The sequence below is a fragment of the Streptomyces zaehneri genome, from assembly GCF_032248645.1.
Lineage (GTDB): Bacteria > Actinomycetota > Actinomycetes > Streptomycetales > Streptomycetaceae > Streptomyces > Streptomyces coriariae.
The window spans coordinates 223434-279446 of record NZ_JASTTJ010000007.1; the positions used below are offsets into that span (position 1 = coordinate 223434).

Genomic DNA, 56013 nt, shown 5'->3' on the forward strand with positions numbered 1-56013 from the left:
GTCGGCCTGCGCGATCAGCAGGGTGTCGTCGCCCTTGGCCGGCTGCTCGCTGCCGAACGGCCAGTCCAGCCGGGACTGTTCCCGGTCGTGGCGCACCGACAGCGCGCTCGGCACCGCCGTCGTCAGCAGCAGGACCGCCACGCCGAGCCCGACTCCGACCGCGGTCAGCACGGCCCGTATCCAGCCCTCCCGGCCGCCGGCGAAGGCGAACCGGACCCCCAGGCCCAGGTCTCTTGCCCATTGGCGCAGGATCATATGGCCCGCTCCATGTCCCGCGACTTACCGTCCCGTACGACGATCTCGCGGTCGGAGTAGGCGGCCACCCGGGCCTCGTGCGTGACGAGGACGACGGCCGTGCTGGCCGACCGGGCGGCCTCGGTGAGCAGTTCCATCACGCGTTCGCCGTTGAGCGAGTCCAGCGCGCCGGTCGGCTCGTCGGCGAACACCACGCGCGGGCTGGTGACGAGGGAACGCGCCACGGCCACCCGCTGGCCCTGTCCGCCGGACACCTCACCGGGGCGCTTCTTGCCGAGGTCGTCGACCTCCAGCCGCTCCATCCAGCCAAGGGCGGTGCGCTCGGCCTGCTTGCGCGGGGTGCCGTTCAGCCGGAGCGGCAGTGCCACGTTCTCCACGCAGGTCAGTTCCGGCACGAGCTGCCCGAACTGGAAAACGAAGCCGAACTCGGAGCGGCGCAGTTCGCTGCGCCGGGCGTCGCTCATCGTCGCGAGCTCGCGACCGTCGTACATGATCGAACCCGAGTCGGGCGTGACGATCCCGGCGAGGCAGTGCAGCAGCGTCGACTTGCCGGACCCGGACGGGCCCATCACCGCGACGACCTCGCCGGGGTGGATGGAGAACTCGGCGCCGGCCAGCGCCATCGTCGGCCCGTACGCCTTGTGCAGGTTCTCGGCGGCGAGCAGGGATCCCCCGGGGGCGTTCACGCGATCACCGCGGCCTTCAGCTTGTCGAGCCGGGCGGCGGCGAGTTCCAGCCAGCGCAGGTCGGCCTCGAGGTGGAACAGGGCGTGGTCACAGATCAGCTGGTCGGCGAAGTCGCCGGAGCGCTTGCGGTCCGTGAGGATGCGCATGCTGCGCAGATGCTCGGCACGCTGGGTGTCGAGGATGTCGGCCGCGTCGCGGTGCGTCAGCAACGCGAGGACGACCTTGGTGTACAGCGTCGACTGGAGATACGGCTCGGGCTTCTCGGGCGTCGCGAGCCACTGCTCGACGTCGGTGATCCCGGCGTCGGTGATCGCGTACCGCTTGCGCTCGGGACCGCCGCCGGCCTCGATGCCGTCGACCTCGACGAGCCCGTGCTTCAGCAGACGCGACATCGTCGAGTAGACCTGGCCGTAGTGCAGCGGCCGGTCGTGACCGAACTTCTCGTCGAAGGCCCGCTTGAGGTCGTAACCGTGGCGGGGTCCGGACTCCAGGAGTCCCAGGAGGGTGTGACCGATGGACATGAGGAGGACTGTACATGCGGTGTATACCCGGTGTGTATACGTCCTGTGCGCAGGTGACGGCAGGGAGTGGGAGTGCGCAGGTGAGGGCCGATTGTCACCGTTCTGCCACAGGCCCGGCGCTGGGCCTCGCGTGGGGAGGAGGGCGAGGTGGGGCCGTTCAGGCCGGCGGGGGTCCGGGGGGCGAGCCGCCGGGGGGCCGGCCGCGACGCGGGAGGGGTCCGGTGTCGCCGGGCAGGCGTCCGGCCTCCTTCAGCGCCTTGCGCAGCAGGAACTCGATCTGCGCGTTCGCCGACCGCAGTTCGTCCGAGGCCCAGCGGGCCAGCGCGTCATGGACCAGCGGATCCAGCCGCAGCAGCACCTGCTTGCGCTGCTGCGGCCGACGCTGCGGGGTCGGACCCCCGGCCGCGTCGCTCACTGGTAGAGGGTCCCGGTGTTCAGTACCGGCTGGGGCGCACGGTCCCCGCACAGCACCACCATCAGGTTGGACACCATCGCCGCCTTCCGTTCGTCGTCCAGCTCCACGATGCCCTGCTCGGCGATGCGCTGGAGCGCGGCCTCGACCATTCCCACGGCGCCGTCCACGATCTCGCGCCGCGCTGCGACCACGGCGCCCGCCTGCTGCCGCTGGAGCATCGCCGAGGCGATCTCGGGAGCGTACGCGAGGTGGGTGAAGCGGGACTCGATGATCCGGACGCCGGCCGCCTCCACGCGCGCGTGCAGCTCTATGGCCAGCTTCTCGGTGATCTCCTCCGCGTTGCCGCGCAGCGAGAGACCGTCCTCGTCGTGCGAGTCGTAGGGGTACTCGATGGCGATGTGCCGGACGGCCGCCTCGGTCTGGGTGGCGACGAACTCCAGGAAGTCGTCCACCTCGAAGCTGGCCTGCGCGGTGTCCCGCACGTTCCACACCACGACCGCGGCGAGTTCGATCGGGTTGCCGTAGGCGTCGTTGACCTTCAGTACGGCCGTCTCGTGGTTGCGGACCCGGGTGGAGATCTTCTCGCGGGAGGTGAAGGGGTTGACCCAGCGCAGCCCGTCCTCACGGATGGTGCCCCGGTAGCGGCCGAAGAGCTGCACCACGCGGGCCTCGCCCGGCGACACCGTGTTCAGCCCGCACATCGCCAGGAACGCGGCGAGGGCGACCAGGATGCCGCCGGTGATCAGCGCCGCCTTGAGGCCGGCCGCCTCCACCTGGGCGCCGAAGGCGATCATCCCGGCGCCGGCCAGCAGCCCGGCCAGGCCGAGGAGCAGCGCGAGTCCGCCGGCCACGCTGTGCGCGGGGAACTCCTTCACGCGCGGGGCGGGCATCTCGGGAACGTCGACGGTGTCGACGGCCGCTTCGGTGGTGGCCGAGGGGTCGTGAGTGGACATGGTGGGGTCCCCGTTTCTCTTCGCCGCCGGATTCAGTAATCAGCGGCCTATCTAAGTGATATCACTTTAGCGCCTCATGGCAACCCTGTGCCACTCTCGTACGTCGGACTCGGTGGGGACGTCCGGGCGGTTCCCTCGCGCGGGGTGCTGATTCTCACGCCCTGTGCGGACCGGGCCGAGGCCCCTTCGTCATAGACAGCGGTGTTAGCTTTCTGAGCTGACCTGCCCCTGCCCCCGGGCACTGGTGTGACTGCCGAGTAGGAAGCGGAGCGAGCGGACTCATGGGACGAGCGGACGAGAGACGAGCTCGACAGCGCGGTGGGCGCCGCGCGGCGCCCAGGGGCCGCTCGACGGAGACGGACTCGACGACCCCGTCGACGGCGGAGTCCGTGGCGACCGCCGAGGCGGCGCCCGAGAACGCTCCCGCGACCGGAGGCCGCGCGGCCGCCCGCCGGGGCGCGAAGAAGAGCGGCAAGGGCGCCAAGGGCAAGGCCGGCAAGAAGGACAAGAGCTTCATACGCCGGCTCTTCACCTGGAAGAAGATCCTCGGCACCTTCCTCGGCCTGGTGGTGGCCGTCATCGGCGCCTTCCTCTGGCTGTACATGAGCACGCCGATCCCCAAGGGCAACCCCGACGCCGCCCTCCAGAGCAACGTCTACGAGTACGACAACGGCGCGATCCTCGCCCGCGACGGTGAGGTCAACCGGGAGAACGTCGAACTCGCGAAGATCCCCAAGGCGGTCCAGCACACCTTCGTCGCCGCCGAGAACAAGTCCTTCTACACCGACGCCGGAGTCGACCTCAAGGGCACCACCCGCGGTGTCCTCAACACGCTCATGGGCAAGGGCTCGCAGGGTGGCTCGACGATCACCCAGCAGTACGTCAAGAACTACTACCTGACCCAGGAACAGACCGTCACGCGCAAGCTGAAGGAACTGGTCATCTCCCTGAAGCTGGACCGGGAGAAGGACAAGGACTACATCCTGGCCGGTTACATCAACACCAGCTACTACGGCCGCGGCGCCTACGGCATCCAGGCGGCCGCCCAGGCCTACTACCGCGTCGACGCCGAGAAGCTCACCGTCCAACAGGGCGCCTATCTGGCCGCGTTGCTCCAGGCCCCCAGCCAGTACGACTGGGCCGTCGCCTCCGACACCGGCAAGAAGCTGGTCACCGCGCGCTGGAACTACGTCCTCGACAACATGGTGGAGAAGGACTGGCTGAAGAAGTCCGAGCGCGACGCCATGACGTTCGAGGAGCCCAAGGAGCCCAAGGCGGCGCCCGGCAAGGAGGGCCAGGTCGGCTACCTCGTCGACGCGGCCAACACCGAACTGGCCAAGCAACTGGTGGCCCAGGGCATCGCCGACGACTACGAGTCGGGCATGGCTCTGGTCACTCGCGGCGGCTGGAACATCGAGCTCAACATCGACAAGAAGAAGCAGAAGGCGCTGGAGACGGCCGTCAAGGAACAGCTGACCAGCAAGCTCGACAAGAAGAAGCGCTCGGTCGACGGCGACGTCCAGGCCGGCGCGGTGTCGGTGAACCCCAAGACGGGCGCCGTCGAGGCGATGTACGGCGGTGCCGGCTACACCGAGCACTACACCAACAACGCCACCCGCACCGACTACCAGCCCGCCTCCACCTTCAAGCCGGTCATCCTCGCCGCGGCCTTCGACGAGGCCGCCAAGACGCAGGACGGCGACCAGATCACCGCCAACACGCTCTACGACGGCACCAGCAAGCGCCCGGTCGTCGGCAGCGACATCGGCTTCGCCCCGGAGAACGAGGACGACCAGGACTACGGCGACGTCACCGTCCAGACGGCGCTGAACAAGTCCATCAACTCCGTCTTCGCGCAGATGGGCGTCGACGTCGGCATGCCCGAGGTGCTGAAGGTCGCGGCCAACCTCGGCATGGACACCGCGGACCTCAAGGCCGTGCCCGCCCAGACCCTCGGCACCATGGGCGCGAGCCCCCTGCAGATGGCCGGCGTCTACGCCACCCTCGACAACCACGGCAAGCAGGTCACCCCGGCGCTCATCAAGACGGCGGAGAACAGCGCCCACCCGACGTTCAAGCACGCCGACCCCATCGGGGAGCAGGTCATCAGCCGCGAGGCCGCCGACTCGGTCACCTCGGTGCTCACCGGCGTGGTCGACGACGGTACGGCGAAGAAGTCCGTGCGGGACAACCCGCTGCGCAAGGGCCAGAAGGTCGCGGGCAAGACGGGTACCTCCGACAACAACAAGTCGGCCTGGTTCACCGGCTACACCCCCGACCTGGTCACCTCGGTCGGCCTGTTCGGCGAGTCCGCGAAGGCCCCGCACCCCCAGGTCCCGCTGACCGGCGCGACGAACGGCCTGTCCTCGGACGCGGGCCGGGTCAACGGTGGCGGCTTCCCGGCGCAGATCTGGGCGGCGTACACCTTCGGCGTCTCCACCAAGGTCACCAAGTTCGACCTGGACACCGACCAGGGCGCGGCGGTCCAGACCGCGTCGCCGTCCCCGACGACCTCGCCGTCCCCGTCCCCGTCCTCGTCCCCGTCCACGAGTTCGTCCCCGTCCTCCTCTCCGTCGACGAGTTCGTCCCCGTCCACGTCGTCGAAGCCGAGCTCGTCCCCGTCCAGCACACCGACGGGTGACACCTCCTCGGAACCGAGCACGGACGACCCGTCGACCGATCCGGCGGATCCGGCGGATCCGCTCTTCGGCCAGTAGCGGCCGCCCGGCGGCGGAAACAGCGGAGAGGGCGCCCGGAGTCGCCGGGCGCCCTCTCCGCGCGCTCACCGCGTCTGCCTCAGCTCCGGTTCAACTCGAACCAGACCACCTTGCCGGTGCTGAGCCGGGTGGCTCCCCACCGCCGGGCCAGCCGGTTCACCAGATACAGGCCGCGGCCACCCTCGTCGGTCGCTCGGGCCTGCCGCAGCCGAGGCAGCTGCGGCACGTCGTCGCCGACCTCGCAGCGCAGCACGTCGGTGCGCAGCAACCGCAGCGTCACCGGCCGCGTGGCGTACCGCACCGCGTTCGTGACGACCTCGCTGACCAGCAGCTCGACCGAGTCGGTCATGTCCTCCATCCCCCAGCGGGACAGCGCCCGCCGGGCCAGCCGACGGGCCCGGCCGGGAGCCGCGTCCTCCGGTTCGAGGAACCAGTACGCCACGTCGCTCGGCGCGATCCCGTCGAACCGGGCGGCGAGCAGCGCGATGTCGTCGTCCCGGTCGCCCGGGCCGAGCATGTCGAGCACCTCGTCGCACAGTGCCTCGAGCGGCGGCGGATGATCGGGGCCGGTCAGCTGGGCGGTCGCGGCGAGCTTCTCCCGCAGCTGCTCTATGCCGGTCGCCACGTCCCGCAGCCGGGACTCGACCAGGCCGTCGGTGTACAGCAGCAGCGTCGCCCCGGCCGGGGCGTCCAGCTCCACCGCCTCGAAATCGACCCCGCCCACGCCGATCGGCGCGCCCGGCGGCACCCGCAGCACCTCGGCCCGGCCGCCCAGGTGCAGCAGGATGGGCGGGGGATGACCCGCGTTGGCGATGGTGATGCGGTGCGAGACCGGGTCGTAGACCGCGTACAGGCAGGTCGCCATGCGGTCGGTGCCCAGCCGCTGGGCCTGCTCGTCGAGATGGTGCAGGACCTCCTGCGGCGGCAGGTCGAGGCCGGCGAGGGTCTGGGCCGTCGTCCGCAGCTGCCCCATGATGGCCGCCGAGGTCATGGAGTGCCCCATGACGTCGCCCACCACCAGTGCCACCCGGCTCCCCGGCAGCGGGATGGCGTCGTACCAGTCGCCGCCGACGCGCGCGGTCTCGGCCGCGGGCAGGTACCGGGAGGCGAGCCGCACGCCCGTGGGGCGCGGCAGGGTCTCCGGCAGCATCGTGCGCTGCAACTCGTCGGCGATGTACGCCTCACGGTCGTACAGCACCGCCTTGTCGATGCCGAGGGCGCTGTGCGTGGCGAGCTGGGCGGCCACCAGCAGATCGTCGTTCTCGAACGGGATGCGTTCCGGACGGCGCAGGAACACCGCGGCGCCGATCACCCGGCGGCGGCCCCGCAGCGGGGCCAGGACGGCCCGCTGACCGCTCGGGATGGCCAAGGTGCTGTCGTCGCCCAGCAGTTCGGGCAGCGCGGCGCGTGCGGCCGGATGGTCGGCGAACACCGGACGCACCCCGCGCAGCACCTCCGCCAGCGCCCCGCCGGGCCGCACCTCGCACAGCTCGCCGACCGCCGCCGACAGCTCGGCGGTCAGCTCGCCCGGTTCCGGGGGCGGCAGGGCGAGCGCCGCGAAGCCGGTCTCGGTGTCCCGTTCCTCCGGAATGCGGTCGGTGCGCCGCAGCCGCAGCATGATGCGGTCCGCCGCGGGCCGCTCGTCGCCCACGGGCAGCGGGTCGCGCAGATAGACGAGGATCGCGTCGGAGAAGGTCGGCACGGTGGCCCGGCACAGCCCCATCACGATCTCGTCGAGGTCCAGGCCGCGGGCGATCCGCCGGGTCGCGGCGCCCACGAAGCGCAGCCGGTCCCCGTCCCGCCGCATCGGCGTGGGCCGGCCGGGCGTCAGTGCCCCTCCGGCGCGCCGGTCCTGCCCCTCCGGACCCCGCTCCGGGCGCGCGTCGGTGCCCGGCTGGGCCGGGATCGACTCGGGAGCGGGGCGCGGCCGGTGGTCACCCACGCTCGGCTTGGCCCGCGCGGGAGGAGCACCCATCGCCTCGTCGGACGCCGACGGCTGGGAGTGCTCGGTGCCGGCACCGGCCTCCGGACCGGCCGCGTCCGTTCCCCTGGCTCCCTGGCCGCCCATGCCACCCTTTCCGCCCTTGCCGCGCGGCGTCGTCGTACCCGAGGTGTCAGGAGGTAAGGCCGACTGGCCCGGTGCCGGTGCCTGGGTATGCAGCAGTGCCCCACGGGGGTCCGTGGGGTCGACGCCCTGGGGGCGTTCGTAGGAGGTGGGCTGCTCCGTCACGCGTGTCGAATCCGTCCGTCCGGGGCTGCGCGCCGCGCGCGCAGTTGGTCCCGCAGGAAACCCGATACCCGGAATACGTGCCCCCGGAACGGAATTCCCGCGTGGTCAGAGGTTGTTCCTGTGCCACCGGTGGACCGCGCGCGGCCCAGGGGGCCGACGTCGAGCGTCCCGCCGGTGTTGCCCTCGTACCCCTCGCTCACGTGCTGCCGCCCCTCGGTGACGTTCGGTCAGACCCGGCGTCTGCTCCGGGAGTTACTGCCAGCGTGCCTTGCGGAGGACGATCCTACGTTTGTTGCCCGGGGGCGCATCAAGGGTCTCATGTGGACATGTGCGCGGGCGTACGGTCCCAGTCCTCCGGCAGCAACGGTACGGCCCAGGACGGATCCGGGCGCCAGTGCTGCCAGCCCTCGCTGAACGGAGGCCCCCACGCGCGGATCACCTCCACCGCCCTGCTGCCCGCCTCCCTCACCTGTTCGGCGACCGCCCGGTCCATCAGTCCGTCCTGCTGGGCCTGCGCGAACTCGTCCTCGTCACGCAGACCCCAACTGCGGTCCGGGTAGACGCAGATGTCCAGGAAATGATCCTCGGAGTCCACACCGCCGTGCCAACGGGCCAGTGGCGTCTCCAGGTTGACGTACCAGTTCTTGAACTGCCAGCCCTGGTCCCAGAACAGCCACACCGACCACGGCTCGCCGGGCCGGGCCACCTTCAGCACCCCGGTGCCGAGCCAGCGTCCCCGCGCAACGGTACGCGGCTTGGTGTACCGGGTGCGCAGCGGTTCCTGGTGCGGCGGGGTGCCGTCCGCGAGCACCGGCTTGACGCACTGCGTGCCCGGGGCCAGCCACACGGCGAGCAGTTCCTCGTCGTCCCGCACGACGGTCACCGGGCGGGCGATGTGGAAGTTCACCCCGCCGTTCTCCCGGTAGCGCCACAGAATCCGGCTCCCGGGCTCCCAGAAGGCCGCCGCACCACCAGTTCCCACGCGTCTCACCGCTTCACCGTCTGCCATGCACAGATATTAGGTGCCATGGGCATACGACGCTGCGGCGCGCGTCACGGTTCTCGCGCCGGGGGCGCGAAAGCGCACCAGGGTTTACGGGTGCGTCATCCGCAGGACATCCAGCGCCTCGTCGAGCTGCTCGACCGTCAGATCGCCGCGCTCCACGTACCCGCCGTCCAGCACCACCTGGCGGATCGTCCGCCGCTCCGCCAGCGCCTTCTTGGCCACCTTCGCGGCCTCCTCGTACCCGATGTACTTGTTCAGCGGCGTGACCACGGACGGCGAGGACTCGGCGTACTCCCGGGCGCGCTCGCGGTGCGCGACGATCCCGTCGACGGTCCGGTCCGCGAGCAGCCGGGACACGTTGGCGAGAAGCCGGACCGACTCCAGCACGTTCTTGGCGATCACCGGCAGCATGACGTTGAGCTCGAAGTTGCCCGCCGCGCCCGCCGTGGCCACGGTCGCGTCGTTCCCGACGACCTGCGCGGCGACCATCAGCACGGCCTCCGGGATCACCGGGTTGACCTTGCCGGGCATGATCGAGGAGCCGGGCTGGAGGTCGGGGAGGCTGATCTCGGCGAGGCCGGTACGCGGCCCCGAGGCCATCCACCGCAGGTCGTTGGCGATCTTCGTGAGGCCCACGGCGATGGTCCGCAGCTGCCCGCTGGTCTCGACGATCCCGTCCCGCGCGCCCTGCGCCTCGAAGTGGTCGCGCGCCTCGGTCAGCGGCAGCCCGGTGGCACGGGCCACCTCCTCGATGACGGCCGCGGAGAACCCGGGCGGCGTGTTGATGCCGGTACCGACAGCGGTGCCGCCCAGCGGCAGCTCGGCGAGCCGGGGGAGCGAGGCGTTGAGCCGCTCCACGCCGTACCGCACCTGGGCGGCGTACCCGCCGAACTCCTGGCCCAGCGTCACGGGCGTGGCGTCCATCAGATGCGTCCGCCCCGCCTTCACCACGTCGGCGAACTCCGCGGACTTGCGCTCCAGGGCTGCCGCCAGATGCTCCAGGGCGGGGATCAGATCGCGGGTGACGGCGGCGGTGGCCGCGATGTGCAGGGACGAGGGGAAGACGTCGTTGGAGGACTGGGAGGCGTTGACGTGGTCGTTGGGGTGCACGGCCCGGCCCAGCCGCTCGGTGGCGAGCGTGGCGACCACCTCGTTGGTGTTCATGTTGGACGAGGTCCCGGACCCGGTCTGGAACACGTCCACCGGGAAGTGCTCGTCCCACCGCCCCTCGGCGACCTCCGCGGCCGCCTCCTGGATGGCGTCGGCGATGTCCTTGTCGACCACCCCGAGCAGCGCGTTCACCTTCGCCGCGGCCCCCTTGATCCGCGCCAGAGCCTCGATGTGCGCACGTTCGATGCGCTGTCCCGAGACGGGGAAGTTCTCGACGGCGCGCTGTGTCTGGGCCCGCCACTTGGCTTCCGCCGGGACGCGTACCTCACCCATGGAGTCGTGCTCGATCCGGTATTCGCTCATGTCCGGTACAGCGATCGGGGCGGCCGGGATGTTCCGCGCGCTGGGCCGTCCGGATGGCGTCCGGGTATGTGACCCAGGTCTCGTCGGGGCCGTGCAGCAGACGGGGGCGCGCTCGCGTCGAGGAGGGGTACGACCACGCGGCTCCCCCTCGCGGGCCTCAGCCTGGACATGGCCAAGCCGTTGCTCGAGAAGACGCGGACGAAGCTCGGCACCGTCACCAGGAAGGCCGTGAAGGGCTGCAAGCCGACCTCGGTGCTCGAGGTGACCCCGCACGCCCCGAAGACCGTCAAGCCGGGTGACACGGTCGACTTCACCATCTGCGCCGGCTGACCGGGCCCTGACCTGACGACGACGCCCGCCCCTGCGTCGATCAGGGGCGGGCGTCCGTCACGGCATCACACGCTTCACACCAGCCCCGGGCCCCGCACCGGAATGGACGTGAACGTCGGCGCGGGGGCCGGATCCTGGAAGAAGTCGTTCGACTTGTTCAGTCAGCGGCACCACCCGTAGCATCCGCGCATGATCTCTAACCCGAGGGTGCTGGGCAACGTCCGCTTGTCCGTCATGAAGGACGACACGACCAGTCCAGAGAAGCAGCGTGCGGCCGTCGAGCACTGGGCACACGGCCCCTCTATAGAAGGACGCATCGTCGGGTGGGCCGAGGACGTAGATGTGTCCGGCGCTATGCACCCCTTCAAGAGGCCGGGCCTCGGTCCCTGGTTCAACGAGCGGGCCGACGAGTGGGACGTGTTGGCCGTCTGGAAGCTCGACCGCCTCAGCAGGAAGGCGGGTCACTTCGCCGAGGTCTTCGAGTGGTGCCAGAAGCACGGCAAGGTGATCGTGTCCGTGACCGAGGGCATCGACATGTCCACCCCCATGGGCAAGATGTTCGCGCAGATCATCGCTGCCTTCGCCGAAGGCGAGTTGGACACCATCCGTGCGCGTGCCCTGTCCGGCTCGATGGCCCGGAAGGCGAAGGGCGTTTGGATCGGCGGTGTACTCCCGTTCGGATACCGATTTGAGCGCCAAGAGGACGGGGGTAAGAAGCTCATTCAGGATGACGAATACGCGAACCTTCTCCGTGACATTGTGGAGAAGCTGAAGAGTGATTGGTCCTCGTACAAGATTGCCGTTCATCTGAACAAGCGTGGCGTTCCGACGTGGCGGGATTACCTGCGTATTGATCGTGGCGACGAACCGAAGGGTGTCGCTTGGACCGCCAACGCCATTCGAGCGATCGTGACTAACCCCACGGTCGGCGGTATCTACACCTATAAGGGTGAGACTGTCGCGGATGACGATGGTGAGCCGGTACGGATCACGGATGACCCGCTCATGGAATACGGGGAGTGGGCGGAACTGGTGGCCAGCATCACGGCTAACCGTCCGGTATCGCGCGCCACGCCCTCGCGTTCCATGTTGGGAGGCGTGGCCGAGTGCGATGTGTGCGGCGCCCGTATGTCTTCGTCCAAGAAGACCAAGGAGAACGGCAGAGTTTTCCATTACTACGCGTGCAATAACATCAACACGGGGACTTGTTCCGACCCCGGGCGTATCCGGAGGGAAGATCTCGATACGGTCGTCAGCCAGTTCGTGAATGTCACCCTTGGGCCCCTCCCTGTAATGGAGAGGGTTGGCAATTCGATCAGTCAAGCGAAGACGGAACTGGTGGAAGCCGAAGCCATGCTTGACAGGCTGGAGGCTGACTATCTGGCCGGTCGTATCAAGACTGAAGTTCAGATCGAACGCTACTGGAAGCAGCACGAATCCCAGTCGGCCAAGGTCGAGCGACTGCGTAACGAAATCAAGGAAGCGGAGGATGCACCCGCCTGGAAGGAAACGGGGCGCAACTATGCGGAGGAATGGGCCACGAAGGATGACGAACAGCGTCGGGTGTTCCTACAGCGTCACGGGGTAACGATCACGGTCGGGAAGGCCGAAGACGGAAACCGCCGAGTCGTTTGCAAAATGCTTGAGCTTGCGGAGATCGCTAAGGAGACTGGGCTTCACGTCCCCGAAGGGTACTGGATGACCGAGCCTGAGGCGGAGTTCCTCTTGCCCGCGCGTCGGCCGTACAGCGGCGGATAGCCACCCGACCCTCTGAATCCCTGGCCCCCGTTGAGTGTAAACGCTTCGGGGGCCTTTCCATGCCCGCACTCTCCAAGGGAGACCGTTTACACGCTCTCACGCCGCCCGTTTAAACACCCTTCCTTGAAACCGCCACCCTGGGTGGGTTAGAAACTGCATGTCTTGTTTTTTTGTCAGTCCCGGCGATAGCCGGGGCTTTCTTATGCCCGCGACCAACCGCCCGAGGGAATAGTGACCATTGGATTCGGCCCCGGTGCCCCGTGGGGTGCCATTTCTCAGCTCGACTGCCGAGCGAAAGCACGCAACCCCCTAATCAAGCCGCTCGCTTTCCGGGTGTACTTCGCCGCCCTCGGCTGGGGGAACCAAGTCGGGCATGCCGAGTTCGCCGAGGGAGCCCTAGCCTCCATTCTGGCCGGGGAGAACGGCCAGGCGCTCACCAGACAGGCTGTGCAGAAGGGTATGACTGCGGCTAAGGCCATGGCCTTGATCGCCCCTGATTCGGGCGCACGGTGCCTCGTACTGCCTGGGCACCACTTCCAGAAGAACGGTCTTGGGTCGGCGTCCTGCCGCGTGCACTCCCTACGCACTGCCGCGTAACCCTGCCAGGGTCACCGCGTAACCCTCTGAGAGTCACCCATTCTTCCCTGACCTGCGGAAACCTTCGCTGCCTCTCTATCTCTTTAAGTCATCCCCTGGCCGACGAATGGAGGCCAGGCAGAGCACCACTAACGGCACCCCTCGAAGGGTGCCACTTCTGTTTGGAGAAGCTATTGCCTCACATGATGTGCAGCCGCTGTAAGCGGCTCTATCCTCTCGGCTCACGCTGTGAGCCCTGCACCTCGGCCGGAGCGAAGCGACGGGAGCAGAAGAGAAAGCACACGCGCCCCTCCCCGTGGGCGCGTGGATATAACACTCAATATCTCAATTTCAGGGCCGCGATCCTCGCGGCTAACCCTGTCTGCTCTATCTGCTATTCCCGGCCAGCTACGACGGCCGACCACATTGTTCCGCTCAGCCGAGGCGGAACGAATGACATAGAGAACCTTCGCCCGGCCTGCGGGCCGTGCAACTTCAGCCGAGGCAATAGAACGCCCTAGGGCAAGCCTGTCGGCTTTCCTAGGCCAGGGAAGATTACTCAGTCTCAGCGGTGCCCACGGATGACTCATCTTCTGCATCGAGTAGCCCACCGAAGTGACCGAAGACCCAATCATCAACCATCACCGGATAGGCGTCTATCAGCAGCCTCGGAAGGCAATCGTTCGGCTCATCGATGTGAAAGCACCATTGCGATACGACGTTGTCACCCGAGGCTAGATCTGAGACGGCTGCACGCAGCCGAACAGCGTGCTCCAAAATAGCTTCTCGCCTCGCACCCCATATGGTGCCGATAGAGGCTCCTTCGTGCGCAATGAAGTTGCGGGCCTTTCTGGCTCCATCGAGCAAGTCGAAGTCAGAGGGTCGCGACCCGAGCGACGTATTCGATAGGTCTCGCAGCGTGCCACCGAGCATCTTGTCCGGAGGCAGACTAGCGATCATCTCTTGCAGACCCATGACGGGGTCGGCTTCTGAAGCCTCGGCGAGATGTGCCATGCGCAAGACGTACTGACACTTTGACTCGAAGGAGTTGGCCAGGTGTAGCGCCCGGCCAGCTGACAGGAAAAGCGCATCCAGTAGTCGAGGTTCACGCGGCTTCAAGTACCCCAGCGACCAGCCCATGCGATCCACGGTACTGGCACAGTCAAGGGGTTTTTGTCGGTCACCGGCTCGGGAGGGGAGGTCCGAAAGGATCTGGGAAGCCTTTCCCGCACCCGCGTCTTTCCCTCTTTGTGAACGCGCGGGGGTTAGCCCGAAGTCGTGGGACCGATAGGCGGGGCGCAATCGGCCGAGGCATCCAGTACTTCACCGGGAATCGCGCAGGGTAGCGCGTGTGGTTTCGGGCTGCCTAACAGGTCTTTACATGATGCAAGAGCGACTTCGATCCTTTCGGGGGTCGGGGGAGGAAGCACCACGGGGCGGTGCCAGGACGGCGGCCCGGCTTCACGGCATCTATCCAAATGCTGGTCGTGGAGTCGGGCTGTCTTCCGTTCCGTCGCCAAACACTGCACTCCCCTCGAACGATCTCGAAGAGACATGGGAAATGAACAACACAGTCGAGCTGAAGTGCTGGGCTTGTGAGAAGCCGTTCAATATCGAGTACGGCCCTGGCCGGCCGCCACGGTATTGCGGCCCTTCCTGCAAGAACCTAGCGCGCAAGATTGCGCGCCGAGTCCGCTTCGTTGAGCGGATCGAACAGCGTCGCGCGGCATGCGCTGAAGTGCCATCTGTAGAGAACAACTCCGCGAGCTAGCGGAGAAGTAACCGCCTCATCCAAGCCGCCCCACCCATTCCGGGTGCAGGGCGGCTTTTGCATGGCCGCTTCCGGCCCCGACCAATGAAGGAATATCAATGACTGACTGCACTGACCTGTATAAGCGCCAGGCAACGACCGCCCTTGAAGAGCGGAAGAAGCTGGTTACCGAGCTTCGCTCCGTCGAGGGTGACTCGTCCCTTAGCGACGCTGCGAAGCGATCGCGCGTCGAGCGTCTCGACCGGGACATCATGCGCCTGGAGGCCGAGGCCCGAGACGCTGTCGAGCGTGGCGAGCGGGAGGCCGAGGTTCGCTCTCTGGCGGGCGGCCTGGGCATGCTGACGCCTACGGCTCCCCCGGCCAGTGATGAGGGCTCCTGGCGGGCTCTGATGCCGTCGCTCAGCGAGTACCGCGCCCTGGTGGCCGAAGGCGTTCCGGGCGACGGCGGTTACACCGTGAGCCAGCAGACGGCCGCGAAGTACGTCGACGCTCTTAAGGCCAAGTCGACGTTCCTGCGCGGTCTTCCGGTGGAGAGCATCGTTCCCTTCAGTTCGGCGACCTTCTCTGTTCCGCAGCTTGTGTCCTCGGACGGCATGGACTACGTCGAGGAAGGTCAGCCCCTTCCCGAGGGAGACATGGTCTGGGGTGAGGTCAAGTTCGAGCCGAAGAAGATCGGCCGGATTCAGTGGGCTTCAACTGAGATTTTGGAAGACTCCGCTATCGACCTGCGCAACTCGATTGCGAATAACCTTCTACGTGATGCTTCCCTGAAGTTCGATGCCGACGCCTTTGTTGGGTCCGGCACCAACCCGATTAAGGGAATCCTTTCCCAGGGAACGACTACGACTCTGGGCACCGGAAAGGTGGCCGTCACCTATGACGACCTGGCCGACGCTGTAGCCCGCATTGAAGCCATGAACGGCACCCCTTCGATTGTCTGGGCTTCCGTCGACATGGCTGCGTCTCTCCGTAAGGAGAAGGCCGCCGGATCGGGCACGTATCAGGCGGGCTCCCCCACGGATTCCCCGGCTTCTACGGCCTGGGGTCTTCCGATTCTCGCTAGCGCGTTCCTGCCCGCCAAGACGATTGTGGTCGCCGATGGCTCCCGGATCGTGGTTGGCGTTCGGCGAAACGCCACGGTGCGAGTCAGCGAAGACGCCCGATTCGATAAGGATCAGGTGGGCTTCAAGCTGACTATGCGTCTCGCGGGTGTCTCTCTGGCCGAGGCTTCCTCGGCGCAGATTGTCAAGGCTGCCGCGAGCTAAGGCAGTCCTTTTGGGCGGTTCGGAAACGGGTTTGGTCACCCCGTTTCCGGGCCGTCTCCCTTTTTTGCTCTCCTCAATGCTTGGGCGTGTGCCCAAAACTTGCCACTACCCGTCAAGGAACTCCCGTGAAATCCTTCCTCGATATGGCCGAAAAGGCCGCCGTTCTCTCATACCTTCGCAGTCGTTCAATCATCTGGCCCGAGTCCGAGGGCGGTTGTTGGGAATGGACTTGCTCGAAGACTCCGGACGGCTACGGCCGCTTCACGGCCGACAATCGGTCTTACTACTCGCATCGTGAAGCTTTCAAGGCTTCGGGCCGCCGAATACCGGAAGGCTGGACTATCGACCACCTTTGCCAGAACAAGGCTTGCTGTAACCCGGATCATCTCTCGCCCGTGACGAGAAGCGAGAACTCGCGCCGAGCGCGTAACGCCTACTGGATCGCCTTCATGAAGGATCACTTCGCGGCCCGGAACGTTCTTCAAAAGATCGGTGGCACTGTGCTCGAAGCCGAGGTTTGTGCGTGATGACTCCACTCGACGAGATCATGGCGACTTCTAGGCCGATTGTTGAAATCGGGTGCCGCATCTGGGAAGGGCGCGTCTCGCCTGACGGCGTGCCGGTCTTTGGCTACCTATTTGATACCCCGGTAACGCGGTATCTGACCGCGAACCGGTATAGGCACAAGGAACTCGTTCCGGTCTTTAGCAACAGATGCGGTAACAAGCTCTGCATTACCGTTTCTCATCTGACGCTAACCGGCTGGAGTTCCCGGGAAAGGCTGGCCGGCTGATGCCTGAATCGAAATTCGATCGACTTATTCAACGCGTCGCACTTCGTCGCTTCGAGAAAGAGCAGAAGCGCATTCGGTCGGCCTATCTGCTGGCCGAGGGAATGAAGGCCCTGTCTATGCGCCTGAATGGCGAGTCAGGCTGAATCACGCGGAATGCACGCAGCCCCACCAGACGGGGGATGCTGGTGGGGCTGGACCGGCACGCTAGGTGAGAAGAGGTTCGCCGTCCCTAGCGTGCCGGGGTCTTTTACTCGATCCGCTCGACCAGAGCGAATGAGGTGCAGATGCGCCGGAATCCTGGGTGACCGGCACGGCCCGTATGGCCCATGCATTCGACGTCAACGGCCGCGCCATCGGTCGAAGGTGTGGCCTTCCATTCGCACTTGAGGCACTCGGCCTCAAAGGTCACGTCAGTGTTCGGGTGCTGCGTGATCCGGTGTTGTACGTATCGCAGTACAGCGCGCACCATCACTCGGCCCCGTGCTCTTCTTGAAGGTGTGTCCGGAGAACCACGTTCGCATCGGACACCTTCGAGTAGTCGCCAATCGATCGGGCGTTAGTTCGCGTCACCGCGATGTGAAGGCATTCCTGGCAGCCTGCTACGGGGTCGGGCTGCTGGACCGGGGCCGTCAAGTGCACCGGTTCCGTCATTGTCGTCCGCCTTGCACTCATACCGTGCCCTCTCCCCGACTGCATGCCGTCCTAGAGAATGTTCCCGCACGGCACGCATGGGGGCGGTCATTATTTGCGTTGTCGGGTAGAAGATCAGGAACGGAACCGAGTGGCCCACTCGGAAAGGAGTTCCCGGCAGCCGTCTCCGAACAGGGCATAGCCTTGGTATGTTGCGAACTCGTTCAGGTAAGCCGATACGTCCCGGTGATCCCGGAAGACCATTACTCCGGTCTGTGTCTCCACTGTGGCTATCCGCGTGTCATAGACAGTGAAGGTATTCAATGGCGCGGTCGGCATGTGGCCATCCAAAGGGATGACTCCCAGCTCGATATTTGGTAGCAGGCTAATCGAAACCAGTCGGTCAATCTGCACAGCCATGGCTGCCGAGGGAAGGAAAGGCCACCTAACGGCCTGCTCGGTCAGGATGAATGTGAAGCGTTTCGACGTGTCATAAAGGACAGACTGTCGCTCTAGCTTCTTCGCAATGGCCTTACTGTGGTCGCCGGGGATGTAGGCAAGACTAGCCCGAACGTAATCGGGTGTTGCGAGAAGACCGGTCACCATGGACAGCAGGAAGTACCGAAACTCTGTTGAGGACTTCTCGAATCCGGCTAGCTCGTTCTGTTTCTTCTCCAGCCCGGTACGGCGTTGGGACCAAGCGTCTTGCCATTCACTGTTAGCGTTACGCGCAAGGGCCGCCACTCGGGAAACAAGGTCCGGGGGTGCATCCAATGCCCTAAGAATCAGCTCAACGTCAACAAGGGTGGGGGTTAGCTTCGCCCCTTCAATATTGCTGATCTTCGTTTGGCTCATAGCACAACGCTGGGCGAGCCGGGTTTGGGTGATCCCGGCCCGCTTGCGGAGCGTCTTCAGCGTCTCGGCTAGGTTGGCTCTGGACTGGCCTAGCTCTTCCGGCTCAAAGGTCAAGGCCCTTCACGTACTCCTCGAAGGGAACAGACTCGGCCAGCGCGATTCGCTGATATTCAAGGAACGGTGTCACGTCCCCCTCATACGCTTCTCGGTTGATCTGCGTTCCGTCCGCCTCATAGTGCATGATGACGACTTCTGCTTTGTCGAACATCCAGAAGTCTTCAACACCCGGCAACGGATTCTCGCGCTCGGTCACGTCAAGGATTCGGATATCTTCCCCGATGGGGGCTTGATGGCGGTAATACCTCTCGAACTCGAAGCGTAGGTAGTCGGAGAGAGGCCGAGTCAGGATGTGCACTCGCCCGACATTTGCCCCGGATTCCCTGCGATGCCGGATCATGGCCGTCCACGAATCCTCGTACGGCCCCGGAAACCGTTCGCCCGCAAGGAAACGCGAGAACTCTTCGGCCTCTTGGGGTACGCGGTAGACCGGCAGGGTTTCCAGTCGCCATGCCTCGGTCTGGAAGTCTCGGAACTTGGCTTGCCAGGCTTCACCAGCCAAGAGCATTGAAAGCCTCCCTCAGTACGCTTTCCGGGATCTCAACCAACCCTTCGCCCTCGGGCGGGATGAAGCCGTTGAACACGTCGCCCTGCACAACGATCGATCCCTTTTCGGTGCGGTACACGTTCGGGCAGTCCCCTTGTCCGCACTCCCCGTTCCCGTTGCCGGTAAGGCGGGTCAGTTCCTCGCGAGCCATGCTCAACCCCCTTGGTCATGGCCCCCGTTAGGGCCGGTACGCATGACGGTACGAGGGTTGTTCATGGTCGTCTATGCGGCAACGCTGATATTCGCGTAGTCGGGTACGCCACTGCTGAGGACGGCCGCGCGGCTGTCTGTCGCGGCCTGGCCCCGATGTGAGGCCCTACGCGGCTCTGTGTGGGCCGCTCGCGGACGAGACGGCCTCGCTGCGCGTAGAGCCCCCGACCGATGGCCGAGGGCTCTACGCGGGTGTCGCTGCCTAGGTCAGGCCAGGCCCGGACCCCGTACAGGGATCGACGTGAAGGTCGGCTGAGAGAGTTGCTGCGGACTGAAGAAGTCGTTGCCCTTGTCGTCGACGACGACGAAGGCGGGGAAGTCCTCGACCTCGATCTTCCAGACGGCCTCCATGCCGAGCTCCTCGTACTCGACGACCTCGACCTTCTTGATGCAGTCCTGGGCGAGCCGGGCGGCCGGACCGCCGATGGAACCGAGGTAGAAGCCGCCGTGCGTGCCGCACGCGTCCGTGACCTGCTTGCTGCGGTTGCCCTTGGCGAGCATGACCTTGGAGCCGCCGGCGGCCTGGAACTGCTCGACGTAGGAGTCCATGCGGCCGGCCGTCGTGGGGCCGAAGGAGCCGGACGCGTAGCCCTCGGGGGTCTTGGCCGGGCCCGCGTAGTACACCGGGTGGTCCTTCAGGTACTGCGGCATCTCCTCGCCCGCGTCGAGACGTTCCTTGATCTTGGCGTGCGCGATGTCGCGGGCCACGACCAGCGGGCCGGTGAGGGACAGCCGGGTCTTGACCGGGTACTTGGTCAGCTCGGCGAGGATGTCGTCCATCGGCTGGTTGAGGTCGATGCGGACCACGTCCGACTCGTCGAGGTGCTCGTCCGTGGTCTCCGGCAGGAAGCGCGCCGGGTCGGTCTCGAGCTGCTCCAGGAAGACGCCCTCGGCGGTGATCTTCGCGACGGCCTGCCGGTCGGCGGAGCAGGAGACGGCGATGGCGACGGGGCAGGAGGCGCCGTGCCGGGGGAGACGGACGACCCGGACGTCGTGGCAGAAGTACTTGCCGCCGAACTGCGCGCCGATGCCGATCTTCTGGGTCAGCTCGAAGACCTTCTCCTCGAGCTCCTTGTCCCGGAAGCCGTGCCCGAGCGGCGAACCCTCGGCCGGGATCTCGTCCAGGTAGTGCGCGGAGGCGTACTTCGCGGTCTTCAGCGCGTACTCGGCCGACGTGCCGCCGACGACGATCGCCAGGTGGTACGGCGGGCAGGCGGCCGTACCGAGCGAACGGATCTTCTCCTCCAGGAACTTCATCATGGAGGCCTCGTTCAGGACGGCCTTCGTCTCCTGGTAGAGGAAGCTCTTGTTGGCCGAGCCGCCGCCCTTGGCCATGAACAGGAACTTGTACGCGCCCCCGTCGGCCGCGGACAGCTCGATCTGGGCCGGGAGGTTGGAGCCGGTGTTCTTCTCGTCCCACATCGTCAGCGGGGCCATCTGCGAGTAGCGCAGATTGAGGTTCAGGTAGGCGTCGTAGATGCCGCGGCTCAGGGCCGCCTCGTCGCCGCCCTCGGTGAGCACGTTCTGCCCGCGCTTGCCCATCACGATCGCCGTGCCGGTGTCCTGGCACATGGGGAGCACGCCCGCGGCCGCGATGTTCGCGTTCTTCAGCAGGTCCAGCGCGACGAACTTGTCGTTGCCGGAGGCCTCCGGGTCGTCGATGATGCGGCGCAGCTGCGCGAGGTGGGCCGGGCGCAGGTAGTGCTGGATGTCGTGGATGGCCTCCTCGGCGAGCTTGCGCAGCGCCTCCGGCTCCACCTTGAGGAACGTCCGCCCGTCGGCCTCGAAGGTGGAGACACCTTCGGCGGTCACCAGCCGGTAGGGGGTGGTGTCCTCCCCCATGGGGAGCAGATCGGTGTACGCGAACTCAGGCATCTCGCCCATTCCTCACTCGACAGACAGCGCGCCCGCCTCCGTTGGCGGGCGCTCACCAGCGTAGGACCTGACGTCGCCGACGAGCTTGTGAGGTAAGGCTCAGTTCGCCGGCCGCCCGTTCCGAGCGGGGGCTATCGCGATCTATCGTGTTTCGGTACGCTGCTCTCGTGGACCTTCACAAGCAGACCGCCGCCCCCGCGCCGGCCGCGGAGTTGCGCGCCTCGGACGCCGATCGTGATCGTATCGCCGACATGCTCCGCGAGGCTCTCGCGGAGGGCCGGCTGACCGCCGACGAGCACGCGGAGCGTGTCGAGGGCGTGCTGGCCGCCAAGACGGTCGGCGAGCTGGAGGTCTTCGTCCGGGACCTGCCCGCCGCGCACGAGCGACGTGCGGCCCCCTCCCCGGCCCCCGGCCGGCCCACCGCGGGAGCGATCCCCGCCGACCCCGACGACAACGTGGTCGCGATCTTCAGCAGCGCCGTCCGCAGGGGCCGCTGGCGCGCGGGCCGCCGTATCCACGCCTACGCGGTCTTCGGCACCGTCGAGATCGACCTCACCGAGGCGCTCTTCGAGTACCAGCAGGTCGTGATCAAGGCGATCTCGGTCTTCGGCAACGTCGAGGTCCGCGTCCCGGAGAACGTCTCGCTGCGCGGCACCGGCGGCGCGGTGCTGGGCAACTTCGAGGTGCACGCGCTCGATTCGCCCCAGCCCGACGCCCCGGTGGTCTACGTCGACGGCTGGGCGGTGCTGGGCAACATCGAGGGCCGGCCGAAGCGGGGCAAGCTCGTCGCGGACATCCTCGACCGGGTCCAGCACAAGGTCGACAGGGGTTTGCGCAGACACCTGGACCGTTGACGGTCGTGAACCTCGCCGCGAGGCCGTGGCGAGGCTCCGCGAGGCCGTCGCGGTGCCGCGGCGGGGTGGCGGCGGGTCGTCGCGGGGGCGCCGTGGGCGCGGCCGTCGGGAACTCAGTGCATAGGCGCGCGCACAGCGGGTAGGCCTTGCTGCATCGTCTCTCGCTCGCGAAGCCGTCGTCAGGAGTAGACCCGTGCTGCAACCGCCGCATTCGCCCGTGCAGGTCGCCGCTGTTCCGGCCCAGCGGGTACCAGCGCGCGACAGGGATCAGGACGCCCCCTGGCATACCGAGGCGGTGTGCCGCCGCGACGAGGCAGGCCTGTTCTTCGCCCCCTCCAAGGAGCCCACGGCCGCCCGGCTCTCCCGCGAGGAAGCCGCGAAGCGGGTCTGCGCCCGCTGTCCCGTCATGGTGGAGTGCCGCGAGCACGCGCTTCTCCAACCCGAGCCCTACGGCGTCTGGGGCGGCCTGACCGCCGCCGAACGCCGGGTGGCCCTCGCCCGGCGCCGCCGCCGTGACGTGGAACTGAAGAAGGCGGCACAGTCGGCGGGCCGCATAGCGGCGGCGGGCTGAGCGGCGGGCCGAGAAGTCCTCGGGGCACGCGAAAGGGGCACCCCCACCGCACCGGGGGTGCCCCTCTCACGCACTACGGGGGCCGTTCGGCCCGATCGGACCACCGGGCTGCTCGGCCCGCCCGATCGGACTGCGGGGCCACGTCACCCGATCGGGCTGTGGGGCTACTTGGCCCGGTCGAAGTCGACCGCGCTGTAGGCCCGCAGCTTGCTCAGCCGGTGCTCGGAGTCGATCCGCCGGACCGTCCCGGACTTCGACCGCATCACGATCGAGTCGGTGGTCGCGGTCTCCGACCGGTACCTGACCCCCCGCAGCAGCTCACCGTCGGTGATACCGGTGGCGACGAAGAACACGTTCTCGCCGGTCACCAGGTCCTCGGTGGTCAGGACGCGGTCGAGGTCGTGCCCGGCGTCGAGTGCCCGCTGCCGCTCCTCGGCGTCCTTGGGCCACAGCTTGCCCTGGATGACACCGCCCAGGCACTTCACGGCACAGGCCGAGATGATGCCCTCGGGGGTGCCGCCGATGCCGAGCAGCAGGTCGACGCCGGTGCCCTCGCGCAGGGCCAGGATCGAGCCGGCGACATCACCGTCGGAGATCAGCTTGATGCGCGCCCCGGTCTCCCGGATCTCCTCGATGATGCCCTCGTGCCGCGGGCGGTCGAGGATGACGACGGTGACGTCCTCGGGCGTGGCCCGTTTGGCCTTGGCGACCCGCCGGATGTTCACGGCCACGGGCGCGTCGATGTCGACGAAGTCGGCGGCCTCGGGGCCGGTGACCAGCTTGTCCATGTAGAACACGGCGGACGGGTCGAACATGGCGCCCCGCTCGGTGGCCGCGAGGACGGCGATCGCGTTCGGCATGCCCTTGGCCGTCAGCGTGGTGCCGTCGATCGGGTCGACCGCGATGTCGACCTCGGGCCCGGTGCCGTCACCGACGCGCTCGCCGTTGAAGAGCATCGGGGCCTCGTCCTTCTCGCCCTCGCCGATGACGACCACGCCGTTCATCGACACGGTGGAGACGAGGGTCCGCATGGCGCGCACCGCGGCACCGTCGGCGCCGTTCTTGTCACCGCGTCCCACCCAGCGGCCGGCGGCCATGGCTGCGGCTTCGGTCACCCGGACGAGTTCCAGGGCGAGGTTGCGGTCGGGGGCCTCGGAGGGGACATCGAGTTCGGACGGCAAATGATGATGCTCGGTCATCGGAGCGCACCTTTCTGATACGACGACGGCCGGATGAGGGTTCGATCTCGACTCTATCGTCAGTCCGACAAAATGAGCAGGGGACCCCACGGATGAGCGCATCGGGCACCTGCGACGATAGGGGGCGTGGCAGGTTCGAACGGCAAGCAGAAGACGGCCCGCGACATGGTCCTCTCCCTCGGGGTGATCGTGATCGCGGCGTGGGTCATATACCTCTTCGTCCCGCACGACGATCGCCCTGGCGAGGTCCAGCAGGTCGACTACCGCGTCGAGCTCCTCACGGCGCGTCGCGCGGCGTCGTACCCGGTGGCCGCGCCGGAGGGCCTGTCCGACGCCTGGAAGGCGACCTCGGTGCGGTTCCAGGGTGACGACTTCGACGCGTGGCACCTCGGTTTCCACGCTCCCGACGGGGAGTACGTGGCGATCGAGCAGTCCACTCAGCGGCGCTCGGAGTTCGTCGAGGAGGCCAGCCAGGGCTCGAAGGCGACCAAGGTCACCGAGCGGATCGGCGGACGCACCTGGACCCGCTACACCGGCGGCCGCTACGACGCGCTCGTCCTCCAGGGCGAGACCGGCTCCACCACCGTGGTGGCGGGTACGGGTTCCTTCGAACAGCTGTCGGCGATGGCCGGCGCGCTGAAGCTGGCGTGAGCGCCTTCCGACCTGCGACGAGCCCCGCGAGAAGCCCAGCGCGGTGACTTGCGAGGTGACATGCGAAGAGGCCCTCCGCCGAGCAGGCGGGGGGCCTCTTCGCATGTCACCGGTCTCAGACGGTGGTGACGACCTCGTCGTAGGCCAGGCGCGGGGAGCGCGGGTAGGAGGCGCCCTCGCCCGGCTTGCCGATGTTGACGACCATCAGCGGGGTGTGGTCGTCGTCCAGGAACTCCTTGCGGAGGCCCTCGAAGTCCACGCCGGTCATCGGGCCGGCGGCCAGACCGGCGGCGCGGACGCCGATGATGAAGTACGCGGCCTGGAGGGCGGCGTTCAGCGCGGCGGCGGACTCACGGGCCGGACGCTCGCTGAAGAACAGGTCCTTGGCCTGCGGAAACGACGGGAGCAGGGTCGGCAGCTCCTCGTGGAACTCGTTGTCCGCGGAGAGGATCGCGACCAGCGGGGCGGTGGCGGTCTTGGGCTGGTTGCCCTCGGCCATGTGCTGCACCAGGCGCTCGCGGGCCTCGGCGGAGCGGACCAGGGTGATGCGCAGCGGGGTCTGGTTGAACGCCGTCGGCCCGTACTTGACCAGGTCGTAGATCGCCTGGACCTGCTCGTCGGTCACCGGCTCGTCGGTGAAGGTGTTCGCGGTGTGGGCCTCGCGGAACAGCAGGTCCTGGGCGGTGGGGTCGAGAACGAGAGACATGCGGGAACTTCCTCGGTGGTGGCATCCGGATCCCGTACCGGACCGTGGTCCGGATAGGCTGACGGCAGTGACAGTACGCCGGGAAGGTTCAAAGTTCAACAAAAGTCGGGGCGAGGTGATCCGCTTCACAGCCTTGCCGAACGCGAGTGTCACGCGGGGCCGGTGCAAGGGGGGACGCCCCACGGGCCCGCTGCAAGGGGACACCTCACCGGCCCGCCGCCAGGGGGCGCTTCACGGCCCGCTGTACCGGGCCGCCTCGTAGGCCTGCGGCACAGGGAGGCACCGCACAGGTCCGCTTCACCGCACCCCCGGCCGGAGGGGCGCCCCGGCTCACTCCCCCTCTTGCGTCTCGCCCTCCTCGGCGAGCGCCGCGTCCAGCCGTGCCCGCGCGCCCTCCAGCCAGCGCCGGCACACCTTGGCCAGCTCCTCACCGCGCTCCCAGAGGGCGAGGGACTCCTCCAGCGTCGTACCCCCCGCCTCCAGACGCCGTACGACCTCGATCAGCTCGTCGCGGGCCTGCTCGTACCCGAGCGTCTCGTCCGTCTTGCTCGTCATGCACCCAATCCCAGTGGTCGTCGTGGTCGTCGTGGTCGTCGTGGTCGTTGTGGACGGTGGTGCCTAGTTGTCGACGTTGGCGGTCTTGTCGACGTCGTCGACGGTGCCGACGTCGTCGACCCGGACGGTGAACTCGCCCTCGGCGACCCGCGCGCGCAGGGATTCGGCGGCCGTCACCTCGGCCGGATCCCGGACCACGTGCCCGTCGGCCTTCTGGAGCACCGCGTACCCCCGCTTCAGCGTCGCGGCCGGTGAGAGTGCCACCACGCGCGCGTGCGTGTGGGTCAGCTCGGAGTCGGCGCGGTCCAGGAGGTGCCCGAGCGTGCGCCGTGAACGGTCGACGAGCGAGGAGACGTGATCGGCCCGCTCGTCGATCATCCGGTGCGGATCCTGTATCGCCGGCCGCGCGAGGGCGTGGGCGAGCCCGCGTTCCTCCCGCTCCAGGAACGCCTGTGCGCACCGTCGCGCCCGCCCGCGCAGCATCCGCACCCGCTCCAGTTCCTCGCCGACGTCCGGTACGACCTTCTTCGCCGCGTCGGTCGGCGTCGAGGCGCGCAGGTCGGCCACATGGTCGAGGAGCGGGTTGTCCGGCTCGTGCCCGATCGCCGAGACGACCGGCGTACGGCAGGCCGCGACCGCCCTGACCAGCTGCTCGTCGGAGAACGGCAGCAGATCCTCCACACTGCCACCACCGCGCGCGACGATGATCACGTCCACCTCGTCCAGGCCGTCCAGCTCCTTCACCGCCTGGACCACCTGCGTCACCGCGTGCACGCCCTGGACGGCGACGTTGCGCACCTCGAAGCGGACGGCGGGCCAGCGGTGCCGGGCGTTCTCGAGGACGTCCCGCTCGGCGGCGGAGGCCCGTCCGCACACCAGCCCGATGAGCTGCGGCAGGAAGGGCAGCGGCTTCTTCCGGGCGGGGGCGAAGAGGCCCTCCGCGGTCAGGGACTTCTTCAGCTGCTCCAGCCGCGCCAGCAGCTCGCCGACCCCCACCGGCCTTATCTCGACGGCCCGCAGCGACAGCTGGCCGCGCGGCGCGTACCACTCCGGCTTCGCGTGGACGACGACCCGCGCGCCCTCCCCGACGACGTCCGCGACCGCGTCGAAGACCTGCCGGTAGCAGGTCACGCTCACCGAGATATCGTGCGACGGGTCCCGCAGCGTCAGAAACACCACGCCGGCACCCGGGCGCCGCGACAGCTGGGTGATCTGCCCCTCGACCCACACCGCGCCGAGCCGGTCGATCCAGCTTCCGATGAGCCGCGAGACCTCGCCGACGGGCAGCGGGGCGTCCGCGGACGTGTTCACAGCCATGCGCCCGAGCGTATCGGCCGCGACCGACAATCCGGGGGTCCTCGCCCCCCGGGACGAGGAGGGGCGGGGGGCTGGGGAAAAGGGAGGCGGGGCGGTGGCGTACCCCCTGGGCGGTGGCGGCCCCGACCGCCCGCGCCGCGCGACCGGTCTCTCCCCGAAGCGGTGATCTCCGGCCCCTCGGGCGCGGCCTTACGATGGGACGCATGACTGCTTCGCCTGGCCGCCGCCGTGTCCTGCTCGCCGCCCCCCGGGGCTACTGCGCGGGCGTCGACCGTGCCGTGATCGCCGTTGAGAAGGCCCTGGAGCAGTACGGGGCGCCGGTCTACGTCCGGCACGAGATCGTCCACAACAAGTACGTCGTGCAGACCCTGGAGCGGAAGGGCGCCGTCTTCGTCGAGCGGACGGAGGAGGTCCCGCCGGGCAACATCGTCATGTTCTCCGCGCACGGTGTCGCCCCCGTCGTCCACGAGGAGGCCGCGCGCGGGCGACTGGCCACCATCGACGCCACCTGCCCCCTGGTCACCAAGGTCCACAAGGAAGCCGTCCGCTTCGCCAACGAGGACTACGACATCCTCCTGATCGGGCACGAGGGCCACGAGGAGGTCATCGGCACCTCCGGCGAGGCCCCCGATCACATCCAGCTCGTCGACGGCCCCGAGGACGTCGCCAAGGTGGAGGTCCGTGATCCGTCGAAGATCGTGTGGCTCTCCCAGACCACCCTCTCGGTCGACGAGACCATGGAGACGGTCGACGCCCTCAAGGAGAAGTTCCCGCAGCTCATCTCCCCGCCCAGCGACGACATCTGCTACGCCACGCAGAACCGTCAGCTCGCGGTGAAGCAGATGGGCGCGGAGGCGGAGCTGGTGATCGTGGTCGGCTCCCGCAACTCCTCCAACTCCAAGCGGCTCGTCGAGGTCGCCAAGCTCGCCGGTTCCCGCGAGGCCTACCTGGTCGACTTCGCGAGCGAGATCGACGAGGCGTGGCTGGAGGGCGTGACCACGGTGGGCGTCACCTCCGGCGCCTCCGTCCCGGAGGTCCTCGTCGAGGAGGTCCTCGCCTGGCTCACCGAGCGCGGCTACGGGGACGTCGAGCTCGTCAAGGCGGCCGAGGAGCACATCACCTTCTCGCTGCCCAAGGAGCTCCGCCGTGACCTGCGCGAGGAGGCGGCGGCCCTGGCGGCCCAGCGGGGCGGCAGCGGTACGGCGTCCGAGGCGGCGTCCGGCACCGCGACCGAGGCGGCGTCCGGTCCGGCGGACAGCTGACCGACACCTCGGCCGAGTGAGTGACTGTCAGTCGACCGTCGTAACGTAGGGCCATGCAGATCTTCGGCGTGGACATCGGCGGTTCCGGGATCAAGGGTGCCCCGGTGGATTTGGACAGGGGCGACCTGGCTCAGGAGCGCCACAAAGTGCTCACCCCGCAGCCGGCCACGCCCGAGGGCGTGGCCGACGGCGTGCGGCAGGTCGTCGAGCACTTCGAGTGGACCGGACCGGTGGGCCTGACCTTCCCGGGCGTGGTCACCGGCGGCTCCACGATCCGTACGGCGGCCAACGTCGACAAGAGCTGGATCGACACGGACGCGCGTGCCCTCTTCAGCGAGCGGCTGGGTGGCCTGCCGGTGACGGTGGTCAACGACGCGGACGCGGCGGGCGTCGCGGAGGTGTCCTTCGGCGCCGGCCGCGACCGCAGCGGCACGGTGATCCTGCTGACGTTCGGCACGGGCATCGGCAGCGCCGTCTTCTCCGACGGCGTCCTGGTCCCCAACACCGAGCTCGGCCACCTGGAGCTGCACGGGCACGACGCCGAGAAGCGCGCCTCCAGCAAGGCCAAGGAGGACGGCGAGCTGACCTGGGAGCACTGGGCCCGCCGGGTCACGAAGTACCTCGCCCACGTCGAGATGCTCTTCTCGCCCGAACTGTTCATCATCGGCGGCGGCGTCAGCCGCAAGGCCGACAAGTTCCTGCACCTCATCGAAGGCATCCGGGCGGAGATCGTCCCGGCCGAACTGCAGAACAACGCGGGCATCGTGGGAGCGGCGATGCGAGCGGCGAAGGCCGAGTAGCCCCCGGCCTGTGCGCCTGCCCGCCTGCCCGCCTGCCTGTCCGGCCTCCCGCCCGGCTGCCCGGTAGGAAGAGCCCGGGCGGGCCGGTGGCCGACGACCGTGGTGGTGGCCGTGGTGTCCGGTGACCTGCCGCCGGAGGTGGCACGCGACGGCTGGGTCGGCCCGACCGTCCGCCCGGTAGCCCGGTAGCCCGGTAGCCCGGTAGCCCGGTAGCCCGAGCGCCCGATAGCCCGAGCGCCCGATAGCCCGAGCGCCCGCCCCGTAGCCCGCCCCGGTGGCCGACGGCGGTGGCGGTGCTCGGTGGCGGTGCTCGGCGTCCTGTCGGCGGCGGCAGGTCGCGGCTAGTGGTGGTTCGCGTTCCGTCGGCGGGCCGCCGCCCGGCGCAGTCCGCGCGCCAGGACGGCGGCTCCTGCCAGGAGGGTCCCCGCGTACAGCCAGCCGACCTGTGTGGCCAGCGCCGTCACCAGACCCATCAGCCGCGCCCCGACGCCGTTCCCGCCCTCGGACACGGGCAGCAGCCCCACGGCGAAGGCGATCGGCACGACGACCGGTGCGGACAGCAGGTCGCCCCCGCGCACCCACAGGGCGGTCAGCAGGCACACCGGCAGGAACAGCACGCTGTACAGCGTGAGTGAGGCGCCGAAGAGCAGCTGGTCCAGGCAGCCGATGCCGAACATCAGCACCCCGCTGAACAGCCCGCCGCCCAGCCCGGTGAGCCGGGGGTTCGGCATCCGGCGCGCCGTCCGTGCCGTCCGTGCCGTCCGCGCCGTCCGCTCCTGGGACGGCGCGGGCCGTCGCCCGGCGGGGACGGGTCGGGGTCCGCCGGAGCGCGGGGCGCCGGCCCGGCCGGGGCCACCCGCCGGGCGCGGCTGCTTGCGGCCCGGCTCCCGGCCTGCCTGGGGCGGCAGGGGTGGCGGGGGTGGCGGGTCGCGGCGGGTGCCTTGGGCCGGGGGGCGCGTCCTGTGTTGCTCCACCGGACCAACTTAGGTCGGTTTATGTGCCGAATCGGGTGTCGGACACGCCGTGGGGCGGAGCTTGGCCATGCGTTCGACAGGTCCGCCGGGGCGGCACCGGGCACGCCGTAAACTGGTGGACCGGTCAGCTCTCTGGCCTCTGGCCCTCTCACTCCGGGAACTGGCCTTCCGGCCCTCTCACCACGGGAAGTCGCAACGTGTCGCTCACGATCGGAATCGTCGGTCTGCCGAATGTCGGCAAGTCGACCCTGTTCAACGCCCTGACCAAGAACGACGTGCTGGCGGCCAACTACCCGTTCGCCACGATCGAGCCGAACGTCGGCGTGGTCGGCGTCCCGGACGCCCGCCTCACGAAGCTGGCCGAGATCTTCTCCTCGCAGCGGATCCTCCCGGCGACCGTCGACTTCGTCGACATCGCGGGCATCGTGCGCGGCGCGAGCGAGGGTGAGGGCCTGGGCAACAAGTTCCTGGCGAACATCCGCGAGTCCGACGCGATCTGCCAGGTCATCCGCGCCTTCAAGGACGAGAACGTCGTCCATGTCGACGGCAAGGTCTCGCCCAAGGACGACATCGAGACGATCAACACCGAGCTGATCCTCGCGGACCTCCAGACGATCGAGAAGGTCCTGCCGCGCCTCCAGAAGGAGTCGCGGATCAAGAAGGAGGTCGCGGCCAAGGTCGCGGCGGTCGAGGCGGCGCAGGGGATCCTGGAGAAGGGCGACACCCTCTTCTCCGCGGGCATCGTCCAGGGCTCCGGGCGCGAGGAGCTCCTGCACGACCTGCACCTGCTCACCACCAAGCCCTTCCTGTACGTCTTCAACGTCGACGAGGACGAGCTGGTCGACGAGGAGTTCAAGGCCGAGCAGAGCGCGCTGGTCGCCCCGGCCGAGGCGATCTTCCTCAACGCCAAGCTGGAGCAGGACCTCGCCGAGCTGGACGAGGAGGACGCGATGGAGCTGCTGGAGTCGGTCGGCGCCGAGGAGCCCGGCCTCGCCACCCTCGCCCGCGTCGGCTTCAACACCCTCGGCCTCCAGACGTACCTCACGGCCGGCCCCAAGGAGTCCCGCGCCTGGACGATCAAGAAGGGCGCCACCGCACCCGAGGCCGCCGGGGTCATCCACACCGACTTCCAGAAGGGCTTCATCAAGGCGGAGGTCATCTCCTTCGCCGACCTGGTGGAGACCGGCTCGGTCGCCGAGGCCCGAGCCAAGGGCAAGGCCCGCATGGAAGGCAAGGACTACGTCATGCAGGACGGCGACGTGGTGGAGTTCCGCTTCAACGTGTAGTGGGTGACCTGTCACCACTTCGCTGATCTGGCAAACATCCAGGTCAGAGAGGGTCCGACTCTTCGGGGTCGGGCCCTCGGTCTTTCCCGTGCCGTACGCATTGCTCTGCGCCGGGCTGTTCGTCGGGCGCACAGGTCAGGAGGGGCCGGGCTCGTGGGGCCCGGCCCCTCCTGCGTACCCGTACCGCTACCGCGTCGGTGCCGACCTGTCAGTCACGCCGGGGCGGAGTGAGCTTGTCGAGGTCGAGGCTGATCTCGAAGGGCACGGGGCGCTCCAGGACGCCCCGGAAGATACCGGCGGGTGCGTAGGTGCCGGTCGGCTCGTCGAGTTCGTAGACGTGGACCACGGGGGCGCCCTCCTCGTCCTCGATGCACCAGTAGTGCGGGATGCCGGCCTCCGCGTACTTGCGGAGCTTCACGGTGCGATCGCGGTGGGCGGATTCGGGGGAGACGACCTCGATGACGAGCCGTACCTCGTCCGGTGCGAACCAGGTGCGGTCTCCGTCGTAGTCGGCCGTCGTCAGCAGCAGATCCGGTTCGGGCCGGTTTCGTGCGTCCAGCTTTATGGTCATCTCGCGGCCGACCCTGACATCGGCGGGCGCCTGCTCCATAAGAGCGACGGTGAGCATGGTGACGAGGTGGCCATGCCACCAGCGCTGGGGCGACATCATGAAGACGAGGGCGCCGTCGATGAGCTCGGTGTGGCGGGGCGCCTCGGGGAGGCGGTCCAGGTCCTCCGCGAGCCAGCCTTCCTCGCGCGGCGGGCGCATCCAGTCGGGCAGTGCGGTCATGGGTCAACCATAGCGATCGCGGCCGTCACGAGGGGTGCCGTCCGCAGCGACCCCGTGCAAAGGCATCCGGCCACCGTTCCGGGTTCGGGTCGGTGGGGTCGATCCAGGGGACCGCGACGAAGAGGTTCTCGCCACCGCGCCGACCGTAGTGCTGGTCAGAGGCATGGGAGTGGCGTCAGGCGGGTCGGGATCACCGGCTCTGCCGGCCTCCTCGGTGGGGATGTCCGGGTCCCGATAGGGCAGGGATAGCCGCTTCGGTTCGGGCGGATAGCGGCGGGCGCAAGAGTGTTTCTCGTCAAGCCACCCCCCACCGGATCGTGAGGACCTGAAGATGACCGAAACCCAACTCCGCCCGGCGTCGGGGGAGGTGACGTCACCGGATGCCGCCGTGCTCAGCGCGGTCGTGAAGCGGTTCGCCGACGCCAAGGGCGAGGAGTTCACCGCTGTGGACGGGCTGGACCTGCGGATCCGGCGCGGCGAGGTCGTGGCGTTTCTCGGACCGAACGGCGCGGGCAAGACGACCACGATCGACATGCTCCTGGGCCTCACCCGGCCCGACTCGGGGCAGGTGGAGCTGTTCGGCGAGACGGCGCGGCAGGCGGTGCGCGCCGGTCGCGTGGCCGCGGTCCTGCAGAGCGGCGGGCTGCTGCCCGACCTGACCGTCGAGGCCACCGTACGGATGCTCGGCTCGCTGCACCCCGGCGCCGACCCGGAGACCGTGATGAGCAGGGCCGGTGTCACCCGGCTGCGGGACCGCCGGGTCTGCGAGTGCTCCGGTGGTGAGCAGCAGCGGCTGCGGTTCGCGATCGCGCTGCTGTCGAACCCGGAGTTCCTGGTGCTGGACGAGCCGACCGCCGGGATGGACGTGGCCGCCCGCCGCGAGTTCTGGGCCACCGTCCGCGAGGACGCCCGGCACGGCATGACGGTCCTGTTCGCCACGCACTACATGGAGGAGGCCGACCGGTTCGCCGACCGGGTGGTGATGGTCGACCAGGGGCGGGTCGTCGCCGACGGGTCCGCCTCCTCGATCCGCGCCCGGATCAGCGGCCGTACCGTCTCCGCGCTGATCAGCCCGCATGACGCGGCCTCGGTGGCCGGCTCGCCGTCCGTGCGGTCCGTCGCGGTCCGCGGCGATCGGCACTACTTCGACTCCACCGACTCCGACGCCCTGCTGCGGCTGCTCGTCACCCGGACCTCCGCCACCGAGATCGAGGTCGCGCCCCGAAGCCTCGAAGAGGCCTTCGTGGCCATCACACATGCCGGCCGCACCGGCCAGGAGGGCCCGCGATGACCACCTTGACCGCGCCGCCCGCCCGCCCCCGCGCCTCCTCGTTCAGCGGAGTCAACCCCACCTTCGTCCGCTACGAGCTGGCCCGCCGCTTCAACCGTCAGACCACGATCTTCACCCTCCTCCTCCCGGCCGTCCTCTACCTCGCCCTGTTCCGTACCGCGCCGGCCCACGGCACGCTGCCGCACGGCAACTTCGCCGCCTGGATGATGATCGGCCTCGCCGTGTACGGGGCCGCGATGGCCGCCACCAGTTCCGCGGCCACCATCTCGGTCGAGAAGTCGGCCGGCTGGATGCGCACGATCGCGCTGAGCCCGCTCGCCCCGCCCGGATACCTGCTGGTCAAGGTCCTGTGCTCGGTGGTGATGGCCGCCGTGCCGGTGGCCATCGTCGGAGTGCTGGGCTTCGTCACCGGCGCGCACGCCGACGCCGAGGTGTGGGTGACGTCCCTGGTCGTCGCCTGGCTCGGGGCCGCGGTCTTCGCGGCGCTCGGCATCTCGCTGGGCCTGGCCCTCAAGCCCGACGTCGTGATGCACATGCCGGGGCTGACGATGACCGCGCTGGCCTTCCTCGGCAACCTGTTCATCCCGCTGAGCGGCACCATGCTCGAGATCTCGCGGTACACGCCGATGTACGGCGTCTCCACCCTCGCCCGCTACGCCCTCACCGACGGCTACAGCTTCAGCGGCGAGCACTCCAGTCTGGCGGGCGCCGTCTTCAACATCGTCGCCTGGTTCGCGGGGTTCGGCTTCATGGCCGTCCGCCGGTTCGCGAAGAGCACCGGCCGCCAGTAGCCCACCCCACCCGGCGCCATCCCGCCCGACCTCACCTCGCCCCGCCTCTCTTCACCTCACCCCGCCCCGCCTCACCTCACCGAATCCCATCCGCATTCCACCGCCCGCCGGCCCGAGCGCCGTGCGCCGTGCGACGGGCTCAACACGAAAGGGGGATAGAACACATGTTCGCAATCATGGCGCCGGGTCAGGGCTCCCAGACCCCTGGCATGATGGCCGGCTGGCTGCGTGACCCGGTCCACGCCGAGCGCGTACGGGCCTGGTCCGAGGCCGCGGACTGCGATCTCGTCCACTTGGGCACCCGGGCCTCGGCCGCGGAGATCGCCCGCACCGAGAACACCCAGCCGCTGCTGGTCGCCCAGGGCCTGCTGGCCCACGAGGCGCTGGCGGCGGCGGGCGCAGCGGTCGTGGCCGGGCACTCGGTCGGCGAGCTCACCGCCGCCGCCCACGCCGGAGTCCTCACGCCCGTCGACGCGGTACGGCTGGCCGCGGTCCGTGGCCGGGCGATGGCCGCGGCCTGCGCCGAGGCACCCACCTCGATGGCCGCCGTGGTCGGCGGCGACGAGGACCGGGTGCTGGAGCGGATCGCCGAACTCGGCCTGTACGCGGCCACGTTCAACGGTCCCGGCCAGATCGTGGCCGCCGGTCTCACCGAGCGCCTCCAGCAGCTGGCGGCGGCGCCCCCGCACGGGTCGACCGTCAAACCCCTGCCGGTCGCGGGCGCCTTCCACACCCCGTACATGGAGTCCGCGCGACAGGCCTTCGCCGCCGCGGCCGCCGCGACCGACTTCGCGGCCCCCCGCGGGGCCATCCTCTCCAACGCAGACGGCGAGGTCGTCGCCGATCCCGAGGCGGTCCGCCGGCGGCTCGTCGAGCAGGTGGTCAGGCCGGTGCGCTGGGACCGGTGCCTGCACACCCTCGCCCGCCTGGCACCCCGACTGACGGTCTCCCTGCCGCCCGCCCGCACCCTCGCCAACATCCTCAAGCGCCGCCATCCCGAACTCGACGTCCTCCCGGTCGCCACGGCCCGCGACATCGGCAAGGCCCTCGTGCGCATCGGCGAGAGCGACCGTAAGGAGGAACCCGCCCATGCCGGTGTCTGACCTCTTCGAGCGCGCCCGCGCCGAGCGCCCCGACCACCCCGCGGTCGTGGACGGCGACGGCAGCCTCACCTACGCCGAACTCGGCGCGGACGTCGACCGTGCGGCCGGCTGGCTGCGGGCCCAGGGCATCGCCCCCGGGCAGCGGGTCGTCCACGCCGGTGGCAACGACCGCACCTTCCTCGCCCTCTTCCACGCCACCCTCCGTATCGGCGCCGTCTTCGTCCCCGTCCACCCCGACCTGACCGACCTCCAGGTCGCCGGCATCGTCGAGGACTGCTCGGCCGCCCTGGCGATCTGCCCGCCCGGCGCGGGGCAGCGGGCCGGGCGGACCGTCCCGGTCGGGCAGGCCCGGCAGGAGATCCGGGACGCCCCCGCCGACGGCTTCGCCGCCCGGATCCCGGACGACGCCGTCGCGATGCTGATCTACACCTCGGGCACCACCGGCCGGCCGAAGGGCGTCGTCTGCCCGCACCGGCAGATGATCGCGGCCGTCGAGGCCGTGGGCGCCTGCCTCGGCTACACCGCGGACGACGTGGTGCTGTGCCGGCTCCCGCTCTCCTTCGACTACGGCCTCTACCAGGCCCTGCTCTGCGCCCGTACCGGCGGCACGCTCGTCCTCGCCGAACGCGGCGGCGACCGGGCCCTGTTGCAGACGATCGAGCAGCACGGCGTGACCGTCGTCCCGCTCGTGCCCTCGCTGGCCCAGATCCTGGCCCTGCTGCAGAGCAGGCTCCGGCGGCCCACCGGGGTGCGGCTGTTCACCAACACGGGCGCCCGACCGGGCCGGGCCGTCATGGCCGAACTCCTCGAGGTCTTCCCGGGATCGGCGTTCGCCTCGATGTACGGCATGACCGAGTGCAAGCGCATCTCGATCCTCGACCCCGCCGAGTACGCCGCCCACCCCGACTCCGTCGGGCGGCCCATCCCCGGCGACCGGGTCCGGATCGTCGACGGCGCCAAGCGGGAACTCGGCCCCCGCGAGGTCGGCGAGATCGTCGTGGCCGGCACCACCGTGATGGCCGGCTACTGGGGGATCCCGCTGGAGGCACAGCACCGCTACGTCCGCGGCGCCGACGGCGCGCTGGAGCTCCACACCGGCGACCAGGGCTACCTCGACGAGGACGGCCGGCTCTACTTCGTCGGCCGCGACGACGACATGATCAAGCGGCGCGGGATCCGCCTCGGGCTGACCGAGATCGAGGACGCCGCCGAGCGGATCCCCGGCGTGATCGCGGCGGTGGCGCTGCGGCCCGAGACCGAGGACGCCCCCCTGTTCCTGGCCGTGCAGACCTCGCTGACGCCGGAAGAGGTCCGCGACCGGCTGCGGCTGCGCCTCGACCGGGCCCGGCTGCCCGACCGGATCGTCCCCCTCGACGCCGTACCGCTGACCGCGAACGGCAAACCGGACCGCAAGGCCGCCGCGCTGCTGGTCCGCGCCGACGACCCCCGCCCCATCGGACAGACCACACGACAGCCCACACAGACGAGGACCACCCATGAACCAGTCGCAGTTTGACCAGCTCGTCGAGGAGATCTGCGCCGTCACGGTCACCGACCCGCAGACCCCGCTCGTGGACCTCGGCGTGGACTCGCTCCAGACCATCGCCCTGGTGATGGCCGTCGAGGAGCAGTACGGCATCGAGATCGACCCCGAGGCGCTCGCCGACCCGGCGCTCACCTCCTCGGCCGGCCTGCTGGCTTGCGTGCAGGACCAGTTGGCCGCCGCACTGCCGGCCAGAACCGGGAGCTGACCGCCATGTGGACCGACACACGACCCGCGGTGGAGATGCCGCGACTGTTCGAGCGGGGCGGGGACCTGATCTCCTTCGCCGGGGGCCTGCCCGACCTGGACGTCCTGCCGCTTGACGTCCTCTCCGCCCAGCTCTCCCGGCTCCTGCGGCTCGGCGGGAAGCTCGCCCTGCAGTACACGACCCCGCATGTCGCGGGGGCCCTGGTGCCGGCGATCACCGACCTGATGGCCCGTGAGGGCGGGCGCACCACCGCCGAGAACCTGGTCCCGACCGGCGGCTCCCAGATGGGGCTGATGGCGGTGGCCCTGGGTCTCGCCGCCCCGGGGGAGACGGTCCTGTGCCAGACCCCCGCCTACCCGGGCGCCGCGGCCGCCTTCCGCACCGCCGGACTGCACCCGCACGCGGTGCCCGAGGACGCCGAGGGGCTCGACCCCGAGGGACTGCGCGCGACGGTGCGCCGACTGCGCGCCGACGGCCGCACCGCCCGCCTGCTGTACTGCAACCCGACCTTCCAGAACCCGACCGGCGCGACCCTCTCCGTCGCCCGCCGGCAGGAACTGCTCACCGTGGCCCGGGAGCTGGACCTGCTGATCGTCGAGGACAACCCCTACGGCCTGCTCGGCTTCGACGGGCGGACCACCGACACCCTCCAGGGCCTCGACCCCGACCGGGTGATCTATCTCGGCACCTTCTCCAAGGTGTTCGCACCCGGGCTGCGCTGCGGCTGGATCGCGGCGCCGGCGGAACTCGCGGGCACCCTGCGCCGTACGACCGAGATCATGGCGCTGTCCCCGTCCGCGCTCGCCCAGGCGGCGCTCGCCGCCTTCCACACCCGGTCCGGCTGGACCGGCCTCGTCGACGCCTACCGGGCGAGCTACCGGGAGCGGTCGACGCTGATGGCCGACGCGCTGGACGCCGAACTCGGCGCCGACGGGCCCTGGTCGTGGCGGCGGCCGGACGGCGGCTTCTACATCTGGCTGCGGAACCGCGACGGCGTCGACACCAACACCTTCGCCGACGCGGCGGCCGAGCACGGGGTCTCCTTCGTGCCCGGCTCCCACTTCGGCATCGGCGGGGAGAACGCCGACGCGCTCAGGCTGTGCTTCAGCCACGTGCCGAAGAAGCGGATCGCCGAGGGGATCTCCCGGCTGGCGGCCGCGCTCGGTGAACGTGCGGCGGAAGGGGCGGCGGCATGACCGGCACGCTCGAAGCGACCCGCACGCTCGACTGGACGGCCTTCGGACCGTCGTACCGGCTGGGCGACAGCGCGTGGCGGGTGTGGGGCGTCGGACTGCTCCGCAGCGCGGGCTTCCCCGTCTCCGGCCTCGGCCTGATCGGCGGACCGCGCGCCGCCCACGCGGCGCGGCTGCTGGAGGCCGACGGCGGGACGGACGGCGCCACGGACGGCCGGGAGGCCTTCAGCGCCGCCTACCGCGCCGACACCGACGCCGAGGCCGGGCGGCTGGCCCGGCTCGCCACCGACGACAAGGTGCGCACCGCCATCGCCTGGCAGAACCGCACCGTCTACCAGATCCTCGACTCACTCGCCGCGCGCAAGGGCAAGGAGTCCAAGCGCCGGCAGCGGGAACGCACCCTCGCCATGTACTGGCTGCGGTACTGCGCCAAGGCCGACACCATCGGCTTCTTCGGCCCCGGGGCGTGGATCTCCGTCGGGCAGGGGCAGCGCGCCGTCGATCTCGAGGTCGGACCCTCGCTCACCTCGCGCAGCCGCACCTTCCTCGAACGCTGGACGGTGGCCGCGCTGGCCGACTGGATGGCCGGGCAGCCGGGCGCCCGCTGGTGGTTCCCGCCGATGCTGCGGCCCGACGTGCACCTCGACGGCGACCGGCTCGTCATGCAGGGCGGCCGTACGGTGCGGCTGCGCGAGGACGACGTCCGGGTGCTGCGCCTGGTGGACGGCGACCGCGGCGGCGAGGCCATCGCCGAGGCGACCGGCTGGGAGCCGGCGACGGCGCGGGAGCGGGTGGAGAAGGTCCTGACCCGGCTGCTGCGGCAGCGGGTGCTGACCTGGGACGCCAACATCCCCGTCGACGTCCGTGCCGAGGAGGTGCTGCGCCGTCGGGTGGCCGGCATCGGCGACCCGGAGCTGTTCGTCCGCTTCGACGCGGTCCTCACCGGACTCGACCGGCTGCGCGGCGGCATCGACCGGGCGTCGAGCGCCGAGGAGCTCGTGGCGGCGCTCGACCGGCTCGACGAGTTCTTCGTCCGGACGACGGGACAGTCGGCCTCCCGCGACGAGGGCAAGGCGTACGCCGGCCGCACGCTCTGCTACCAGGACTCCCTCCGGGACTGCCGGATGGACCTGGGGCGGGACTTCCTGGACGGGATCGCCCGTCCGCTGGCCCTGGTCGCGGACGCGGCGGACTGGTTCGGCAACCGGCTCGCCGAGCTGGTGGAGGCGGAGGTCGCCGGGTTCGTCCGCAAGGCCGCGGCCCGCCGCCGCGGGGACGTCACCCTCGCCGACGTGTGGACGCAGGTGCTCGGGCTGTTCTGGGGCGACCACGCCACCCCGGTGCGGACCGCGACCCGTGAACTCGCCGAGAAGTGGCGTGAGGTGCTCAACCTCGACGAGGAACAGCACACCCCGGTACGTCTGTCGGTGTCCGGCATCGAGGAGCGGGCCCGCGAGGTCTTCGCGACCGGCCCGGTGCGCTCACCCCATCTCGCCGTGCACAGCCCCGACCTGCAGGTGGTGGCCCGGTCCGTCGACGCCTTCAACGCCGGTGACTACACCACCGTCCTCGGCGAACTGCACGCCTGCCTGGCCACGCTGGACCTGCCGTTCCTCGACTGGACCACCGACGCCGGCTCGCTGCGGGACAAGGTGAACGCGGCGATCGGCGCCCGGCGGCTGGTGCCGCTGCTGCCGGTCGAGTGGAAGCGCAACAGCGGCCGCATGGTGCCCGCCCCGATCGGTGCCGGTGACCGGCTGATCGGCTTCACCCGGGCTCCGTACGACGACCGCGCCCGCGTCGACCCCGCGGTCTCCGTCGGCCTGGCGGAGAAGGACGGCACGGTGACCGCGACCACCCCCGACGGGGGTGTCTGGAGCGTCGCCGAGCTGCTCGCGGTGCCCGTCGCGATCATCGCCGCGGACGCCTTCAAGATCGGCCTGGACCGGCCGCACGCCCCGCGCGTGAGCCTCGACGACCTGGTCCTGTTCCGGGAGACCTGGCGCCTGCCGGCCGCCGGAACGGAACTGCCCGACAAGGCCGAGCGGGAGCGCGACTACCTCGCAGTCCGCCGGTGGGTGGCCGAACACGCCCTGCCCGACCTGCTCTTCGTCAAGTTCCCCGAGGAGACCAAGCCGTCCCTCGTCGACTTCACCAGCCCGACGCTGGTGCTGTCCTTCGCCAACCTCGTCCGGGCCGCGCGCCGGCTCGACCCCGACGCCGTCATCACCCTCAGCGAGCCGCTGCCGGCTCCGGAGGACTCCTGGCTGCCGGACGCCGACGGCGAGCGCTTCGTCAGCGAACTGCGGCTCCAGATCAGCAGAAAGGTGCCGGAATGACCGTCCTCGCCTCCGACGGCGCGGCCCTCGCGGTCCGTGCCACCCGCACCCGGGACCCCGACATCGTCGCGACGATCGGCGGCACCCCGCTGGTCGCCCTCGACCGCCTGTTCCCGCCCGCGCGGTTCCAGGTGTACGCCAAGTGCGAGCGCTTCAACCCGGGCGGCTCCATCAAGGACCGCGCCGCCAAGTCGATGATCGAGCACGCCATCAGGGCGGGGAAGCTCGTCCCCGGAGTCTCCACGGTCGTGGAGTCCTCCTCCGGCAACCTGGGCATCGCCCTCGCCCAGCTGTGCAACTTCTACCGGCTGAACCTGATCTGCGTGATCGACCCGCGCACCACCCCGCAGAACGCGGCCATCATGCGGGCGTACGGCGCCAAGGTCGAGGTCGTCGACCGCGACCCGGCCACCGGCGAGTACCTGCCGGCCCGGATCGAGCGGGTGCGGTCGCTCCTGGCGGGCGTCCCGGACGCCTACTGGCCCAACCAGTACGCCAACGAGCACAACTCGCGGGCCCACCACCACACCATGCGGGAGATCCACGAGGCCCTCCCGGGCGGCCCCGACCACCTGTTCCTCGCGGCCGGCACGACCGGGACGCTGCGCGGCTGCGCCGAGTACATCCGCGACCACGGCCTGGCCACCAACGTGGTGGCGGTGGACGCGGTCGGCAGCGTGATCTTCGGACCGCCGGAGCCGTGGGAGCTCACCCACCGGCGCACGATTCCCGGCCACGGGGCGGCGGTCGTGCCCCCGCTGCTGCGGCCGGGCCTCGCGGACCGGGTCGTCAAGGTCACCGACTTCGACTGCGTACGCGGCTGCCGGCAGCTGCTCGCCCAGGAGTCCATCCTCGCCGGCGGCTCCTCGGGCGCCGTCGTGGCAGCCCTCCAGGACGCCGCGTCCTGGATCGAACCGGGCGCGACCTGCGTGGCCGTCCTTCCCGACGGCGGTGACCGCTACCTCGACACCGTCTACTCCGACTCCTGGGTCGAGGAGCGCTTCAAGGAATTCCCGCTCACCGACGACAACCCCGTTCCCGACACCACCGATCACGAAAGGAGTCAGTCATGAGGATCCTCGGTCGCGACGACGTCGAAATGGCCCTGAAGGGCCTCGGACCCGCCGTCCTCGACGCGGTCCGCAGCGCCTACGTGCTGCACGGCCAGGGCCACTCGCAGGTGCCGTTCTCCAGCTTCCTGCGCCCGCCGCGGCCCGCCGGCTCGCGCATCATCTCCCTGCCCGCCTACCTGGGCGGCCCGGAGCCCGTGATGGGCCTGAAGTGGATCTCGTCCTTCCCGGCCAACGTCGAGCAGGGCCTCCAGCGGGCCTCCTCCGTCCAGGTGCTCAACGACCTCGACACCGGATATCCGCAGGCCCTGCTGGAAGGCAGCCAGATCTCATCCTCCCGGACCGCGGCGAGCGCCGCCCTCGCCAGCGGCGCGCTGCACGGCTCCCGTCCGGTGCGCACGGCCGGGCTCATCGGCTGCGGGACGATCAACCAGCGGGTCCTCGCCTTCCTCACGCTGACCCACCCCGAGCTGGAGACCGTGGTGCTCCAGGACGTGGTCCCGGGCCGTGCCGAGGTGTTCGCAGCCGAACTGGAGTGCGAGTACCCGGGCATCGCCTTCCGCACCGGTGACGTCGCCGCGGCGCTCGGCGCCGAGACGGTGAGCATCGCGACCACCGACTCGACGTACTGGCTCGACCTGGCCGCCCACCCCGACCGCCCGTCCCGCCAGGTGATCCTGCACCTGTCGCTGCGCGACCTGAGCACCGGCTCGGTGCTCGGCGCGTACAACGTGGTCGACGACGTCGAGCACGCCGTCCGTGAGCGGACCTCCCTGCACCGCGCCGAGCAGGAGACCGGTCACCGGGAGTTCGTGCACGCCGAGATCGCCACCGTGCTGGGCTGCTCCGAGCCGCCCGCCACGGACGGCACGATCGTCTTCTCGCCCTTCGGCCTCGGCATCCTCGACCTCGCGGTCGCCCAGGCGGTCCTCAAGGCCGCCACCGCGGCGGGCCTCGGCACCGAGGCCGCCGGGTTCGACCCGGGCAGCCACCGGGTCACCGCGGCGATGGCGGGGAGGGCCGCATGAGCACCTTCTTCGCCGAGGGCACCAAGGCCCTCGTCACCGGCGCCTCGCGCGGCATCGGCGCGGCGATCGCGCTCACCCTGGCCGAGCACGGCTGCGACGTGGCCCTCAACTACCGCTCCAACGAGGCGAAGGCCGAGGAGGTCGCCGAGCGGATCCGCGAACTCGGCCGGGAGGCCCTGCCGGTCCGGGCGGACGTCTCCGACGAGGCCCAGGTCGCCGCCATGTACAAGCAGCTGAAGGCGGCCTGGGGGCGTCTCGACGTCGCCGTCCTCAACTCCGGTGTCACCGCCGACGGTCACCTGGCCGCCATGAGCTCCGCCAAGTGGCAGGAGGTCATCGGGACCAATCTGACCGGCACCTTCTACACCGCCCGCGAGGCGACCAAGCAGATGTACGCGAGCGGCGGCGCGATCGTCTTCATCGCCTCCACCAGCGGCATCGCCGGCCGGGCCGGCCAGGCCAACTACGCCGCCAGCAAGGGCGGGGTGATCGCCATGGCCAAGACGCTGTCGTACGAGGTCGCCCCGCGCGGCATCCGGGTCAACGTCGTCGCGCCCGGGTTCATCGACACCGACATGGTCAAGAAGGTGCCGCCGGCCCACATGAAGGAGGCCCTCCAGGTCATCCCGATGGGGCGCATGGGCACCGCGGCCGAGGTGGCCCAGGCCGCCGCCTTCCTGGCCGCCCCCGCCGCCTCCTACATCACCGGCAAGGTGCTCACCGTCGACGGCGGAATGATCCCCAACTAGCCATCAGAACAAAGTAGTTGCCCACCACTTGTCCCTCTGTGAAAGGAACGCACCGTGTCCGTCGCCACCTTCGAGGACATCCGTACCCAGGCCGAGACCCGGCTGGCGAAGAACATGAAGGTCAAGTCGATGATCATCGACCGCCTCGGCCTGGACGTCGAGCCCGCCGTCGTCTCCGACAACCAGCCGCTGTTCGGCCGCGGTCTGGAGATGGACTCGCTGGACACCCTGGAGATCGTCGTCATGGTCAACAACGAGTACGACGTGCTGATCAGCGACGACGACTTCGAGGCCTTCGGCTCCATCAACGCCCTGGTCGACTTCGTCGAAGCCCGCGAGGTCTGAGCATGACGATCGCCTCCGAGGCCCCCGCGAGGCCGAAGCAGAAGCACAGTTACTCCTCCGACGACATCAAGCGGATGCTGCCGCACCGCTGGCCGATGCTGATGATCGACCGGGCCTACGACGTCGTCCCCGGCGTCTCGGGCCGCGGCGTGAAGAGCGTGTCGGTGAACGAGCCCTTCTTCGCCGGGCACTACCCCGACCACTCGATCATGCCGGGCGTGATGATCGTCGAGGCGATGGCCCAGCTGGTGGCCGTCGTGTATGTCGCCGAGATCATCGAAGCAGCCGCGGCGGCGGAGGCCGCCGGTGCGCCCGAGGGCGGCGGTGACCCCTCCGCGAGCGTCGGCTACCTCGGGTCCATCAGCTCGATGAAGTTCTCCCGGCTCGTCGTCCCCGGCGACCAGCTGACCCTGGACGCCAAGCTCGGCCAGCGGCTGGGCGGCCTCCGGCAGGTGTCGGTGCGGGCGAGCGTCGGCTCCGAACTGGCCGCCGCGGGCTCCCTGATCGTCACCACCGGCCGCAAGGCCTGACCCCCTCCGGACGGGTCCCACCGAAGAACCCTCGAAGAACCCTCGAAGAAAAGGAGGTGAGGCATGTCCATCACGATCCGCCCGTACCAGGAGGGCGACGCGCATGACATCGCGGCGCTCTACAACCGCCACCGCGACAACCCCAACCCGGTAGCGGGCGGCATCACCGGTGACGAGCTGGAGCGCGAGCTGGCCGAACGGGACACGGGAACGTTCCTCGTGGCCGTGGACGGCGGGCGTGTGGTGGGCACCTTCGGCCTGTTCCACAACACCGGCCGGCGTTCCGCCCGCGCCGGTGAGCTCATCGCCGACATGTTCTTCGTCGCCCCCGCCTACCGCAACGGCGTCATCACCGGCCGGCTGTTCACGGAGGCCGTCGAGTGGATGGTGCGGTCCGGCTGCCTCGTGCTCCGGCTCACCGTCAACCCGGCCAACAGCGTCGCGTTCAAGCTCTACCGGCGCGTCGGCTGCGTCTCCGTGGGCCGGACCGTGCCCGGCGAGGACGGCAACGTCGAACTGCACAACTACATCCCGCTGGTCCTGCGCAGCGTGTTCGCGGACCTGGGGCCGGAGGTCAGGTCGGCCCTCGGGGGACTGAACAGCTTCGGCACGGTCACCGAGGCCCGGGACGACGAACTGCGCTCCGACGTCCGGCTGGTGGACGGCGTCCGCACGGTCGACTACCACCTGGCGCTGGGCGGGTTCCGGATCACCGCGAGCGTCGACGTCGACCGTGGCGTCGTCCGCGAGGCGGAGGTCACCGGGCCCGACGGCACCGCCCGCGCGCTGCGGCTGACCGAACCGCCGTACCACGTGCGCGCACCGCGGCGGCCGGAGCCGCACCGGTTCGGCTCCGGCGGGCTGGTCTGCGAGGTGGACGGCGACGACGGCACGCTGTCGGTGCTGGCCGAAGGCCACCACGGCCCGCTGTTCGTCTCCACCTGGCCCAGCTGCCGGGCCGACCGCCCGGCCGGCTGGCGCGAGGGCGAGCCCCGCGACCTGGACATCGTCGCCGTCGAGAACGGGGTCCGGGTCACCGAGCGGTGCGGCGAGGACGAGGTCGTCGGCACGGTCACCCTCACCGAGGGCACCCTGCGGCAGGACTTCGCCTTCACCAGCAGCCCCGGCCGGATCTTCCAGACGGTCGGACTGCGGCAGGGCACCTTCGTCCACCCGGACGGCGAACGCCACCCGATCGGCCTCGGCCTCGGTGTCCGCGACGCCTCGGAGGCGGTCGCCGCCTCCCAGGTGGTCCCGGCCGGCACCGAGCTCGCCTGGCGGGGCACCTCGTGGGGCGTCGGGCTGCCGGTCCGCGAGCCGGTCCGGCTGATCCACAGCGCTCTGCTGGAGCGCGGCCTGGCGGCCGGCCCGGACGGAGTGGCCCGGCTGCGGACCGACTTCCGCCCGGCGGACGCGAAGACCGACGCGAAGACCGACGCGGGAACCGACACGAGGACCGGGGCAAGGACCGACGCGGGGATCGACGCGGGGACGGAAGCGGGGACCGAAGCCGTACGGCCCGCCCGTACCGTCCCGAAGCCGGGCGCCGTCCGCCGGCTGGAGCTCACCGCCTCCGCCGCCGGAGTCACCTCGTGGAAGGAGGGCGCCACCAAGGTCCTGCGCAGCCCGTACCCGCGCACCCGGGTCTTCGGCTACAACCCCCGCTGGTCGGCGGGCATGTGGGTCACCGCGGAGAACAGCCGGTTCGGCCGCGCGAGCGGTCTCGGCTGGGGCGTGCGGCCGGCCGCCTGGGAGGAGAAGCACCCGCTCGGCCTGTTCGCCCCGCGCGAGCGGATCGGCTGGGAACTGACCGCCCCCGAGGACACCGCCGAGCCCGTCCGGGCCGACATCCAGGCCCCGGACAGCGAGGAGGAGATCGTCCTCTGGCTCACCCCGAACACCCCGCGCGAGACCACCGTGCTGCTCGACTCGGCCGGCACCCGGTGGGAGCTCGGCTCGGCCGGCTTCCGCCAGATCTGGGCCACCGCGGCCACCGTACGGCTCGCCGACGGCAGCTGGCTCGACTGCCGGCCCGCCGACGGGGCGTGCGCGCAGGCCGAACTCGTCCTGCGTGCGACCCCTTCCGGCCTGCTCATCGGCTGCGTGTCCCCGGCCCGTCGGCCGAGCGCCTGGCAGCTGGCCGTGCACAGCGAACCCACCCGGTCCTGAACCACCTTCCATCACTTCTTTTTCGAGAGGAAACGCCACACCATGACCACCACCACCGTCTCCGCCCTCCGTACCGCCTCGGACGACTACGCCACCGTGCGCACCACCATCGGCGCCTACCGGATCGACGCCCCGCTGGTCCGCGTCTCGGGCGACGAGCGGCTTTCGCTGCTCGACCAGGTCCTGGCCAGGTCGGGCGACTTCGTCGAGCCGGACTCCGTCCGCGAGGTGCTCGCCCTGAACGCCGACGGCACCCCGTTCGCGATCCTGCTGCACTTCGAGATCGGCGAGGACGCCTGGCTGCTGCCCCGCACCCGGGTCAGCGCCGACGAGCTGCGCGGCTACCTCGACGGGCTGGACGTCCCCGAGGGCGTCGAGGTCGACATCGAGCCGGAGGGCTGGGCCGCCACGGCGTTCGAGGGCCCGACGGCCTGGTCGGTCGCGGCGCGCTTCGTCGACTTCGACATCTCGGGCCTGACCCTGCACGCCGTCACCGAGGCCGCGCTGTCCGACGACCCGGCGGCGCTCGCCCACCTGGCCCGTGTCGGCACCACCGGCGAGTACGGCTACCTGCTCATCAGCAACGCCCCCGAGGCCGCGCACCGGGCCGTGCTGGCCGCCGTCCGTGAGGAGGGCGGCGCGCCGGTCGGCGACGAGGGCCTCGCCCGGGTCCAGGCCGAGGCCGGCATGGCCGTCTACGCGGCCGGCTTCGCCGGTCTCTCGGTCGACGAGGCCGACCTGTCCTGGATGATCGACTGGAACCGGATCGGCGAGTTCCGCGGCTCCGACGACCTGGTCAGGCCCACCGCCGAGACCGCCCGGCTGACCGCCCTGGCCGCCCCCGCGGACAGCCGGTTCACGGCCGGCACGCAGGTGACGGCGGGCGGCCGGGAGATCGGCACGGTCCTGTGGCAGGCGCCCTCCGCCAACCCGGAGGAGGAGCTCGTCTTCGCCCTGCTGGACGCCCCGTTCTGGGTCTCCGGCCTCGAACTGGCCGCCCGGGACGAGCAGGCCGCCGAGCGCCCGCTGCGCACCGTGACCCTGCCCCGTGTCATCGCCCGCTCCCTCACCACCCGGATCGCCTGATGTCCACGCCGAGAATCGCCCTGACGGGCCTGGGACTGATCACCGGCGCCGGTGACGACGTCGAGAAGGGCTGGTCGTCCATCGCGGCCGGCACCTCCGGCATCCGCACCAACACCCTCATGGACACCTCCGAGCTGCTGACCGAGTGGGCCGGCATGGTCACCGGCGAGCAGCCGGCCGACGTCGACCGCTGCTACGGCCTCGCCGCCACCGCCATCCGGGAGGCCCTGGAGAGCAGCGGGCTCGACCTGGACACCGTCGACCGGGACCGGGTCGCGGTCGTGGTCGGCTCCAGCCTCGGCGCCATGCCCACGCTGGAGAGCGTCCACGCGGACCTCGTCCACGAGGGGAAGCTGGACGCGGAGCGGGCGGCCGCCGTCCAACTGCCCTGCGTCGGCGACTACATCGCCGCCGAGTTCGACCTGCGCGGCCCGCGCGTGGTCCTGTCCAACGCCTGCGCGGCCAGCGCCGTGGCCCTCGGCTACGCGGCCGAGCTGCTGTGGAAGGGGGACGTCGACCACGTGATCTGCGGCGGCGTCGACCCCCTCGCCTCGCTCTCGGCGTACGGGTTCAGCGCCCTGGGCGCGCTCGACCCGGAGCCGTGCTCGCCGATGTCGGCGTCCACGGGCCTGACCCTCGGGGAGGGGGCCGGGTTCATGGTCCTGGAGTCGGCGGACCGCGCCGCCTCCCGGGGCGCCCGGGTCCTCGCCGAGCTGGGCGGCTACGGCCTCTCCTGCGACGGCTACCACCAGACCGCCCCCGACCCGAGCGGCAAGGGTGCCTGCGCCGCCATGGCCCAGGCCCTGGACACGGCGGGTCTGACCCCGAGGGACGTCGACTACCTCAACCTGCACGGCACGGGCACCCCGGCGAACGACGCCTCCGAACCGAAGGCGGTGAAGCTGCTGTTCGGCTCCTCGGTGCCGCCGGCCAGTTCCACCAAGTCGATCCTCGGCCACACCCTCGGCGCGGCCGGGGCGGTCGAGGCGGTGGTCAGCACCCTGGCCATCGACCGCGGCACCCTGCCGCCGACCGTCAACACCCGTGGCGTGGCACAGCCGTTCGGCCTGGATGTCATCCCGGACGCCGGCCGCGCCGGGGCCCGTCCCGAGGTGGTCATCTCCAACTCCTTCGCCTTCGGCGGCAACAACGCCTCCGTCGTCCTCAACCGGCCGGGCCGCCCGAGTTCGGCCCCGCGCCGCACCGAGCAGGTCCACGAGGTCGTCGTCACCGGAGTCGCGGGACTGGCGGGCGGCGCGGGCAACACCGCCGACCTGGTGGCCGCCCTCGACGGCGAACGCGCCTGCTTCACCGCCACCGAACACGTCCGGGGCGTGGGCGACGTGCTGGTCGGCCGGGTGGACGTCAAGTCGGCGTCCCGGGGCATCAACCCGAGCCGGGCCCGCCGGATGGACCCGCTCAGCCTGCTGGCCGCCGCCGCGGTCGCCGACCTCTACGGGCGGCACGGCAAGCCCTCGCGGGCCGAGGCCGAGGGCACGGGCATCGTCTTCGCCACCGGCTACGGACCGGTCACCTCGGTCCTTCAGTTCCACAAGGGCGTCCTCCAGCAGGGCATCAGCGGCGCCAACCCGGCGCTGTTCGCCAACACCGTCGTCAACGCGGCCGCCGGCCATGTGGCGATGCTGCACCGCTACCGCGGCTACACCGCGACGATCGCCAACGGCGGCACCAGCTCCGTCCTGGCCCTCCAGCTCGCCGCCCGGGTCATCGCGCGCGGCATGGCGGACCGGATCATGGTCGTGATCGCCGACGAGTTCCCCGAGCAGGCACTGGCCACCCAGGCCGGCCTCCCCGGCTACGCGCGCTGCGGACCGGTGGTCCCCGGCGGCCGCAGCGGCATGGTGCTCAGCGAAGGCGCGGCGGCCGTCCTCCTGGAGAGCGAGCGGTCGGCCTCGTCCCGGGGCGCGGACGTCCTGGCGAAGGTGCGCGGCTACGGCGCCTCCGGCGAGTCGGCCGGCATCGGCCGCATCGGCCGCGACGGCGAGGCCTGGGCGCGGGCGCTGCGCGGCGCGATGGCCGAGGCCCGCGTCACGCCCGACGAGATCGACACCGTCGTCTCGGCGGCCTCCGGCTACAGCCTGGTGGACACCGCCCAGTCCCGGGCCCTGCGCCTCGCGGGCCTCGTCGACCGCCCGACGATCACTCCCAAGGCCCTGCTGGGGGAGACCTACGGCAGCGCGGGCGCCCTGGGCCTGGTGGCGGCGCTGACCGCCCCGACCCGGCAGGGCAGGCTGCTGCTCTCCAGCTTCGCCTACGGCGGCAGCTACGCGGCGGCCGTGTTCGACACGGAGGCGTGATGGGGGCGCTGCTGGGGCTGGTGATGGATCCGGTGGTGCGCGGCGCGGCGCGACCCGCCCCGATCGACTGCCTGGTCACCCGTCACCCGCACCTTCCCCGCGACCGCATGGGCCACCGCCTCGACGCCTCCGGCCGTTCGCTGATCATCGAGGCCGTGGCCCGGGTGTACGGCCTCGACATCGGGGCGCGGGACCTCACGAGGGACGTGCACAAGCGCTGGTACGTCCCGGCCCACCACCTCACCGCCTCGGTCGCGCACTGCGACGGCTGGAGCGCCGTGGCCCTGTCGGCCGGTCCGGTGCACCTCGGGGTGGACCTCCAGGACGAGCGGGACCGTCCCGCCGCCATGCGGTGGCTCGGCACCCTGCTCGGCCGCCGGCAGCCCGCCGAGATCCGGGACTTCGCCGAGTGCGAGGCGCTCATCAAGGCCTCGCACGTCACCAAGGAGACCTTCGCCGGGGTCCGGCTGCCCGCGTGGCGGCCGGGCTGGCGGCCCACCAACGTGGGCGCGTACCGGGTGCGTTCGACGACGGTGGCCCCGGCGATGCACCTGGCCCTCGCGGCCGACGCCCCCGCCCCCGTCCGTATGCACACCCCGACCCTGGAGCCGGCATGACAGCCACGGCGGCCGCCGTACGGCCCTATACCCGCCGTATCTCGCAGATCGAGCGCGGCTACCTGAACGCCGCGGCCACCGGCACCCCGCAGCTGATCCAGATGATCGTGGAGGGCGAGGGGCGCATCGACCCCGACGCCCTGCGGGACGCGGTACGCTCCGCCACCCTCGCGAGCCCCGGCCTGGCGGTCCACCGCCGTGGCGCGGCCTGGCGGGCGGACGGTTCGCTCCCGCCCGTCACGGAACTCCCCGAGAGAACCGGCTTCGACGCCCCCTTCTTCCACCGCGACCTGGACGTCGTCACCGGCCCGGTCTGCGAGGTCGGGCTCGTCGCGGGGCCGTCGGCCCGGCTGGTCGTCCGGGCCAGTCACATCGTCACCGACGGCCGCGGGCTCCGGCAGTGGATCGCCGACGTGTTCCGGGTGCTGCGCGGCGAGGAGCCGGTCGGCGCGGCGTCCGTCGTCGACGACACCCACTTCCGGACGGCCGCCGGGAAGGTGCCGCCCGCCGAGCCGCCCGCCCGGCTGGAGGGCCTGCCCGCGATCCTCGGCGAGGGACCGGCCGACGGCGCCCCGCTCTGGGTGCGGCGCCGGGTGCGGGCGGCCCCGTCGGCGGTCACCGCCCGGGTGGCCGCCGCCCTCTCCCGCCGGCTGGGCGGCGAGACGGGCCGGCTGATCGTGCCGGTGGACCTGCGCCGCCACGACCGTACGGTCCGCTCCACCGCCAACCTCACCTCCCGGCTGGTGCTGGACCTGCACCGGGACGACAGCTGGAAGCGGCTGCACGGCCAGGTCGTCCGGGCCCTGCTCGGCAAGCGCGAGGTGGCCGCGCTGGAGGGGGACTTCCTGCGCAGCAATCCCTTCGCCAACTCGCTGCGCGAGGCCCAGGAACTGGACGGCACTCGGTTCCCGTGCACGGCGATCATCTCCGACCACGGCCGGATCGACACCGCCGAACTGCGCACCGACCGGTTCCGGCCGACCGGCTTCACCACGCTGCCGATGCTCGTGCCCTACGCCGAGATGTTCCTGAGCACCTGCCAGGTCGGCGACGAGACCGAAGTGACCCTGTCCTGCCGCAGGCGCCCCGGCGCCCGCGAGGCGGCCGGGGCGGTCCTCGACGACATCGAGCACGCGCTGACCGACACACCCTGACCGGCCCGCTCCACCAGGCCTCCGGCAGCCGGACGCCGACCGGCGCGAGCCGCCTGCCCCGAACTGACCGAGGCGCGCCGACCGGTACGCGCCGACCGGTACGCGCCGACCGGTACGCGCCGACCGGCGCGAACCGCCCCGGCCCATTGCCCTGTTGACCTCATCGCCCTGCTAAGGACGCCCACCCATGGCACTGACCGAACAGACCAAAGAGGACGCGCCGAGCCCTCCGCGGGCCGCTTCCGGCCCCGCCCTCGTCACGATGGCCGCGGCCATCACCGGCGGCTTCCTCGCCCTGCTCGACACCACCATCGTCAACGTGTCCCTGCACGAGACCACGGCCAGGTTCGGTTCCATCGGCCAGGTCCAGTGGGTGGTGACCACCTATCTGATGGCGCTGGCCGCCACCATGCCGGCCACCGGCTGGCTGGCCACCCGGTTCGGCGTACGGCGCGTCTTCGCCGCCGCGATCCTGCTGTTCGCGCTCGGCTCGGCGGCCTGCGCGGCGAGCCAGACCCTGCCCGAGCTGATCGCGGCCCGCGGGGTCGCCGGCGCCGCCGCCGGTGTGCTCACCCCCGCGTCGACGATCCTGCTCACCAGCGGCGTGCCCCGCGAACACCTGGGCCGGGTGCAGTCGTTGAACGGCAGCGTCATGCTGATCAGCCCGTTGCTGGGCCCGACGATCGGCGGCCTCCTGGTAGAGGCCGGGGGATGGTCCGCGGTGTACGTCGTCAACGTCCCGCTCTGCGCCGGCCTGCTCTACGTCACCCTGCGCCGGGTCCCCGCGGACCGCCCGAGGGAGGGTGCCGCCAAGCCGCTGGACGTGATCGGCCTGGTGTCCTCGGCCGCCTGCACGGTCTGCACCGTACTGGCCGTGCACGAGTTCTCCGACCACGCCCTCGACGGGCGGGCGGCCTTCCTGTTCCCGCTGGTCCTCGCCGTGGCGAGCGGTGCCGTGTTCGTCGTACGGGAACTGCGCGCGGCCCACCCGCTGCTCGACGTGCGCCTGTTCGCCCACCGCGTGTACCGGACGGCCGCGATCAACATCTTCTGCCTGGGCTTCGTCCTGTACTCGCCGATGATGCTCATCCCGCTCTACTTCGAGACCGCCCGCGGCGAGACGGCCGTGACCACCGGTCTGCTGATGTCCACGGGAGGCCTCGGTGTGGTCACCGCGGCCTGGCTGTGCCGGGTGCTGATGAAACGGCTCGGCGGTGGCGGCACCGTCGTCGTCGGCATCACCCTGACGATGCTGGCGACCGTGCCGCTGACCACGCTGTCCTCGGACACCTCGTACGTGCTGCTGTGCGTGAGCCTCGTGGTGCGCGGCCTGGGCACCGGACTGACGATCGTGCCGGCGATGACCCGTGCCTTCCAGTCGATCCGCCCGCAGTCCATCCCGGACGCCTCCGCCCAGCTCAACCTGATCCAGCGGATCGGCGGCACGGTGGCCCTCGCCGTGGTCACGGTGGTCCTGGAGCAGGCGGCCCGAGAGCGCCACGGACTGGTGCCCGGCGCCTTCGCCCACTCCTTCACCTGGGTCCTCGCGATCTACACCGTCACCCTGCTCCCCGCCCTGGCCCTGCTCCTCGCCGACCGCAAGGAGGCACGCGCCGGCGCGGTGCCCGCGTGACCGTACGGGCCCTGTCGTCGCACCTTCGCCGTCCGCGCCCGGGGCGCGGCGGGCGGGAATGCGACGACAGGGCCCGAGGCGACCGCCCGGTATGAGGCGCCGGTGCCCGTGCCGGTGCGGCGCTCAGCGCGAGGAGGGCAGCCAGCCGTCCTGGACGGCGTGCACCCCCGCCTCGAAGCGGCTGCGCGCGTCCAGGCGTTCCATCAGGGTGGCGGCGGTGCGCCGGGCCGTGCGCGGGGAGACGCCGAGGCGCTTGGCGATGGCCTCGTCGGTATAGCCCTGGGCGAGCATCTTGAGCACGGCACGCTCCTGCGGCGGCATGCCCTTCGCCTCGCACTTCGGTGTACTGCCCAGCGCTGTCGCGGTGTTCCACACGCCCTCGAAGAGCGCGCACAGGGCCGCGACCGTCCCCGCCCCGCTCAGCACCACCCCGCCGACCCGGGCGTCGCTCGTGTCGACCGGCAGCACCGCCTTGCACCGGTCGAAGATGATCATCCGGACCGGCAGTTCGGGCACGGTACGGACCTGCCCGCCGCGGGAGTGCAGCCAGCCGACGTGGTCCAGCGTGGGCTGGTGGTTGCGCACACTGTCGAGATAGACCGTTCGCATCCGCACCCCGCGGTCGAGGAGGGCGGAGTTGGGGGCGCGACTGGCCTGGAGGTCCTCGGCCCGGTGCGCGCCGCCCGGCGCGAACGTGGCGACCTCGACCTGGGCCGCCTGGGCCAGTTCCGTGAGCCGTTCCCGGATCGCCTCCAGGCCGTCCAGCTGTTCGGAATCGCTGTCGATGCCCCGTGGTCGTAGCGAGGAGCATTCGGCGATCAGTTGGGCCGCCGCCGCTCTGGATTTCTCCACGCGCATCTGCTGCGCCGCCAACTCCGCCTGCTGGCGCGCCAGCAGCACCTCCATGGCGGTCTCCGGGCCGACGGCCCGGAACCCTATGCCCTTGCGGGCCGATGGCTGGATCAAGGCGAGTTCGCTGAGCCGGTCCAGCCCCGCGCGGACCCGTTCCTCCGGCAGCCCGAGCCGGGACACGAGGACGATGATGCCCTCCAGTGGATTGGCCAGCATCCACCGGTAGATGGCTTCTGCCTCGGCATCCAGTCCCAGAACCTCCAACATGATGCAGTCCCCCTGTTGCTGTCACACACTGCACACACTGTGTTCGAAACTTAGCGCCCCCGAGCTTACTGACCTTGAACTGCCGATGGCGGCTCGGCGGCACGGAGGACGGTTCCGGCCAATAGCTCGGCTTTCAACCATCTGTGGTGCCAGAGTGAGGACCGCACCGCATCCCGGCCGGCGCGAGGCGCTTCCCTCCCATTCGAGGACGGCTTCCGGGGCGGCTTTCGGCTTCCTTCCGTATGGCGCTTCATGCCATGGCACAAAGCGTCCACCGTGAGCCGGTCCACGGCTGCTGAACAGCGCCGAAGATGAAGACATGTATCTCATCCACGTGCGCCTGCGCGCCCCTGCCGAGGAGTCCGCCCGGCCTGATCTGGCGGCGATCGTTTCCTCGTGCGCCGAGGAAAGCGACGGCCTGGAACACGTCTCCGTGCACGCGCACGCCGGTGAGGGCCTCACGCTGGGCCTTTTCCTCCTCGCCGACTCCCTGGCCGCGGCCGAGGACAGCGCCGCGCGGCTGTCGCGGCGAGCCGTCGAACACCATCCGGACCTGCTCGGCTACGGCGTCGTGACCTCCGGGGCCGTCCTGGTGCCCGGCCCCTGGTGGGACGCGTGAGCCTCGCGTTTCCCCAGGTCGGGGTGGACGGGTTAGGCCGCTGCACATTCCGTCCAGCCGTCTGCTGTTCCCTCCGGCCCGCCCGCCGAGCAGAGTTGAGCCATCGACGGAACGAAAGCCGCCGAAGACTTCACCGAAGAGTCCGCTGAACAGTCCGGAAGTATTCGCTCCGGAAATCCGCTCTCTCAATCGAGGAGAAAATCCATGCAGGGCACCCGTGTCTCCAAAATCGTCGCCGCCGCGCTGATCGTTCTCGGCGGAATGGCGATGACGGTGACCGTCACGGATTCTCCGAAGAACATCACGCACGCCGTCGAGAGTGACCTCCGCACCACCGCGGGGGACCACACCGACGGCGATGTCACCTGGGGCCCCTGAACATTCACGGGGGCATGTGCTGAACCGAGTTGAAAGACATCGGGGGACAGAAGAAATGGAATTCCTGGTCCTGGGATCTCTGGAACTGCGTGAGTCGGGCATCCCGATCCGCGTCCGGGGTATGCGGCAACAGCGGCTCCTCGCCCTGCTGCTCCTCAACGCCAACCGGGTCGTTCCGATGGACGCCCTGGTGGACGAACTGTGGGAGGACCCACCGTCGTCGGCCCGTCCGCAGGTGCACAACGCGATCCGCGACCTGCGCCGCATCCTCTCCGCGTCGGACACCAGCCTGGTCACCGTGGACGTCGGCTACCGCCTGGTCGTACCCGAGGACGCCGTGGACGCGCACCGGTTCGCCGGCCGGGTGCGCGCGGCCAAGGTGGCGGAGCGCGAGAACCGGTACGCCGAGGCCGTCCGGCTGCTCCAGTCGGCGGTGGACCTCTGGCGCGGCGAGGCCTTCGCCGGGATCCAGTGCCCGGCGGTCTCCGGCGCCGCGGTCAAGCTGGCCGAGCAGCGGCTGACCGCCCTGGAGGACCTCGTCGCACTGCGCCTGAAGCTCGGCGAGACCGGCTCCCTCGTCGGGGAACTGCACGCGCTGATCGCGGAGTACCCGCTGCGCGAGGCCCTGCGCGGCAGTCTGATGATCGCCCTGTGCCGCAGCGGCCGGCAGGCCGACGCCCTCGCGGTCTACGACGAGGGCCGGCGGTTCCTGGTGGACGAACTCGGCCTGGAGCCGAGCCCCCGGCTGCGCGCCCTGCACGCGGAGATCCTCGCCGACTCCC

At 70.2% G+C, this 56013-nt stretch carries 54 protein-coding genes (2 of these 54 running past the window's edge); 33 read left to right on the forward strand and 21 right to left on the reverse strand.

Annotated elements, in window-relative coordinates; translation table 11 throughout:
- The 5 genes from QQM72_RS14505 to QQM72_RS14525 form a co-directional block, all read right to left on the reverse strand.
- Positions 1-255 carry the start of an ABC transporter permease gene (locus tag QQM72_RS14505; RefSeq protein ID WP_314221276.1) on the reverse strand. Its footprint begins 2085 nt before the window's first position, so the window shows 255 of its 2340 coding nt (coding positions 1-255); the start codon lies at positions 253-255; its stop codon lies beyond the left edge, outside the window.
- The gene (locus QQM72_RS14510) at positions 252-941 is read right to left on the reverse strand and encodes an ABC transporter ATP-binding protein (RefSeq protein WP_314221277.1); all 690 of its coding nucleotides are present in this window, start codon (positions 939-941) and stop codon (positions 252-254) included. The genes QQM72_RS14505 and QQM72_RS14510 overlap by 4 nt, the downstream gene beginning before the upstream one ends.
- The gene (locus QQM72_RS14515; RefSeq protein ID WP_020128023.1) at positions 938-1462 is read right to left on the reverse strand and encodes a PadR family transcriptional regulator; all 525 of its coding nucleotides are present in this window, start codon (positions 1460-1462) and stop codon (positions 938-940) included. Before QQM72_RS14515 ends, QQM72_RS14510 begins: the two co-directional genes overlap by 4 nt.
- A gap of 157 nt (positions 1463-1619) precedes the next feature.
- A complete protein-coding gene (locus tag QQM72_RS14520; RefSeq protein WP_020128022.1) occupies positions 1620-1877 on the reverse strand; it encodes a hypothetical protein in 258 nt (85 codons plus the stop codon).
- Complete coding sequence (locus QQM72_RS14525) at positions 1874-2830, reverse strand: SPFH domain-containing protein (protein WP_314221278.1); 957 nt, start codon at positions 2828-2830, stop codon at positions 1874-1876. Before QQM72_RS14525 ends, QQM72_RS14520 begins: the two co-directional genes overlap by 4 nt.
- Positions 2831-3111: 281 nt before the next feature.
- On the opposite strand from QQM72_RS14525, the gene QQM72_RS14530 reads away from it, so the two are divergent.
- Positions 3112-5547 (forward strand): transglycosylase domain-containing protein, encoded by a 2436-nt coding sequence (locus QQM72_RS14530; protein WP_314221279.1) that lies wholly within the window; start codon positions 3112-3114, stop codon positions 5545-5547.
- Positions 5548-5626: 79 nt separating this feature from the next.
- Here QQM72_RS14530 and QQM72_RS14535 read toward each other — a convergent pair whose 3' ends face one another.
- From QQM72_RS14535 to QQM72_RS14545, 3 genes are all read right to left on the reverse strand, one after another.
- On the reverse strand, positions 5627-7777 hold the full coding sequence (locus QQM72_RS14535) for a SpoIIE family protein phosphatase (RefSeq protein ID WP_314221280.1): 2151 nt from the start codon (positions 7775-7777) through the stop codon (positions 5627-5629).
- A 316-nt stretch (positions 7778-8093) separates the two neighbouring features.
- A complete protein-coding gene (gene fomD / locus QQM72_RS14540; RefSeq protein ID WP_314221281.1) occupies positions 8094-8786 on the reverse strand; it encodes a cytidylyl-2-hydroxypropylphosphonate hydrolase in 693 nt (230 codons plus the stop codon).
- Between the two features lie 84 nt (positions 8787-8870).
- On the reverse strand, positions 8871-10256 hold the full coding sequence (locus QQM72_RS14545; RefSeq protein ID WP_314221282.1) for a class II fumarate hydratase: 1386 nt from the start codon (positions 10254-10256) through the stop codon (positions 8871-8873).
- 168 nt (positions 10257-10424) lie between these two features.
- Here QQM72_RS14545 and QQM72_RS14550 point away from each other — a divergent pair, with 168 nt between their 5' ends.
- The 3 genes from QQM72_RS14550 (at position 10425) to QQM72_RS40880 (ending at position 13441) form a co-directional block, all read left to right on the forward strand.
- Positions 10425-10586 carry a hypothetical protein gene (locus QQM72_RS14550; protein WP_314221283.1) on the forward strand — a complete coding sequence of 54 codons (162 nt, stop codon included), beginning with the start codon at positions 10425-10427 and terminating at the stop codon, positions 10584-10586.
- Between the two features lie 189 nt (positions 10587-10775).
- Positions 10776-12344, forward strand: coding sequence for a recombinase family protein (locus QQM72_RS14555; RefSeq protein WP_314221284.1), 1569 nt, complete (start codon positions 10776-10778; stop codon positions 12342-12344).
- 782 nt (positions 12345-13126) lie between these two features.
- The gene (locus QQM72_RS40880) at positions 13127-13441 is read left to right on the forward strand and encodes an HNH endonuclease (RefSeq protein ID WP_399077290.1); all 315 of its coding nucleotides are present in this window, start codon (positions 13127-13129) and stop codon (positions 13439-13441) included.
- A 34-nt stretch (positions 13442-13475) separates the two neighbouring features.
- Here the strand turns inward: QQM72_RS40880 and QQM72_RS14560 are convergent, their stop codons facing one another.
- Positions 13476-14060, reverse strand: coding sequence for a hypothetical protein (locus tag QQM72_RS14560; protein WP_314221285.1), 585 nt, complete (start codon positions 14058-14060; stop codon positions 13476-13478).
- A gap of 729 nt (positions 14061-14789) precedes the next feature.
- Here QQM72_RS14560 and QQM72_RS14565 point away from each other — a divergent pair.
- The gene (locus QQM72_RS14565; protein ID WP_314221286.1) at positions 14790-15956 is read left to right on the forward strand and encodes a phage major capsid protein; all 1167 of its coding nucleotides are present in this window, start codon (positions 14790-14792) and stop codon (positions 15954-15956) included.
- Positions 15957-16081: 125 nt separating this feature from the next.
- Entirely contained in the window at positions 16082-16483 is a 402-nt protein-coding gene (locus tag QQM72_RS14570) for an HNH endonuclease signature motif containing protein (RefSeq protein ID WP_314221287.1), read from the forward strand.
- A 513-nt stretch (positions 16484-16996) separates the two neighbouring features.
- Here the strand turns inward: QQM72_RS14570 and QQM72_RS41025 are convergent.
- The 5 genes from QQM72_RS41025 to QQM72_RS14590 all read right to left on the reverse strand — a co-directional run bounded on the left by QQM72_RS41025 (position 16997) and on the right by QQM72_RS14590 (position 20983).
- Positions 16997-17218: a DUF7848 domain-containing protein gene (locus QQM72_RS41025; protein WP_443041256.1), complete on the reverse strand. Its 222-nt coding sequence runs from the start codon at positions 17216-17218 to the stop codon at positions 16997-16999.
- 296 nt (positions 17219-17514) lie between these two features.
- Positions 17515-18348, reverse strand: coding sequence for a helix-turn-helix domain-containing protein (locus QQM72_RS14575; RefSeq protein ID WP_314221288.1), 834 nt, complete (start codon positions 18346-18348; stop codon positions 17515-17517).
- On the reverse strand, positions 18338-18859 hold the full coding sequence (locus tag QQM72_RS14580; RefSeq protein WP_314221289.1) for a DUF6879 family protein: 522 nt from the start codon (positions 18857-18859) through the stop codon (positions 18338-18340). Before QQM72_RS14580 ends, QQM72_RS14575 begins: the two co-directional genes overlap by 11 nt.
- Positions 18843-19049, reverse strand: a complete 207-nt coding sequence (locus QQM72_RS14585) for a hypothetical protein (RefSeq protein ID WP_200306803.1) — start codon at positions 19047-19049, stop codon at positions 18843-18845. The genes QQM72_RS14580 and QQM72_RS14585 overlap by 17 nt, the downstream gene beginning before the upstream one ends.
- A gap of 266 nt (positions 19050-19315) precedes the next feature.
- Positions 19316-20983, reverse strand: coding sequence for a fumarate hydratase (locus QQM72_RS14590; protein ID WP_314221290.1), 1668 nt, complete (start codon positions 20981-20983; stop codon positions 19316-19318).
- A 167-nt stretch (positions 20984-21150) separates the two neighbouring features.
- On the opposite strand from QQM72_RS14590, the gene QQM72_RS14595 reads away from it, so the two are divergent.
- Positions 21151-21837: a DUF1707 SHOCT-like domain-containing protein gene (locus QQM72_RS14595; protein ID WP_314221291.1), complete on the forward strand. Its 687-nt coding sequence runs from the start codon at positions 21151-21153 to the stop codon at positions 21835-21837.
- A gap of 193 nt (positions 21838-22030) precedes the next feature.
- The gene (locus QQM72_RS14600; RefSeq protein ID WP_028806547.1) at positions 22031-22408 is read left to right on the forward strand and encodes a WhiB family transcriptional regulator; all 378 of its coding nucleotides are present in this window, start codon (positions 22031-22033) and stop codon (positions 22406-22408) included.
- 164 nt (positions 22409-22572) lie between these two features.
- On the opposite strand, the gene glpX is transcribed toward QQM72_RS14600, so the two are convergent.
- Positions 22573-23607, reverse strand: a complete 1035-nt coding sequence (glpX, locus tag QQM72_RS14605; protein WP_314221292.1) for a class II fructose-bisphosphatase — start codon at positions 23605-23607, stop codon at positions 22573-22575.
- Positions 23608-23733: 126 nt separating this feature from the next.
- Here glpX and QQM72_RS14610 point away from each other — a divergent pair, with 126 nt between their 5' ends.
- Positions 23734-24258, forward strand: coding sequence for a DUF4245 domain-containing protein (locus tag QQM72_RS14610; RefSeq protein WP_314221293.1), 525 nt, complete (start codon positions 23734-23736; stop codon positions 24256-24258).
- Positions 24259-24373: 115 nt separating this feature from the next.
- On the opposite strand, the gene QQM72_RS14615 is transcribed toward QQM72_RS14610, so the two are convergent.
- From QQM72_RS14615 to xseA, 3 genes are all read right to left on the reverse strand, one after another.
- Positions 24374-24964, reverse strand: a complete 591-nt coding sequence (locus tag QQM72_RS14615) for a malonic semialdehyde reductase (protein ID WP_314221294.1) — start codon at positions 24962-24964, stop codon at positions 24374-24376.
- Between the two features lie 330 nt (positions 24965-25294).
- Positions 25295-25519 (reverse strand): exodeoxyribonuclease VII small subunit, encoded by a 225-nt coding sequence (locus tag QQM72_RS14620; protein WP_314221295.1) that lies wholly within the window; start codon positions 25517-25519, stop codon positions 25295-25297.
- 63 nt (positions 25520-25582) lie between these two features.
- Positions 25583-26836 carry an exodeoxyribonuclease VII large subunit gene (gene xseA / locus QQM72_RS14625; RefSeq protein WP_314221296.1) on the reverse strand — a complete coding sequence of 418 codons (1254 nt, stop codon included), beginning with the start codon at positions 26834-26836 and terminating at the stop codon, positions 25583-25585.
- Positions 26837-27030: 194 nt separating this feature from the next.
- Between xseA and QQM72_RS14630 the strand changes: the two genes are divergently transcribed.
- Together QQM72_RS14630 and ppgK are read left to right on the forward strand one after the other, a co-directional pair.
- Entirely contained in the window at positions 27031-28098 is a 1068-nt protein-coding gene (locus QQM72_RS14630) for a 4-hydroxy-3-methylbut-2-enyl diphosphate reductase (RefSeq protein ID WP_314221297.1), read from the forward strand.
- Between the two features lie 53 nt (positions 28099-28151).
- Positions 28152-28898 (forward strand): polyphosphate--glucose phosphotransferase, encoded by a 747-nt coding sequence (ppgK, locus tag QQM72_RS14635; RefSeq protein WP_314221298.1) that lies wholly within the window; start codon positions 28152-28154, stop codon positions 28896-28898.
- A gap of 341 nt (positions 28899-29239) precedes the next feature.
- Here the strand turns inward: ppgK and QQM72_RS40885 are convergent, their stop codons facing one another.
- Positions 29240-29629: a DUF6542 domain-containing protein gene (locus tag QQM72_RS40885; RefSeq protein ID WP_399077203.1), complete on the reverse strand. Its 390-nt coding sequence runs from the start codon at positions 29627-29629 to the stop codon at positions 29240-29242.
- Between the two features lie 440 nt (positions 29630-30069).
- On the opposite strand from QQM72_RS40885, the gene ychF reads away from it, so the two are divergent.
- Entirely contained in the window at positions 30070-31158 is a 1089-nt protein-coding gene (ychF, locus tag QQM72_RS14645) for a redox-regulated ATPase YchF (RefSeq protein WP_314221300.1), read from the forward strand.
- A gap of 208 nt (positions 31159-31366) precedes the next feature.
- On the opposite strand, the gene QQM72_RS14650 is transcribed toward ychF, so the two are convergent.
- Complete coding sequence (locus tag QQM72_RS14650) at positions 31367-31948, reverse strand: Uma2 family endonuclease (RefSeq protein WP_314221301.1); 582 nt, start codon at positions 31946-31948, stop codon at positions 31367-31369.
- Positions 31949-32279: 331 nt separating this feature from the next.
- Here QQM72_RS14650 and QQM72_RS14655 point away from each other — a divergent pair, with 331 nt between their 5' ends.
- From QQM72_RS14655 to QQM72_RS14740, 18 genes are all read left to right on the forward strand, one after another.
- Entirely contained in the window at positions 32280-33239 is a 960-nt protein-coding gene (locus QQM72_RS14655) for an ABC transporter ATP-binding protein (protein ID WP_314221302.1), read from the forward strand.
- Positions 33236-34030: an ABC transporter permease gene (locus QQM72_RS14660; protein ID WP_057603207.1), complete on the forward strand. Its 795-nt coding sequence runs from the start codon at positions 33236-33238 to the stop codon at positions 34028-34030. Before QQM72_RS14655 ends, QQM72_RS14660 begins: the two co-directional genes overlap by 4 nt.
- Positions 34031-34194: 164 nt before the next feature.
- On the forward strand, positions 34195-35133 hold the full coding sequence (locus QQM72_RS14665) for an ACP S-malonyltransferase (RefSeq protein ID WP_314221303.1): 939 nt from the start codon (positions 34195-34197) through the stop codon (positions 35131-35133).
- Complete coding sequence (locus tag QQM72_RS14670) at positions 35120-36649, forward strand: class I adenylate-forming enzyme family protein (protein ID WP_314221304.1); 1530 nt, start codon at positions 35120-35122, stop codon at positions 36647-36649. The genes QQM72_RS14665 and QQM72_RS14670 overlap by 14 nt, the downstream gene beginning before the upstream one ends.
- Complete coding sequence (locus QQM72_RS14675; RefSeq protein ID WP_020127994.1) at positions 36630-36884, forward strand: acyl carrier protein; 255 nt, start codon at positions 36630-36632, stop codon at positions 36882-36884. The genes QQM72_RS14670 and QQM72_RS14675 overlap by 20 nt, the downstream gene beginning before the upstream one ends.
- A gap of 5 nt (positions 36885-36889) precedes the next feature.
- Positions 36890-38080, forward strand: a complete 1191-nt coding sequence (locus QQM72_RS14680) for an aminotransferase-like domain-containing protein (protein WP_314221305.1) — start codon at positions 36890-36892, stop codon at positions 38078-38080.
- Complete coding sequence (locus tag QQM72_RS14685; protein WP_314221306.1) at positions 38077-40416, forward strand: lantibiotic dehydratase; 2340 nt, start codon at positions 38077-38079, stop codon at positions 40414-40416. Before QQM72_RS14680 ends, QQM72_RS14685 begins: the two co-directional genes overlap by 4 nt.
- Positions 40413-41489 carry a 2,3-diaminopropionate biosynthesis protein SbnA gene (gene sbnA / locus QQM72_RS14690; RefSeq protein ID WP_314221307.1) on the forward strand — a complete coding sequence of 359 codons (1077 nt, stop codon included), beginning with the start codon at positions 40413-40415 and terminating at the stop codon, positions 41487-41489. The genes QQM72_RS14685 and sbnA overlap by 4 nt, the downstream gene beginning before the upstream one ends.
- On the forward strand, positions 41486-42514 hold the full coding sequence (gene sbnB / locus QQM72_RS14695; RefSeq protein WP_314221308.1) for a 2,3-diaminopropionate biosynthesis protein SbnB: 1029 nt from the start codon (positions 41486-41488) through the stop codon (positions 42512-42514). Before sbnA ends, sbnB begins: the two co-directional genes overlap by 4 nt.
- Positions 42511-43263 (forward strand): 3-oxoacyl-ACP reductase FabG, encoded by a 753-nt coding sequence (gene fabG / locus QQM72_RS14700; RefSeq protein ID WP_020127989.1) that lies wholly within the window; start codon positions 42511-42513, stop codon positions 43261-43263. Before sbnB ends, fabG begins: the two co-directional genes overlap by 4 nt.
- A 54-nt stretch (positions 43264-43317) precedes the next feature.
- Entirely contained in the window at positions 43318-43608 is a 291-nt protein-coding gene (locus QQM72_RS14705; RefSeq protein ID WP_314221309.1) for an acyl carrier protein, read from the forward strand.
- A 2-nt stretch (positions 43609-43610) separates the two neighbouring features.
- Positions 43611-44138: a 3-hydroxyacyl-ACP dehydratase FabZ gene (gene fabZ, locus QQM72_RS14710; RefSeq protein WP_142266013.1), complete on the forward strand. Its 528-nt coding sequence runs from the start codon at positions 43611-43613 to the stop codon at positions 44136-44138.
- 63 nt (positions 44139-44201) lie between these two features.
- Positions 44202-46307 carry a GNAT family N-acetyltransferase gene (locus QQM72_RS14715; RefSeq protein WP_314221310.1) on the forward strand — a complete coding sequence of 702 codons (2106 nt, stop codon included), beginning with the start codon at positions 44202-44204 and terminating at the stop codon, positions 46305-46307.
- A gap of 42 nt (positions 46308-46349) precedes the next feature.
- On the forward strand, positions 46350-47393 hold the full coding sequence (locus QQM72_RS14720) for an aminomethyl transferase family protein (protein WP_314221311.1): 1044 nt from the start codon (positions 46350-46352) through the stop codon (positions 47391-47393).
- Complete coding sequence (locus QQM72_RS14725) at positions 47393-49711, forward strand: beta-ketoacyl-[acyl-carrier-protein] synthase family protein (RefSeq protein ID WP_314221312.1); 2319 nt, start codon at positions 47393-47395, stop codon at positions 49709-49711. The genes QQM72_RS14720 and QQM72_RS14725 overlap by 1 nt, the downstream gene beginning before the upstream one ends.
- Positions 49711-50328 (forward strand): hypothetical protein, encoded by a 618-nt coding sequence (locus tag QQM72_RS14730; protein ID WP_314221313.1) that lies wholly within the window; start codon positions 49711-49713, stop codon positions 50326-50328. Before QQM72_RS14725 ends, QQM72_RS14730 begins: the two co-directional genes overlap by 1 nt.
- A complete protein-coding gene (locus QQM72_RS14735; RefSeq protein ID WP_314221314.1) occupies positions 50325-51482 on the forward strand; it encodes a hypothetical protein in 1158 nt (385 codons plus the stop codon). Before QQM72_RS14730 ends, QQM72_RS14735 begins: the two co-directional genes overlap by 4 nt.
- A 187-nt stretch (positions 51483-51669) precedes the next feature.
- Positions 51670-53115, forward strand: a complete 1446-nt coding sequence (locus tag QQM72_RS14740) for a DHA2 family efflux MFS transporter permease subunit (protein ID WP_314221315.1) — start codon at positions 51670-51672, stop codon at positions 53113-53115.
- Between the two features lie 123 nt (positions 53116-53238).
- On the opposite strand, the gene QQM72_RS14745 is transcribed toward QQM72_RS14740, so the two are convergent.
- Complete coding sequence (locus QQM72_RS14745) at positions 53239-54234, reverse strand: helix-turn-helix transcriptional regulator (RefSeq protein ID WP_314221316.1); 996 nt, start codon at positions 54232-54234, stop codon at positions 53239-53241.
- Between the two features lie 319 nt (positions 54235-54553).
- Here QQM72_RS14745 and QQM72_RS14750 point away from each other — a divergent pair, with 319 nt between their 5' ends.
- From QQM72_RS14750 to QQM72_RS14760, 3 genes are all read left to right on the forward strand, one after another.
- On the forward strand, positions 54554-54853 hold the full coding sequence (locus QQM72_RS14750) for a hypothetical protein (protein WP_314221317.1): 300 nt from the start codon (positions 54554-54556) through the stop codon (positions 54851-54853).
- Between the two features lie 204 nt (positions 54854-55057).
- Positions 55058-55231 (forward strand): hypothetical protein, encoded by a 174-nt coding sequence (locus tag QQM72_RS14755; protein ID WP_020127978.1) that lies wholly within the window; start codon positions 55058-55060, stop codon positions 55229-55231.
- A 55-nt stretch (positions 55232-55286) separates the two neighbouring features.
- Positions 55287-56013, forward strand: the 5' end (the start) of a protein-coding gene (locus QQM72_RS14760; protein ID WP_314221318.1) for an AfsR/SARP family transcriptional regulator. 1103 nt of this gene lie beyond the right edge of the window; 727 of the gene's 1830 nt are visible here — the first part of the coding sequence; it begins with the start codon at positions 55287-55289; the stop codon falls past the right edge of the window.

Bases quoted from the DNA above. Each gene is read 5' to 3' on its own strand.
- QQM72_RS14515 (WP_020128023.1), bottom strand. From the start codon at position 1,462: ATGTCCATCGGTCACACCCTCCTGGGACTCCTGGAGTCCGGACCCCGC.
- QQM72_RS14525 (WP_314221278.1), bottom strand. From the start codon at position 2,830: ATGTCCACTCACGACCCCTCGGCCACCACCGAAGCGGCCGTCGACACC.
- QQM72_RS14530 (WP_314221279.1), top strand. From the start codon at position 3,112: ATGGGACGAGCGGACGAGAGACGAGCTCGACAGCGCGGTGGGCGCCGC.
- fomD (WP_314221281.1), bottom strand. From the start codon at position 8,786: ATGGCAGACGGTGAAGCGGTGAGACGCGTGGGAACTGGTGGTGCGGCG.
- QQM72_RS14545 (WP_314221282.1), bottom strand. From the start codon at position 10,256: ATGAGCGAATACCGGATCGAGCACGACTCCATGGGTGAGGTACGCGTC.
- QQM72_RS14550 (WP_314221283.1), top strand. From the start codon at position 10,425: ATGGCCAAGCCGTTGCTCGAGAAGACGCGGACGAAGCTCGGCACCGTC.
- QQM72_RS14555 (WP_314221284.1), top strand. From the start codon at position 10,776: ATGATCTCTAACCCGAGGGTGCTGGGCAACGTCCGCTTGTCCGTCATG.
- QQM72_RS40880 (WP_399077290.1), top strand. From the start codon at position 13,127: ATGTGCAGCCGCTGTAAGCGGCTCTATCCTCTCGGCTCACGCTGTGAG.
- QQM72_RS14560 (WP_314221285.1), bottom strand. From the start codon at position 14,060: ATGGGCTGGTCGCTGGGGTACTTGAAGCCGCGTGAACCTCGACTACTG.
- QQM72_RS14565 (WP_314221286.1), top strand. From the start codon at position 14,790: ATGACTGACTGCACTGACCTGTATAAGCGCCAGGCAACGACCGCCCTT.
- QQM72_RS41025 (WP_443041256.1), bottom strand. From the start codon at position 17,218: ATGGTGCGCGCTGTACTGCGATACGTACAACACCGGATCACGCAGCAC.
- QQM72_RS14580 (WP_314221289.1), bottom strand. From the start codon at position 18,859: ATGCTCTTGGCTGGTGAAGCCTGGCAAGCCAAGTTCCGAGACTTCCAG.
- QQM72_RS14585 (WP_200306803.1), bottom strand. From the start codon at position 19,049: ATGGCTCGCGAGGAACTGACCCGCCTTACCGGCAACGGGAACGGGGAG.
- QQM72_RS14590 (WP_314221290.1), bottom strand. From the start codon at position 20,983: ATGCCTGAGTTCGCGTACACCGATCTGCTCCCCATGGGGGAGGACACC.
- glpX (WP_314221292.1), bottom strand. From the start codon at position 23,607: ATGACCGAGCATCATCATTTGCCGTCCGAACTCGATGTCCCCTCCGAG.
- QQM72_RS14615 (WP_314221294.1), bottom strand. From the start codon at position 24,964: ATGTCTCTCGTTCTCGACCCCACCGCCCAGGACCTGCTGTTCCGCGAG.
- QQM72_RS14620 (WP_314221295.1), bottom strand. From the start codon at position 25,519: ATGACGAGCAAGACGGACGAGACGCTCGGGTACGAGCAGGCCCGCGAC.
- xseA (WP_314221296.1), bottom strand. From the start codon at position 26,836: ATGGCTGTGAACACGTCCGCGGACGCCCCGCTGCCCGTCGGCGAGGTC.
- QQM72_RS14630 (WP_314221297.1), top strand. From the start codon at position 27,031: ATGGGACGCATGACTGCTTCGCCTGGCCGCCGCCGTGTCCTGCTCGCC.
- ppgK (WP_314221298.1), top strand. From the start codon at position 28,152: ATGCAGATCTTCGGCGTGGACATCGGCGGTTCCGGGATCAAGGGTGCC.
- QQM72_RS40885 (WP_399077203.1), bottom strand. From the start codon at position 29,629: ATGCCGAACCCCCGGCTCACCGGGCTGGGCGGCGGGCTGTTCAGCGGG.
- QQM72_RS14650 (WP_314221301.1), bottom strand. From the start codon at position 31,948: ATGACCGCACTGCCCGACTGGATGCGCCCGCCGCGCGAGGAAGGCTGG.
- QQM72_RS14655 (WP_314221302.1), top strand. From the start codon at position 32,280: ATGACCGAAACCCAACTCCGCCCGGCGTCGGGGGAGGTGACGTCACCG.
- QQM72_RS14660 (WP_057603207.1), top strand. From the start codon at position 33,236: ATGACCACCTTGACCGCGCCGCCCGCCCGCCCCCGCGCCTCCTCGTTC.
- QQM72_RS14665 (WP_314221303.1), top strand. From the start codon at position 34,195: ATGTTCGCAATCATGGCGCCGGGTCAGGGCTCCCAGACCCCTGGCATG.
- QQM72_RS14670 (WP_314221304.1), top strand. From the start codon at position 35,120: ATGCCGGTGTCTGACCTCTTCGAGCGCGCCCGCGCCGAGCGCCCCGAC.
- QQM72_RS14675 (WP_020127994.1), top strand. From the start codon at position 36,630: ATGAACCAGTCGCAGTTTGACCAGCTCGTCGAGGAGATCTGCGCCGTC.
- QQM72_RS14680 (WP_314221305.1), top strand. From the start codon at position 36,890: ATGTGGACCGACACACGACCCGCGGTGGAGATGCCGCGACTGTTCGAG.
- QQM72_RS14685 (WP_314221306.1), top strand. From the start codon at position 38,077: ATGACCGGCACGCTCGAAGCGACCCGCACGCTCGACTGGACGGCCTTC.
- sbnA (WP_314221307.1), top strand. From the start codon at position 40,413: ATGACCGTCCTCGCCTCCGACGGCGCGGCCCTCGCGGTCCGTGCCACC.
- sbnB (WP_314221308.1), top strand. From the start codon at position 41,486: ATGAGGATCCTCGGTCGCGACGACGTCGAAATGGCCCTGAAGGGCCTC.
- fabG (WP_020127989.1), top strand. From the start codon at position 42,511: ATGAGCACCTTCTTCGCCGAGGGCACCAAGGCCCTCGTCACCGGCGCC.
- fabZ (WP_142266013.1), top strand. From the start codon at position 43,611: ATGACGATCGCCTCCGAGGCCCCCGCGAGGCCGAAGCAGAAGCACAGT.
- QQM72_RS14715 (WP_314221310.1), top strand. From the start codon at position 44,202: ATGTCCATCACGATCCGCCCGTACCAGGAGGGCGACGCGCATGACATC.
- QQM72_RS14720 (WP_314221311.1), top strand. From the start codon at position 46,350: ATGACCACCACCACCGTCTCCGCCCTCCGTACCGCCTCGGACGACTAC.
- QQM72_RS14725 (WP_314221312.1), top strand. From the start codon at position 47,393: ATGTCCACGCCGAGAATCGCCCTGACGGGCCTGGGACTGATCACCGGC.
- QQM72_RS14730 (WP_314221313.1), top strand. From the start codon at position 49,711: ATGGGGGCGCTGCTGGGGCTGGTGATGGATCCGGTGGTGCGCGGCGCG.
- QQM72_RS14735 (WP_314221314.1), top strand. From the start codon at position 50,325: ATGACAGCCACGGCGGCCGCCGTACGGCCCTATACCCGCCGTATCTCG.
- QQM72_RS14740 (WP_314221315.1), top strand. From the start codon at position 51,670: ATGGCACTGACCGAACAGACCAAAGAGGACGCGCCGAGCCCTCCGCGG.
- QQM72_RS14745 (WP_314221316.1), bottom strand. From the start codon at position 54,234: ATGTTGGAGGTTCTGGGACTGGATGCCGAGGCAGAAGCCATCTACCGG.
- QQM72_RS14750 (WP_314221317.1), top strand. From the start codon at position 54,554: ATGTATCTCATCCACGTGCGCCTGCGCGCCCCTGCCGAGGAGTCCGCC.
- QQM72_RS14755 (WP_020127978.1), top strand. From the start codon at position 55,058: ATGCAGGGCACCCGTGTCTCCAAAATCGTCGCCGCCGCGCTGATCGTT.